The organism is Paenibacillus sp. J5C2022, assembly GCF_025567625.1.
In the GTDB taxonomy this organism is placed as follows: Bacteria; Bacillota; Bacilli; order Paenibacillales; family Paenibacillaceae; genus Pristimantibacillus.
In genome coordinates this window covers 1-57671 of the sequence record NZ_JAOQJC010000015.1, presented here as the reverse complement: position 1 = coordinate 57671, position 57671 = coordinate 1, and the positions used below count along the sequence as shown (strand labels likewise).

General features: G+C 52.9%; 47 protein-coding genes (1 of these 47 running past the window's edge). 20 read left to right on the top strand and 27 right to left on the bottom strand.

Translation table 11 applies throughout. The features are described from left to right. Window positions 1–81, bottom strand: the 5' end (the start) of a protein-coding gene (gene sdhA, locus M6D81_RS14115; protein ID WP_262677541.1) for a succinate dehydrogenase flavoprotein subunit. Its footprint begins 1683 nt before the window's first position; 81 of the gene's 1764 nt are visible here — the first part of the coding sequence; it begins with the start codon at window positions 79–81; its stop codon lies beyond the left edge, outside the window. A 24-nt stretch (window positions 82–105) separates the two neighbouring features. After that, window positions 106–777 carry a succinate dehydrogenase cytochrome b558 subunit gene (locus M6D81_RS14110; RefSeq protein ID WP_262677540.1) on the bottom strand — a complete coding sequence of 224 codons (672 nt, stop codon included), beginning with the start codon at window positions 775–777 and terminating at the stop codon, window positions 106–108. Window positions 778–980: 203 nt separating this feature from the next. Between M6D81_RS14110 and M6D81_RS14105 the strand changes: the two genes are divergently transcribed. Both M6D81_RS14105 and M6D81_RS14100 read left to right on the top strand, forming a co-directional pair. Continuing rightward, on the top strand, window positions 981–1922 hold the full coding sequence (locus M6D81_RS14105; protein WP_262677539.1) for a LysR family transcriptional regulator: 942 nt from the start codon (window positions 981–983) through the stop codon (window positions 1920–1922). 148 nt (window positions 1923–2070) lie between these two features. Then, a complete protein-coding gene (locus M6D81_RS14100) occupies window positions 2071–3705 on the top strand; it encodes a CPBP family intramembrane glutamic endopeptidase (RefSeq protein ID WP_262677538.1) in 1635 nt (544 codons plus the stop codon). 1193 nt (window positions 3706–4898) lie between these two features. Here M6D81_RS14100 and uvrC read toward each other — a convergent pair. Continuing rightward, window positions 4899–7121: an excinuclease ABC subunit UvrC gene (uvrC, locus tag M6D81_RS14095; protein ID WP_410795737.1), complete on the bottom strand. Its 2223-nt coding sequence runs from the start codon at window positions 7119–7121 to the stop codon at window positions 4899–4901. A 163-nt stretch (window positions 7122–7284) separates the two neighbouring features. Between uvrC and M6D81_RS14090 the strand changes: the two genes are divergently transcribed. Further along, window positions 7285–7431 (top strand): YqzM family protein, encoded by a 147-nt coding sequence (locus M6D81_RS14090; RefSeq protein ID WP_262677537.1) that lies wholly within the window; start codon window positions 7285–7287, stop codon window positions 7429–7431. Between the two features lie 63 nt (window positions 7432–7494). Here M6D81_RS14090 and dnaI read toward each other — a convergent pair whose 3' ends face one another. The 3 genes from dnaI to M6D81_RS14075 form a co-directional block, all read right to left on the bottom strand. Further along, window positions 7495–8454, bottom strand: a complete 960-nt coding sequence (gene dnaI / locus M6D81_RS14085; RefSeq protein ID WP_262677536.1) for a primosomal protein DnaI — start codon at window positions 8452–8454, stop codon at window positions 7495–7497. 200 nt (window positions 8455–8654) lie between these two features. After that, a complete protein-coding gene (locus tag M6D81_RS14080) occupies window positions 8655–10184 on the bottom strand; it encodes a replication initiation and membrane attachment family protein (protein ID WP_262677535.1) in 1530 nt (509 codons plus the stop codon). Between the two features lie 133 nt (window positions 10185–10317). Continuing rightward, window positions 10318–10629, bottom strand: a complete 312-nt coding sequence (locus tag M6D81_RS14075; protein WP_262677534.1) for a YuiB family protein — start codon at window positions 10627–10629, stop codon at window positions 10318–10320. A gap of 199 nt (window positions 10630–10828) precedes the next feature. Here M6D81_RS14075 and hemQ point away from each other — a divergent pair, with 199 nt between their 5' ends. Next, the gene (gene hemQ / locus M6D81_RS14070) at window positions 10829–11575 is read left to right on the top strand and encodes a hydrogen peroxide-dependent heme synthase (RefSeq protein ID WP_262677533.1); all 747 of its coding nucleotides are present in this window, start codon (window positions 10829–10831) and stop codon (window positions 11573–11575) included. A 71-nt stretch (window positions 11576–11646) separates the two neighbouring features. On the opposite strand, the gene M6D81_RS14065 is transcribed toward hemQ, so the two are convergent. Genes M6D81_RS14065 through M6D81_RS14050 form a run of 4 tightly spaced genes read right to left on the bottom strand, consistent with a single transcriptional unit; the run spans window position 11647 to window position 15714 of the window. Further along, window positions 11647–12549 (bottom strand): dihydrodipicolinate synthase family protein, encoded by a 903-nt coding sequence (locus M6D81_RS14065; RefSeq protein WP_262677532.1) that lies wholly within the window; start codon window positions 12547–12549, stop codon window positions 11647–11649. Window positions 12550–12577: 28 nt separating this feature from the next. Next, window positions 12578–13417 carry a carbohydrate ABC transporter permease gene (locus tag M6D81_RS14060; protein WP_262677531.1) on the bottom strand — a complete coding sequence of 280 codons (840 nt, stop codon included), beginning with the start codon at window positions 13415–13417 and terminating at the stop codon, window positions 12578–12580. Window positions 13418–13431: 14 nt separating this feature from the next. After that, window positions 13432–14316: a carbohydrate ABC transporter permease gene (locus tag M6D81_RS14055; protein ID WP_262677530.1), complete on the bottom strand. Its 885-nt coding sequence runs from the start codon at window positions 14314–14316 to the stop codon at window positions 13432–13434. Window positions 14317–14343: 27 nt separating this feature from the next. Further along, complete coding sequence (locus M6D81_RS14050) at window positions 14344–15714, bottom strand: ABC transporter substrate-binding protein (protein ID WP_262677529.1); 1371 nt, start codon at window positions 15712–15714, stop codon at window positions 14344–14346. A 134-nt stretch (window positions 15715–15848) separates the two neighbouring features. Between M6D81_RS14050 and M6D81_RS14045 the strand changes: the two genes are divergently transcribed. From M6D81_RS14045 to M6D81_RS14035, 3 genes are all read left to right on the top strand, one after another. Continuing rightward, window positions 15849–17729: a cache domain-containing sensor histidine kinase gene (locus tag M6D81_RS14045; RefSeq protein ID WP_262677528.1), complete on the top strand. Its 1881-nt coding sequence runs from the start codon at window positions 15849–15851 to the stop codon at window positions 17727–17729. Further along, the gene (locus tag M6D81_RS14040; RefSeq protein ID WP_262677527.1) at window positions 17710–19329 is read left to right on the top strand and encodes a response regulator; all 1620 of its coding nucleotides are present in this window, start codon (window positions 17710–17712) and stop codon (window positions 19327–19329) included. Before M6D81_RS14045 ends, M6D81_RS14040 begins: the two co-directional genes overlap by 20 nt. A 126-nt stretch (window positions 19330–19455) precedes the next feature. Beyond that, complete coding sequence (locus tag M6D81_RS14035; RefSeq protein WP_262677526.1) at window positions 19456–21885, top strand: sialidase family protein; 2430 nt, start codon at window positions 19456–19458, stop codon at window positions 21883–21885. 173 nt (window positions 21886–22058) lie between these two features. Here the strand turns inward: M6D81_RS14035 and M6D81_RS14030 are convergent, their stop codons facing one another. Both M6D81_RS14030 and M6D81_RS14025 read right to left on the bottom strand, forming a co-directional pair. Next, window positions 22059–22322: a hypothetical protein gene (locus M6D81_RS14030; protein WP_262677525.1), complete on the bottom strand. Its 264-nt coding sequence runs from the start codon at window positions 22320–22322 to the stop codon at window positions 22059–22061. Continuing rightward, on the bottom strand, window positions 22322–23515 hold the full coding sequence (locus tag M6D81_RS14025; RefSeq protein WP_262677524.1) for an NAD(P)/FAD-dependent oxidoreductase: 1194 nt from the start codon (window positions 23513–23515) through the stop codon (window positions 22322–22324). The genes M6D81_RS14030 and M6D81_RS14025 overlap by 1 nt, the downstream gene beginning before the upstream one ends. Window positions 23516–23909: 394 nt before the next feature. On the opposite strand from M6D81_RS14025, the gene M6D81_RS14020 reads away from it, so the two are divergent. Beyond that, the gene (locus M6D81_RS14020) at window positions 23910–24917 is read left to right on the top strand and encodes an NAD(P)/FAD-dependent oxidoreductase (protein ID WP_410795736.1); all 1008 of its coding nucleotides are present in this window, start codon (window positions 23910–23912) and stop codon (window positions 24915–24917) included. Between the two features lie 405 nt (window positions 24918–25322). Here the strand turns inward: M6D81_RS14020 and sda are convergent, their stop codons facing one another. From sda to M6D81_RS14000, 4 genes are all read right to left on the bottom strand, one after another. Then, a complete protein-coding gene (sda, locus tag M6D81_RS14015) occupies window positions 25323–25466 on the bottom strand; it encodes a sporulation histidine kinase inhibitor Sda (protein WP_262677523.1) in 144 nt (47 codons plus the stop codon). A 397-nt stretch (window positions 25467–25863) separates the two neighbouring features. Continuing rightward, window positions 25864–26595, bottom strand: a complete 732-nt coding sequence (locus M6D81_RS14010) for a YheC/YheD family protein (protein ID WP_262677522.1) — start codon at window positions 26593–26595, stop codon at window positions 25864–25866. 911 nt (window positions 26596–27506) lie between these two features. Next, a complete protein-coding gene (locus tag M6D81_RS14005) occupies window positions 27507–29657 on the bottom strand; it encodes a DNA topoisomerase III (protein ID WP_262677613.1) in 2151 nt (716 codons plus the stop codon). A gap of 86 nt (window positions 29658–29743) precedes the next feature. Then, window positions 29744–30775 (bottom strand): DUF418 domain-containing protein, encoded by a 1032-nt coding sequence (locus M6D81_RS14000; RefSeq protein WP_262677521.1) that lies wholly within the window; start codon window positions 30773–30775, stop codon window positions 29744–29746. Window positions 30776–30984: 209 nt separating this feature from the next. On the opposite strand from M6D81_RS14000, the gene M6D81_RS13995 reads away from it, so the two are divergent. Continuing rightward, on the top strand, window positions 30985–32172 hold the full coding sequence (locus M6D81_RS13995; RefSeq protein WP_262677520.1) for a metallophosphoesterase: 1188 nt from the start codon (window positions 30985–30987) through the stop codon (window positions 32170–32172). Between the two features lie 277 nt (window positions 32173–32449). Here the strand turns inward: M6D81_RS13995 and M6D81_RS13990 are convergent, their stop codons facing one another. Further along, window positions 32450–33046 (bottom strand): hypothetical protein, encoded by a 597-nt coding sequence (locus tag M6D81_RS13990; RefSeq protein ID WP_262677519.1) that lies wholly within the window; start codon window positions 33044–33046, stop codon window positions 32450–32452. 248 nt (window positions 33047–33294) lie between these two features. On the opposite strand from M6D81_RS13990, the gene M6D81_RS13985 reads away from it, so the two are divergent. Continuing rightward, window positions 33295–34011, top strand: a complete 717-nt coding sequence (locus M6D81_RS13985; RefSeq protein ID WP_262677518.1) for a metallophosphoesterase — start codon at window positions 33295–33297, stop codon at window positions 34009–34011. Window positions 34012–34020: 9 nt separating this feature from the next. On the opposite strand, the gene M6D81_RS13980 is transcribed toward M6D81_RS13985, so the two are convergent. After that, a complete protein-coding gene (locus M6D81_RS13980) occupies window positions 34021–36255 on the bottom strand; it encodes a helix-turn-helix domain-containing protein (RefSeq protein ID WP_262677517.1) in 2235 nt (744 codons plus the stop codon). Between the two features lie 189 nt (window positions 36256–36444). On the opposite strand from M6D81_RS13980, the gene M6D81_RS13975 reads away from it, so the two are divergent. From M6D81_RS13975 to M6D81_RS13965, 3 genes are all read left to right on the top strand, one after another. Beyond that, window positions 36445–37353: an ABC transporter permease gene (locus M6D81_RS13975; protein WP_262677516.1), complete on the top strand. Its 909-nt coding sequence runs from the start codon at window positions 36445–36447 to the stop codon at window positions 37351–37353. 24 nt (window positions 37354–37377) lie between these two features. After that, on the top strand, window positions 37378–38256 hold the full coding sequence (locus M6D81_RS13970; RefSeq protein ID WP_262677515.1) for a carbohydrate ABC transporter permease: 879 nt from the start codon (window positions 37378–37380) through the stop codon (window positions 38254–38256). 73 nt (window positions 38257–38329) lie between these two features. After that, complete coding sequence (locus tag M6D81_RS13965) at window positions 38330–39931, top strand: extracellular solute-binding protein (RefSeq protein ID WP_262677514.1); 1602 nt, start codon at window positions 38330–38332, stop codon at window positions 39929–39931. Window positions 39932–39988: 57 nt separating this feature from the next. Here M6D81_RS13965 and M6D81_RS13960 read toward each other — a convergent pair whose 3' ends face one another. The 4 genes from M6D81_RS13960 to M6D81_RS13945 form a co-directional block, all read right to left on the bottom strand. Continuing rightward, window positions 39989–41956, bottom strand: a complete 1968-nt coding sequence (locus tag M6D81_RS13960; protein ID WP_262677513.1) for an ABC transporter permease — start codon at window positions 41954–41956, stop codon at window positions 39989–39991. Further along, window positions 41931–42707 (bottom strand): ABC transporter ATP-binding protein, encoded by a 777-nt coding sequence (locus tag M6D81_RS13955; protein ID WP_262677512.1) that lies wholly within the window; start codon window positions 42705–42707, stop codon window positions 41931–41933. Before M6D81_RS13955 ends, M6D81_RS13960 begins: the two co-directional genes overlap by 26 nt. Before the next feature lie 123 nt (window positions 42708–42830). After that, window positions 42831–43919, bottom strand: a complete 1089-nt coding sequence (locus tag M6D81_RS13950; RefSeq protein WP_262677511.1) for a sensor histidine kinase — start codon at window positions 43917–43919, stop codon at window positions 42831–42833. Further along, window positions 43916–44686 (bottom strand): response regulator transcription factor, encoded by a 771-nt coding sequence (locus tag M6D81_RS13945; RefSeq protein ID WP_262677510.1) that lies wholly within the window; start codon window positions 44684–44686, stop codon window positions 43916–43918. The genes M6D81_RS13950 and M6D81_RS13945 overlap by 4 nt, the downstream gene beginning before the upstream one ends. Window positions 44687–45122: 436 nt before the next feature. Between M6D81_RS13945 and M6D81_RS13940 the strand changes: the two genes are divergently transcribed. The 3 genes from M6D81_RS13940 to M6D81_RS13930 all read left to right on the top strand — a co-directional run bounded on the left by M6D81_RS13940 (window position 45123) and on the right by M6D81_RS13930 (window position 46648). Then, complete coding sequence (locus M6D81_RS13940; protein ID WP_262677509.1) at window positions 45123–45575, top strand: VOC family protein; 453 nt, start codon at window positions 45123–45125, stop codon at window positions 45573–45575. An 87-nt stretch (window positions 45576–45662) separates the two neighbouring features. Then, a complete protein-coding gene (locus tag M6D81_RS13935) occupies window positions 45663–46028 on the top strand; it encodes a DUF6547 family protein (protein WP_262677508.1) in 366 nt (121 codons plus the stop codon). 173 nt (window positions 46029–46201) lie between these two features. Then, window positions 46202–46648: a hypothetical protein gene (locus M6D81_RS13930; RefSeq protein WP_262677507.1), complete on the top strand. Its 447-nt coding sequence runs from the start codon at window positions 46202–46204 to the stop codon at window positions 46646–46648. Window positions 46649–46762: 114 nt separating this feature from the next. On the opposite strand, the gene M6D81_RS13925 is transcribed toward M6D81_RS13930, so the two are convergent. From M6D81_RS13925 to M6D81_RS13905, 5 genes are all read right to left on the bottom strand, one after another. Then, window positions 46763–47068: a hypothetical protein gene (locus M6D81_RS13925; protein ID WP_262677506.1), complete on the bottom strand. Its 306-nt coding sequence runs from the start codon at window positions 47066–47068 to the stop codon at window positions 46763–46765. Window positions 47069–47094: 26 nt separating this feature from the next. Continuing rightward, window positions 47095–47634 (bottom strand): DoxX family protein, encoded by a 540-nt coding sequence (locus M6D81_RS13920; protein WP_262677505.1) that lies wholly within the window; start codon window positions 47632–47634, stop codon window positions 47095–47097. A 106-nt stretch (window positions 47635–47740) separates the two neighbouring features. Next, entirely contained in the window at window positions 47741–48862 is a 1122-nt protein-coding gene (locus M6D81_RS13915; RefSeq protein ID WP_410795735.1) for a PAS domain-containing sensor histidine kinase, read from the bottom strand. Continuing rightward, window positions 48855–49511, bottom strand: a complete 657-nt coding sequence (locus M6D81_RS13910; RefSeq protein ID WP_317259125.1) for a response regulator transcription factor — start codon at window positions 49509–49511, stop codon at window positions 48855–48857. Before M6D81_RS13910 ends, M6D81_RS13915 begins: the two co-directional genes overlap by 8 nt. Window positions 49512–49576: 65 nt before the next feature. Further along, complete coding sequence (locus tag M6D81_RS13905) at window positions 49577–50026, bottom strand: hypothetical protein (RefSeq protein ID WP_262677504.1); 450 nt, start codon at window positions 50024–50026, stop codon at window positions 49577–49579. Window positions 50027–50271: 245 nt separating this feature from the next. Between M6D81_RS13905 and M6D81_RS13900 the strand changes: the two genes are divergently transcribed. From M6D81_RS13900 to pflA, 4 genes are all read left to right on the top strand, one after another. Beyond that, on the top strand, window positions 50272–51039 hold the full coding sequence (locus tag M6D81_RS13900) for a Crp/Fnr family transcriptional regulator (protein WP_262677503.1): 768 nt from the start codon (window positions 50272–50274) through the stop codon (window positions 51037–51039). A gap of 142 nt (window positions 51040–51181) precedes the next feature. Next, window positions 51182–53791, top strand: a complete 2610-nt coding sequence (gene adhE / locus M6D81_RS13895; protein WP_262677502.1) for a bifunctional acetaldehyde-CoA/alcohol dehydrogenase — start codon at window positions 51182–51184, stop codon at window positions 53789–53791. 100 nt (window positions 53792–53891) lie between these two features. Then, window positions 53892–56153 carry a formate C-acetyltransferase gene (pflB, locus tag M6D81_RS13890; protein ID WP_262677501.1) on the top strand — a complete coding sequence of 754 codons (2262 nt, stop codon included), beginning with the start codon at window positions 53892–53894 and terminating at the stop codon, window positions 56151–56153. Then, window positions 56153–56905: a pyruvate formate-lyase-activating protein gene (gene pflA, locus M6D81_RS13885; protein ID WP_262677500.1), complete on the top strand. Its 753-nt coding sequence runs from the start codon at window positions 56153–56155 to the stop codon at window positions 56903–56905. The genes pflB and pflA overlap by 1 nt, the downstream gene beginning before the upstream one ends. Window positions 56906–57671: the final 766 nt, after the last annotated feature.

Below are 57671 nucleotides of genomic sequence, written 5' to 3'. Positions count from 1 at the left end.
CATGCCGGCCTCCGCCGCTTTGACCGTAGCCATCAAGCCTGCAAGACCGCCGCCAACGACGATTACTTTATTTTTTGCCATTATGCTTCGCTCCTTGTCTTCAAACTATCCGATATTGCTCCATGCCGCAGCTGCGCTTGCAGCTTCCTTGAACTCATCGCCGCCGAATGCCACCAGCGAGAGGATGAACAGGGCAGATACGATAACGAATACACCCATGCAAATGTACGAAGAGATGCGCTGAGCTCTCGGTCCGATCGTTATTCCCCAACTGATCAGGAACGCCCAAAGTCCGTTGCTGAAGTGGAATACGGCCGCCAGAACGCCAATCACATACAATGCGAACATGACCGGACTGGTCGAGATCGTATGCATGGTCGAGCCAAGCTCTTCATGAGTAAGATTGCCAAGGTATACCTGAATCCGCGTCTGATACACATGCCAGAAAACGAATACAAAAGTGATCACCCCGGTAATCCGCTGAGCCGTGAACGCCCAGTTCCGTCCATACTGGAACCTCCCCAGGTTGGAATTGGACTGATACGCGACGTACAGGCCGTAAATACCATGAAACAATAGCGGTAAATAGATGCCGAAGATTTCCAGCAACGGCAGCAGCGGCAGGCTGTTGATCAGGTGCACGCCTTTGTTGAAGCCCTCAGGTCCGCGCTCGAACGCTTGATAGTTCGTCACTGCATGCACGACAATAAACCCGCCCAGTGGGATTATTCCCAGCAGCGAGTGCAGCTTGCGCGAGAAGTACGAATTTCCCTTCATTTCATTCTGTTCTCCTTTCAAGACTGTGAATGCTTCATCTTGTGTCCATAAACCATTCTACATTTTACATCTAGCCTGTACCCCCGTCAACAAATGTTGACACAGTTTTGCCATACTTCCATCCTACTCCTTTTCAGCTTATAATGGAATTGCTTATTTTTTATTAATTGTTATAACCATAACGCATAAGAGAGGGAAGCACTATGAATGAAGAGCTGCACATCTTCTCCATCATCGTGGAGCAATCCAGCATGAACAAGGCGGCTGCCTTGCTTAACATCTCCCAGCCCGCCTTGTCCCGCAAGCTGGCCAAGCTGGAAGAGGAGATCGGCGTAGAGCTGTTCCGCCGCGTAGGCAAGCGGCTGGAGCTTACCCGAATCGGTCAGCTGACTTACGAATACGCGCTGGAGCAGCGGGAGCTGCATAAGCATTATCTGAAGACGGTAGCCGAATTCAAGGAGACCGGCCGTACTTCTCTCACTATCGGAGCCAGCTTGACGACCCTTCAGACGACGCTGCCGGACATTATCCAGTCACTTACAAGCAGCCACCCTGAGATCGATATTAAAGCCATAACGGGCAAAACGCACGAAATCGTCGCCGCTGTCCGCGAGCATCGCGCCGAAATCGGACTTGTCGCTTCTACCATCGACGATCCGTCGCTCACCTGTCTGCCCCTGTTCGACGATCATCTCATGCTGGTGCTGCCGCGCAATCAGGTGATCACTGAGAAAGGAAGGCTGGATATCGGCGATCTCGGCGGCATGCCGATGATTTTGTTCGCCAAAGGCACCTGGTACCGGTTGCTTACGGACGAGCTGTTCGAAAGCTACAAGCTGTCGCCCGATGTGCGAATGGAGATCGATTCCTTCGAAGCCATTCTTCGCTTGCTGCATACGTGCCGGGCGGGAACACTTCTGCCGCAGTCTTATCTGCGCGAGCAACTGCTCGTCGACAATGAGCTTGTCGTCATCCCCATACGTGAACTGGAGAATGCGAAGCGGACAACCTCCTTGATCTATGGAGATTCCGACGCCTTAAGTCCCACTGTCAGAATGTGCATTAACGAGATCGCCATCAAATTCCCCGGCAGCAAGAAGAGCAGAGGATACGGATATGAAGTGACGCGCAAATCGTTAAAATGAGCTGAAAGATCGGCTTTCAATAGTTATTTCCATTATAGTGGGCTGAAATCCAATAAATTTGCATAAGCCATTAAGGAGAAGATGGAATATTCATTCTCTGTTGTGATATGGTAATGAAGGACTGAGACATCTTATATTGAGGTGAGCTATGACAACACTGATCAAAGAAAAAGAATGGAAGAAATACATACTGGCGGCACTCCTGTTCACGATAATCTTCGTTGTCTTGGAAGTAGCCCCGATGATCGCATCCACATCCAAGCTACCTTACGACAATGGCGTAATTGCGAAAGAAGAAGCGGTTAACCGGGCGACCGCCTTCGCCGAGACGCTGACGGGACGGACCGTCGAGCGCGCGCATGCGTTCCATCAAAGCGACAAGCTGCTTAACGGCTACTTGGCGAAAGAGAAGCTCATCGAGCAATACGTGAACGAATATGATGAGAAGCTCCCAACGGACACGTTCCAAGTTAATGTGACGTTCGGCGATGGCGGCACAGGCTTCCTGTATGTGCATATGTATACAGGAGAAGTCGTCGCTTGGAATATGCTTCCGGATGAATCGATGCCGAGCGACCAGCTCCAGAAGACTGTCATTGCAGAGCTGATGCTGGAACGGGGACTGCGCGGAGTTGGCGTTGAAGATATATGGCTAGCGGATAACGGGAGTTGGGTAGCCGATCTGCCCGACTATAAAATAGGGGAAGCGGAGCTTCAAGTGACGGCAAGAACCGCAACGATACAGAATAAGCCCGTCGTTACCCAATTCAAGCCTGTCTTCCACGCTCCTGACGGTTATATTCAATATGTGAAGAAGCAGGACTTCTGGGCTGGCGTGCTTACGGGAGTAGGCTATCTGCTGATGAGTATCGTGCTGTGCATACTGGCTATTATATACGCTATCCTGTATCGCAAGCATACGTCGTTCAAATATGGCATTCTGCTGACCGTCGTCTTCCTGATCGCCTACATTATAATGAACGTCAATATGCTGGACGGCATAAGGGCCAGCAGCGGCGAAGATTATATGGGTGAAGGCGTCATCGTATTCACTGTACTGTTGACGCTGCTGATGACCATCCCCATGGCAGGCTCAGTTTATATCTCCATCGTTGCCGGGGACGGTCTTTGGAAGGCGCAAGGCTTCCATGTGTGGCCTCGCTTCCGTGAGGCCGGCTACGGGCAATATGTATGGCGCAGCATGGGGCTGGCCTATCTGCTTGCTTTAATTATGCTGGGCTTGCAACCGATCATTTTTCGTGCGCTGGAGGCTATTATTGGCACTTGGGGAACGAGCGATGTGACGATGTCGCCGTACAACATGAAGCTGCTGTGGCTGATGCCTGTGCTGGCATGGGCGGCGGCGATCTCGGAGGAAGCCGTGTTCCGCTTCTTCGGCATCGGACTGTTCCGCAGATGGTTCAGGCATTCGTTCGCAGCGGCCATACTGCCGACTCTGTTCTGGGCGCTCGGTCACGTCATGTACCCGTTCTATCCGTCTACGACAAGGTTGATCGAGCTTATGATTATCGGCCTGCTGTTCAGCTTCATCTTCATCAAGTATGGGTTCATTACCGCGATGTTCACCCATGCCATATTCAACAGCGTGGCCGTCGGCAGCAGCCTGTTCATGGTCGGCAATACGGCGGATATGATCTCCGCAATCTTCTTTATTGTATTGCCGGTGCTCATCGCTTACGTTATCAAGAAGTGGCATGAGAAGCGCGTAGGCGGAACACCGGCCGTCCCACCGGGCATGCCGGACCCCTCCTCGCGCTTATAGCGCGCGCCGGAACACCGGCCATCCATCGGGCTTGCCGCCCCTTCGCGCTTATAGCGCGCTTGCTAAAGCGGCATTTGTTACCATGAAATGGTCATGAAGAATCTGCTTGAAGAGCCCCGTTAATCCACTTGTCCATGGAATAACAGGGCTCTCCAGTTCCTGCGCGTACTCACTAATATTTAACTTTCCTCCGCCTATCTGCCTGATCACTCCACTACTTCCTCTTCACTGTCCATCAACCTAAGCGCGCCAATGCTTACCTTGCTTCACCCTCCCACCTAAACACACCACTACTTCCCTCGACTTCTTGCGCGTATTAGCCACTTTTGTATGAAATATCGTACAACTTCCTCGACTTCTTGTGCCTATCGGCCACTTTTGTATGAAATATCGTACAACTTTCCCGACTTCTTGCTCGTATCCACCACTTTTGTATGAAATATCGTACAACTTCCCCGACTTCTTGCTCGTATCCACCACTTTTGTATGAAATATCGTACAACTTCCCCGACTCCTTGTGCTTATCGGCCACTTTTGTATGAAATATCGTACAACTTCCCCGACTTCTTGCTCGTATCCACCACTTTTGTATGAAATATCGTACAACTTTCCCGACTTCTTGCGCGAAACGTTAAGGATCAGCTACTTGAGAGCGGACGTGGCACGTTTGACGGGGCTATGTGACCATTTTGAGCGATGGAACGCACTTTCCGACTAATATGAGAGGCTATGTGAGCATAATGAGCGATAGACAGCTACTTGAGAGCGGACATGGCACGTTTGACGGGGCTATGTGACCATTTTGAGCGATGGAGCGCGCTTTCCAACTAATATGAGGGGCTATGTGAGCATAATGAGCGATAGACAGCTACTTGAGAGCGGACGTGGCACGTTTGACGGGGCTATGTGACCATTTTGAGCGATGGAACGCACTTTCCGACTAATATGAGGGGCTATGTGAGCATAATGAGCGATAGACAGCTACTTGAGAGCGGACGTGGCACGTTTGACGGGGCTATGTGACCATTTTGAGCGATGGAGCGAGCTTTCCAACTAATATGAGGGGCTATGTGAGCATAATGAGCGATAGGCCAGAACGATTGTGCGGAGGGGCAAGCTGGGAGCAAAAACAGTCCTTCCTTTCGTTACTGCTGCAACTGCTCCCAACTTCCTATTCTTCCCCAACTTCCATCCTATTGCTCTTGCCGCTCTTCCTGCTGACCTTGCCCAGACCCGGGCTTGGATACGGGGTCCGATATGGGGTCCGATACGGACTCGGATACGGGGTCCGATATGGGGTCCGATACGGACTCGGATACGAGGTCCGATATGGGGTCCGATACGGGGTCCGATATGGGGTCCGGTACGGACTCGGATACGAGGTCCGATATGGGGTCCGGTACGGACTCGGATACGGGGTCCGATATGGGGTCCGGTACGGACTCGGATACGAGGTCCGATATGGGGTCCTGCACGGACTCGGATACGGGGTCCGATATGGAGTCCGATATGGACTCGGATTCGGCTTCGGACACCGCCTCCACCGCCTCCACCGCCGACGCCGGTTCCTCCCTCAGCGCCGCCAGAATCGTCGCGGCCAGCTTGTCGCCGATAGATAGCGGCCTGAAATCCTCCACAGCCGCTTCCTTAATCCGCTTAATGGAGCCGAAGTGCTTCAATAGCAGCTTGCGCCGCTTTTCCCCGATACCGGGAATGCTGTCGAGCCGCGACTCCACCATCGACTTCGCCCGCTGCTGACGATGGAAGCTGATGGCGAAGCGATGTACCTCGTCTTGTATCCGTTGCAGCAAGTAGAATTCCTGGCTGTCACGCGGCAGAGGCACAATGCGCGGCGGATCGCCCGTCATAAGCTGAGCCGTCTTATGCTTGTCGTCCTTGACGAGACCGCATACCGGAATCGCCAGCCCCAGCTCATTCTCCAGCACATCGATCGCCGCCGCGATCTGCCCTTTGCCGCCGTCCACCACGATCAGATCCGGCGGCGTCCCACCTTCCTTCAGCATCCGCTCATAGCGGCGACGGACTACCTCGCGCATCGTCTCGTAGTCGTCGGGACCGGCTACCGTCTTCACCTTGTACTTCCGGTACGCTTTCCGATCCGGCTTGCCGTCGGTGAACACCACCATCGCTGAGACGGGGTTCGTCCCTTGAATGTTGGAGTTGTCGAACGCTTCAATTCGGTGCACCGAGGGCAACTCCAACCATTCCGCCAGCGACTCCGCCGCCTTCACGCTGCGCGCTTCATCCCGCTCGATCAGCCTGAATTTCTCCTCCAGCATCATCCGGGCATTGTCGTAAGCCATCTGCACCACCTGGCTTTTCTTGCCGCGCTGCGGAATAAGCACCTTCACCTTCAGCCAGTCCTGCAAGGAAGCGACGACCGTCTCCTCCTGCTCGTCATCACGCTCCGGCGGATGCGGCAGCAGAATCTGCTTCGGAAGCGCCGGATTATCGCTGTAGTATTGAGTGACGAAGGAGATGAAATCGTCATACTCTTCACCGTAGTACGGGAAGCTGGTTCCATGCCGTTCAATTAGCTTGCCCGACCGCATATACAGGATTTGAACGCACATCCAGCCCTTCTCCACCGCATAGCCAAAAATATCGCGATCCATCGCGTCGGACATCGTTATTTTCTGCTTCTCCATAACCGCATCTATCGCCTGCAGCTGGTCCCGGTATTCCTTCGCCCGCTCGAACTCCAGCGCTCCCGCCGCCTGCTCCATCTTGCGCTGCAGCTCTTCTTTCACAATATCATGCCCGCCCTTCAGGAAGCGGCTGATCTCGCCGATCATACGGTCATACTCCGCCTGCTCCACATCGTATTCGCAAGGCGCGATGCACTGGCCCATATGATAATACAGACATACCTTGTCTGGCAGCGTATTGCACTTGCGGAGCGGATACAGCCGGTCCAGCAGCTTCTTCGTCTGCTGTGCGGCGTAGGCGTTCGGATACGGGCCGAAGTACTTCCCCTTATCCTTCACGATGCGTCGGGTGACCTCTAGCTTGGGATGGCGCTCATTCGTTATTTTAATGTATGGGAACGACTTGTCGTCCTTCAGCAGTACATTGTACCGAGGATTATGCTGCTTGATCAGATTGCACTCCAGAATGAGCGCCTCCATGTTGGAGGATGTAATTATGAATTCAAAATCGCGGATTTCCGATACCAGCCGCTGCGTTTTGCCGTCGTGACTGCCGTTGAAATAAGAACGAACTCTGTTCTTCAGCACCTTGGCTTTGCCGACGTATATAATCGTTCCTTCGCCGTTCTTCATCAGGTAACAGCCCGGATTGTCCGGCAGCAGCGCCAGCTTGTTCCGGATATGCTCCTTGGCTTTCGCGAAATCGCCCGAAGGCGCTTGGCTGTCGTTTTTTTCTCTATCCACCATTCATAGGCCCTCCCCTCAACTTGCTTTGGCGATCTTAATTGTAGCATATCGGCAATACGCTCAGCATTCCTTGCCTTACAATTGTCATCATATTCGCTTTACAATCCTTCCGAAGTTTGGGTATACTAATGAAAGCATAAGGTCTGTCAAGGAGGACTTTGGAATGGAAAATGTAAGAGATCCGCGCGAGCATGTGAATGAAGAGCCGCGCCATGATTTGATGGACGTCGTGTTCGGCTTTGGCGGCATGCTTGGTTTCATGACCATTGTGTTCGCCGCTGCGGTTATTGTGAAGTTTATCATTTCCTAGACAATGCGAAGGAAAGCTCCATGCCTGCCGCCAATATGGCGGTTCGCACGGAGCTTTCTTCATTCACGCTTTGCGCCCTCGCTTGTTCTCTCCCGTCACCATCACATTCTCTACATAAGGTCTGATGCGATCCATAATCCGCTCCGCCTTATGAATGTCCTCGCCGTCCTTGTTCGTGAAGCTGAAGTGTCTCTCCAGCGCATCCAGATCGTAGTTCGACGTATAGAATGTCGGCTTCCGCTCCATCCGGTAGTTCAAGATTGCTCCCAGCACATGATCGCGCACCCATGGATTCAAGTTCTCCGCACCGATGTCGTCGAAGACGAGCAGGTCCGTCTCTTTCATCAACTCCACCGTCTCCTTCAGCTTGCCGGGTTCGTGCATGAGCGATTTCAAATCCTCCACAAAATCCGGCATGTAGACGATCACCCCGGAGTAGCCGACCTTCGCAAGCTCCTGAAGCAGATAGCACATGAGAAAAGTCTTGCCCGTACCGAACCTTCCCGCAAGATACAAGCCTTCCTGCTGCAGTCCGTGATCCCGGGTCCGGTCGATATAGCGCAACAGCTGTCCGACAGCCTTCGCCCGCTCCAGATCTCTTGTCAATATCTCATCGGAGGAATATACCCGCCGCAGCGCCTTCTCATCCACATAAAAGCTGCGTATCCGGCTGCGTACGGCCTCTTCCGCCTGACGGGCTAGGAATTTCTTGCAGGATACCTTCCGGTCGTACAGTTGCATCGCTCCGTTCAATTCCTCGGCATGAAGCATCGTATAATGGCCTTCGTAATCGTTGGGACAAGCATCCAGTCCAGGACAATTGGAGCAGTTGTTATACTCTGTCGCGTACTGATAGACGCGATTCAAATTGCGGCGAAGCAAATCCTCGTCCAACTGGGGATACTTCGTCTGCAGCTTCGCAACGAGCGGGTCTTCCTTCAGCTCGGCCAGCTTCTGCTCGGCTTGCCGGGCGATAGACTGCCCCGTCGGCCATGACTTCAACAAGTCGCCCAAAGATTCCATTCTTCATTCCTCCTCCCGCTAAAAATTCTGTGAAAAACCGTACGCCCAGCCAACAGTTTGTCTCTGCCCGCGCAGTCACGCCGTACAGGCATCACTGCTTCCCGTCCAGCTTATGCGCCAACCGGCGAAGTTCCTTCAGCTCTGCTTCCGAAACTCCCGAATTCCTCGTTCCTTCCTGCACGATCGGAGCCGTACAGGCATCACTGCTTCCCGTCCAGCTTATGCGCCAGCCGGCGCAGTTCCTCCAGCTCCGCTTCTGTGACCCCCGAATCCCTCGTTCCTTCCTGCACGATAGGGATGGAGGGCTTCCGCGAAGCGGAGCGGCCGTTGCCGCCGCTTCTGCCGCCGTACGCTCGCTTGCCCGAAGCGGCTCCCGCGCTTCTCGCCGCCTCTTGACGGAGCCCCTTGTCTTGCTCCATCTGCGCCTGCTCCCGCACGTAGACAACCGCCTTCTCGAACGTATCGAGCCCTTTCATCAGCATGTTGGAGGCGACTGCATCCAGATAGGTGCGCGTAATCCGTCCCGCTTCCTGGCTTCCGATCACATAATGGATCAGCACATTGATCACCGGACCCGCCAGCTTGTAGTGCAGATCGATCCGTTCGAACACATTCACAATCCAATCCGGAACCGCACCGGGGAAAAACCGTCTTAAAAACCGCGTATGCGGCTCGTTGCGCATCAGCATATTATATTGCTGAATATCGCAGCGGCCCTGCAGCGGAGACGGCACAGGCAGGAAGTATTGCTCCGACACCTCATACTCCGGCTCATCCCGCTCTTCGTCGTCCGCTTCTCCAGCCATCGCCTCCGCTCGCGCAAGCACCTTCTCCCGGCCTTCATCCCGCTTCAGCTGATGGCGATACAAGCCGTTCGCCTTCAACTGCAGCTCGTCCACATTCAATTCCCCATTGCTGTCGAAAATATCGTCTTCATCCAGCAGCCTGCATAGCCCGGTCACGTTCAAGTTGTATTTATAAGCGACATAATTCACTTGTGCGAGACTGTCGGGACGATGCCGCAGCCGCTCCACACTGGAGCGGTTGGCGGAATTGCGAGGAAATCGCAGAATGATCTCCCCATAGGGAATGCGTGCCGAAGCCAGCTCAGCGCGCGGCGCTGCCTGACGCGCCGGAGCCACCTCCGTCAGCGCCTGCTCCAGCTCCGTATCGAATGACTGCATATTCAGCTGGAACAGCTCGTAGAAAGGCACCGATATGTTCTCTTTCTCCAACTGGGCATGAGCCAGTTCATCCGGCTCGCTGGAGCCGAACGATTCACGCAGCGAGATCACCGCATACTTGCCTACCTTGTCGCGCAGCAGCATCGTCAGATGCACCGTCTGGAAAAATTCTCCTGGCGATAGAGGGCACATCAATTCATATTCATAGATCACTTCCGCATGCTCCGGCACGGCCAATCGGCTGCTCTGCAGCAGACCGACCGCCTCCAGCTTGGACGCCTGCTCGATCAACATCCGCCTGCTCTTCTCGTCCAAGGCCATGCCAAGCCCGAGGAACAGCTTGCGCTGCGGCTCCAGCCGGGAGTAGCCGCTCTTCCCCTCTTCGATCCCCTGATAGAGCAGGTGATAGAGAGAGACTGCCAGCCCGCCAACGATCGGCTGATAGATTAACGTCAGCATTTTATGATCAAGACTGCTTAACGAAAAATCACGAAATATGTAATATCGGTGATGTTCCGTGAACTCCAACATACTTCCAATCCGCATAAATCTTCTCCATCCCAAGCATACTTTCTATCATTTTAGCACAAATCGGTCGCTTGCGAACGATCAGGAAAAATAGAAAAATCCCCCGAATGAGGGATTTTCATCGCTTGCGCCCATGTTATTCAGCTTGACGCTAAAACATCTTGTAACCGCCCCTGCGGAGCGCCCGAATCGCCCAGCCGCTGACAAACGCGCCAATGAGCGCGCCTGTAATGGGGATATAATAGACCAGCGTATAAGTGCCGATGTTGTCCATTGACGGATTCTCCGATGGGTCCCACGGGGACCATATGGCGAGTCCGATCAGCACGATGAAGAACAGCACAACCGGAAACCATGTCGTCTTCAACAGCATATTCAATATAAAGCCGATGCCGAACATCATAACGAAGAACAGCACCGTTGCAACGACGATTTGAACAATATTAACGACTAACTCAGGCATTGCAGCAGCCCCTTTCCCTTGCTCCGCTCACATACGGCATGCTTCAGCCGTCTGCGCAGTGATAACTTGTTCTAGTGTAATGAAAGCGGAAACCAATGTCAATCTGCCCCCGTCAAATGTCACAATCCCGCCATTTGCTACCCGGGAGCACATTACGCTACAATGAAAGCAGTATATCTAGAGAGGAGCATCACGAGCTATGAGTGAAGCCGCACAAACATTGGAAGGCTGGTACGCGCTGCATGACTTCCGCAGCATGGACTGGACGGCATGGCGACTCGCCGAGGAGAGCGAGCGGCTGTGGGCGCTGGACGAGCTTCGCGCCTTCCTGGCACAATGGGGAGTCGTCGAGCAGCAGAAGCAAGGCAGCACCGCCGTCTATTCCATCGTCGGGCAGAAGGCCGACTTCGTATTCATGCATCTTCGCGAGACGCTGGAGGAATTGAACGAGATTGAAGTCGCCTTCAACAAGACGACGTTCGCCAGCTATACATATCCTACCTACTCCTATGTCAGCATTGTAGAGCTGAGCAATTATATGGGGGCATCCGGCGGAGACCCGATGGAAAATCCGGAAATCGTCGCCCGTCTGAAGCCCGAGCTGCCGAAGTGGCGCCATATCTGCTTCTATCCCATGAACAAGCGCCGTTCCGGCAACGACAACTGGTACATGCTGGACATGGAGGAGCGCCGCGCCATGATGCGCAGCCACGGCATGATCGGCCGCAAGTATGCCGGCAAGGTGAAGCAGATCATTACCGGCTCCGTCGGCCTGGACAATTGGGAGTGGGGCGTAACGCTGTTCGCTAACGACGCACTGCAATTCAAGAAGCTCGTCTATGAGATGCGCTTCGACGAAGTAAGCGCCAGATTCGGCGACTTCGGCGACTTCTATGTCGGCAACCTGCTGGACGATGAGAAGGTCGACGAACTGCTCAGCATATAAATGGCAACGAAACGAGACAAACCGCTTATCGGTTTGTCTCGTTTCGTTTTATTGTTCAGGCCTTATGCTGTTCAACGGACAGCATAGCGCATGAGCGCATCGTTTGTTTCGTAAAAAGCCCGTATGCGCCGAGTCTCCTCCGCATCCAGCTGCTTCAGTGGCTCCCGTGTCTTCGGCGAAGCGATCACGCCTTGCAGATACAGCATATATTTCTCGTACGGAATAACGTCATAAGTTGTCATATCCGCTATAATTGCGTTGGCTGCGCGCTGAAGCGGCCGGAGCGACGCCCAATCGCCCGCCTTAGAGCGGACATGCATTTCCGTGAAGAGATGGGGCATCATGTTCATCGTGCTGCCGATCGCGCCGTCCGCTCCCAGCAGTGCGCCGCCTGCATATACTTCGTCATGACCGTTGTAGATGAGGAAATCTTCGCCGCAGCGCGCCCGGATCTGCTCCATTTCGTACAAGTTGAGGGAAGTGAACTTGACGCCGGCACATTGCGGATGCAACGCCATTTCCTCATAGAACCCCAGATCCAGACTAACCCCCGTCGCTCCTGGGAAGTGGTAAATAATCATCGGCAGTGAAGCGGCGGCCATCACCTTCTCGTAATGCCGCCTGATTTCGGCGGGCGACGGTTTGTAATAGAACGGCACGACGGCGGACACGGCGGCGGCACCCGCCCGCTCGGCATGCTTGGCCAATCGCACCGTGTCATTCGTACCGATGCAGCCCGCATGGGCAATGACCGGGACTTGCTTTCCACAGGCCTGAATGACCGCTTCCAGAAGCTGCTCTCTCTCCTCCAGTGACAGCATGAACCCTTCCCCAGTGCTGCCCCCTACATAAAATCCGCGAATGCCGGCATCAATCTGATGACGAATATGCCGTTCAAGCGATTCGAAATCGATCTCGTCATTATCCAGCATCGGCGTCAGAAGCGCCGTGAAAATTCCTTTTAACTGTTCCATATTCATTCGTCCTTTCGCGAACCATGCATTAACCTTTCACGCTGCCTGCAGTCATGCCTTCGATCAGAAACTTCTGGATCAAGGCGAAAATGACAATAATAGGAAGAATTACAATAACCCCGCTGGCTAACAGTCCGCCCCAATTAGTAGAACCAAGACTCTCCAGCAGCTCCGCGATGCCAACCTGAACGGTCTTCGCGGAAATCGAGTTGGTCAGAATAAGCGAGTATTGGTAGTCGTTCCACCCCAGAATGAATGCGTACAAGCTGACGGCGATAAGCCCCGGCAGCGCCAGCGGAATAATGACCGTGAACAGCGTACGAAGCCTGCCCGCGCCATCCATATGCGCCGCTTCCTCCAATTCGATCGGAATCGTCTTGAAAAATCCACTCATGATCCATACGCCAACCGGAATTGTGAGCGTTCCATAAATCAGCACGAGCACCGTCTTTGTATTCAGCAGAGATAACGAAGCGGCCATTTTGTACCACGGTATCATGATCAGCGGTCCTTGGATCATCTGCGCCAGCACGATCAGCACGACCACCAGACTGACTCCCGGCACCCGATGCCTGGCCAGACCGTATCCGCTGATGCAAGCAACCAGTCCCGTTGCGAGCGCAGTCACGGCGCATACGACAACCGAGTTGAGCAGCAGCCGCCCCAGCTGCAATCCGTGATCCGTCAACGCCCATCCATAGTGCTCCCAGGTTGGCTTCTGTATCAGCCAGGAAGGCACCGACGCGAACATTTCCGTGTCGGTCTTGAAGGTTGTATCGATCAGCCATAAAAACGGCAGCAGCGTAAATAACATAAGTACCATCAAACTAACATATCGAAAACCGGTTTGAATCTGTGATTCTTTCATCAGCCGCACCTCCTCTAGTCCAAATTCCGTCCGAACAGCCGGACGTACAGGACGACGATGACAAGAACGAGCAGCATCGACAATGTGGCGATTGCCGAACCCTTGCCCAAGTCGAAATAGACGAAGGAGTGCGTGTATAAATACGTTGGCAGAATACTTGTCGCATAGCCCGGGCCACCTCCGGTAAGCGCCCAGATCATCTCGAATTTGGTCCACGACGCGACAATGCTGACCAGCCCGGTCACATAGATGATCGGCTTCAGAAGCGGCAAGATAATTTGCGTAAAGCGCTGCCAGGCATTCGCTCCGTCCACATGGGCCGCTTCAATCATATCCTTCGATAAGCCGGTTAATCCCGACAGCAGCATCAGCGTAATGTAGGGAAACCCTTTCCATGCCGAAGTAAGCAGAAGCGCCGGCCAAACCCAATATTCATGGCCTAGCCAAATGATATTTTCCTGAATCAGCTTCAACTCGCTCATGTAGTGGTTGAGCAGTCCGTAATGGCCGTCATATATCCACTTCCATATAATCCCTATCACGACGACTGGGGATACCCAGGGCACCATCATCAGCCCCCGCCACAAGCCTCTCCACTTGATTTTGCTGAATAACACCAGCGCCGCCGGAATAGCGATCAGAAATTGCAGAGCGGTCGATCCCAATACCCAGAGCAAGCTGTTTTGAAAGATCCGCCAAAACGCACGGTCTTCTGTCAGCAGCGCCAAGTAATTGTCCAAGCCGGTGAAGGACATTGGCCCGGATGCCAGCAAGGAATAATCGAACAGGCTCAGACGGACCGTCTCGATCAGCGGATAAAATTGAAACGCTACTATATAAAGGACGACCGGCAATAGAAGCAAGTATCCGTAACCGTATGCGTGAATGTATCGTCTCATGTTTTTTGCCTTCCAATCTCCGCTGTTTTATTCGAATTTTTTCTTGACGCCATCGATTCCCTCTTTGATTGCTTCATAAGCCTCTTCCGTCGTGCTTTTGCCGGACAAGTATTTTGCCAGTTGTTCCTGAACGATCACTTCCATCTCGCTCTGCCCCACGATGGTATCCATCGGCACGCCGGATACGTCCAAGAGCTCATTAAAGTCTTTTAGTATACGCTTGTGGCCTTCGATCGCTTTCGGATAAATTTTCTCCGCTTTCTTCACGATTTCATCCAGGCTGGTGCTTTTGATTGCCGTCACATTGACGACCGAAGCAGCCGTGCTGTTAAATTCCTGGCTCGACCATTCCTCCATCAGCTTCCAGGCGATTTCCTTATTCTCGCTGCCCTTGAACATCGCAATGCCGACGTTCGATACCGGCGCTTTCGCCGAAGTGCCCGACGGTCCCTTCGGATAAGCAATAGCCCGCGAAACCTCTACAATGTCGGGGTTGATGCTATATACATTGGCGGTGAAGTAGGTTCCGGCGGCGATCATGCCGACCTCTCCGTTGCTGTAAGCCCGGAACATTTCCGGATACCCCCACGTGACATGCGCTTTGGGCTGATAAGGCTCGAGCTTCTTGAAATGCTCCAGCGTCTCCATATACTTTGATTTGCTCGCCTCCGACGTATCGCTAAGCAGCAGATCGTTGCTGTATGCCGCAGTGAACGGTACCCGGAATGCGAAGCGAGCCACGCCGAGCGGATAACCGAATCCGTATTTGCCGTCTTTCGTCATCAATTCCGCAGCCTTTTCCACATCCGCCCAGGTTTTCAGGTCTTCCGGCTTCATGCCGGCCTCCCCTAGCATTTGTTCGTTCACGATCAACGTGAAGGAATTGGCCAGATTCGGAATGGCATAGGTTTTGCCGTCAATCTGAGCATATTCCAGCGTCCCGGGCAGGAAATCCTCTCTTTTCAACTGCACCCCATCACGTTCGAAGTAAGGCGTTAAATCTTCAAGACCGCCAAGCTGCACCAGGTTCGTCACATCTTGCGTCATCGCGATATCCGGATAATCGCCGGAATTGATCATAACCGCCAGCTTCTTCTCCATATCCGACCAAGACAGGTACATGTATTCGATATTGACATTCGGGTATTTTTCTTTCATTGCGCTTTTGAACTGCTCAGCCAGCTCCTTCTCTGCTTCGGACGTCCCGGGATAGACAAAGCGGATATCCGCCTTGGCTTTCGTCCAGTCCGTCTCTCCAGTCTCCGCATTGCCGCCGGTTTCGTTCGTACCTTCCGCTTTTTCCGAATTTCCTTTTCCTCCGGCGCATCCGGCCATGAGCATGGCGATCGTCAACAGTATGGAGACGAACAAACCTGTTCTTCGCTTCCAGCTTTTCATTGATTAACCCCTCCCTGATTGGTTGCCTTCATGTTCAGTACCCATCTTACCCGCCCCGTCACTTACGGACAATGCGTCAACTTCAAGATTTGGTGGACTCTGTAATGGATTGTCCGTTGTTGGGGGAAATTGTCTTGCCGAAGCAGCCTTTCGCCTGCTATCTTAAGTTTCATAATGGTAGTTGTTTAATAATAGTAAGGAACGAGGTGCAGCCGTTGTTTTCTTTCCGCAAATTGCAAAATCGCCTGTTTCTCTATTTTTTGCTGCTGGTGCTCATTCCGCTTATTACGCTGGGTTGCTTCTCTTATCTTATGGCTACCCGCTTCCTTGAAGAGGACACGGTCCATAGCCAGGAACAGACGATGACATTGATCGCCGGCAATATTGGCATGCTTCTGAACGACGCCGCAGATATCACCTCCTATATCGCCAATAATGAGAGCTTGCGGCTATTGCTGGACCCTGCATCCGAACCGGCACCGAGTAATGGAACGAATGCCGCTGCGGCCTACCTGGACAATATCAATAAAGCTAAATCGTATATCACTTTTCTTGTTATCTATGGAGAAAATGGCTTCGTCTATCGGGATTTCAGCCAATTCTTCCGTGAGATCGTACCTTACTCCGATTTACTGGAAAGTCCCGTCTACATCGCCACCGCTTCGAAAGACGGCGACGCGCACTGGACGTTCTCTAGCGCGCCGATCTTCTCGTTCGGACACAGCTACAATGAAATCATGATCGGGCGCAGGCTGGTCGACATCTACGACCGGGATCAAAAACTTGGCATGCTGTTCATGGGCGTCGACAGAGACGCCATCGCGCATATTATTGAACCTATCCAGATCGCGGGTTCCACGAATATATTCGTATTTGACGGCAATTACAACATCGTTGCCGGCAAACATGAAGATGAGGACTTGAACACAGCGCTGGAGGATGATTTGAAATTAAAGGAGGAGCTGTTTCAAGCTGCAAAACCTATTGAACTGCAAATAGGCGGCAAGTCTTACCTGGCTTCAAGCGCCCGAATTGATCCATACGAATGGCATGCAGTAAGCCTTACGCCGATATCGGTCATTAAACAGCAGCATGGCATTATGCTGAAGGTTACGCTTGCGCTGGCGATAGTGCTGCTGATTACGGTCGGTCTCATCTCTGCCTGGCTGTCCAAGAGCATCACTTCGCCGATCAAAAAATTGCTGAAATCGATGAGCAATTTCAAACGGGGCGATTTCAACCAAAATGTTGAAGTCGCTTCACGAGACGAGATCGGACTGCTCAGCCAAAAATACAATGAAATGGTAAGTGAAACCAACGATCTGATCCAGAAAGTGTACGTCAGCCAAACCCATCAAAAGATGATCGAGCTCAAAACGCTGCAAACGCAAATCCAGCCCCACTTCCTATACAATACACTGGATTTCATTTTCCTCAATTCGAAAATGAATGGCGACGAAGAAACAGCCAAGGTTGTCCAGTCCCTTAGCGAATTGTTCCGCTTGTCGCTGAATCGCGGTAAAGATTATTATACCGTCAATCAAGAAATGAATCAGATCAAGGCCTATATTCATATTCAACATGCCCGCTTTCCAAACCGGTTTCGTCCGGAGTACGATGTCGACACCGGTATCGGCGGTTATTACACGATGAAGCTGCTGCTGCAACCAATCGTCGAAAATGCGATATTGCATGCTTTTCATCTTCCGTCGAATAGAAACGGCATCCTTCGGATTTCTGCACGGAGAGAAGGGGACGGCCTGGTGTTCGAAGTAAGGGACAATGGCTGCGGCATGGGCAGCGAGCAGGCGAAACAATTGCTGGAAGCCCCGGCGAGTGCAGGCGGCGGTTATGGCATCCGCAATGTTAACGAACGCTTAACGATGATGTTCGGCAAGCCGTTCGGCTTGCAAATCGACAGTGAACTGGGCCAAGGCACGCGCGTTATCCTGAAAATACCGTTAATTGAAAGTGAACAAGATTGGAGGCTGCTGTATGAAAATCATGGTCATTGACGATGAACCGATCGTTACAAAAGCGTTGCGAAAGCTTATCCCATGGGAGGAGCACGGCTTCGAATGGCTGCCTTCAGCCGAGAACGGATGCGATGCGCTGGACAAAATCCAGGCTTGTCGGCCGGATCTGATCGTAGTGGATTGCCAAATGCCGCTGATGAACGGACTGGAGCTGCTCGAAGAAATAAACCGCCTTCACCTGCCGATCAAGTCATTAATCCTAAGCGGTCATGACGAATTTGCCTATGCTCAGCAAGCGATCAAGCTCGGTGCGTCGGATTACTTATTGAAGCCTCCGGATATCGATCTGCTGCTTCGGCTCGCACTGAAGATCAAGCAGGAATGGGAGGAGGAGCAGAGACTCAAAAAACAACTTGGCGAGCAGTTGCCCCTCATTCGCTATCGCTTTCTGCAATCGCTGCTGGAAGGCGCTGGAATAAGTGAACAACAGTTTTGTGAGAAAACCGCCTATTTAAACATTCCGTTGAAGCCCGGTCCTTATATGATCGGAGTAATGGAGATTGCGGAAAATCCCGATTATCCGCGTCAGTACGGATATGAAGATCAACAACTTATGAATTTCGCCGTGCTCAACGTTGCGGAAGAAACGCTGTCGGCGCATCCCGGCAAATACTTGTTCCATGAAACTGGCTCTCGCTTCATCATGATTGTCAATGTAAGCGGAAGTACAGCCGGTAAGGAGCAGTTAATGGCGACCTTCCATCGGCTCGTGTCCAATCTGCAGGAAACCTTGCATTATGATGCGACGATCGGCGTATCTGGCTCAGGCGACAGCTTGAACAGGGATGCGAGAGCCTGTCTGGAAGGAGCCATTACGGCACTTGAGTATCAATATTATACCGGTCCCAATGAAGTGATTGCAGTGGACGATCTGGAATGGGAGCGGGCGAGCTCCGTCCACGGCAAGAAAGTGTCGGCTTACCCGGTGGACGAATCACTTCGCAAGGCGCTCAAGATTGGCAATCCCGTTCAGCTCAACCGCTGGATGGAAGACTTCAAATCCCATCTGATCGAACGCGACTATCCCGTACAGGTAACCAAGTCCGTCACGCTGCAGGCGATGGCCTCCGCTGCACAGGCGTTATGCGAAATCCATCCGCGCCTGTCGACCGACGAGCTGCTTGACCCCGCCCGCATCGAGCGATTTCTCACGGCAGCGTCGATTGAACAACTGGGCAAGGAGATCGAAAGTTACTTGGGCGAATTGGCGCAGCTTACCGTCAGCTTGCGCAAATCAGGCAAAAACGCGGTCGTGGAAAAAACAAAGTGTTATATCCAAAAGCATTATAAAGAACATATCACGCTTGAAACTGCCGCACGCCAAGTATTCCTGACCCCCGTCTATCTCAGCTTTCTCTTCAAGCAGGTCGAAGGGGTGAATCTGTCCGACTACGTAACGGATGTGCGCATGAGGCAAGCGAAGAAACTTCTGAGTGGAACGACGATGAGAACATATGAGGTGGCGGCGCAAACGGGTTACACCGACGAGAAGTACTTCAGCCGCCTCTTCAAAAAGCGATTCGGCTTGACGCCTACGGAATTCCGCAACAATTCCATGACAGAATCCACTTCATCTTGAGGTTGTCCCCTCGCCGGGGACGGCCTCCTCTGCTATGCTGTCAAGGACTGTTGGCTTCCAAATATGTAAGCGCTTTAAATCGAATCAGAGAGCCAACTTCAAATCGAACAAAGGAGTGAATCCATCATGAAAAAAAGTCTGAGCAACACTCGTTTCATTTTCCTTCGCGCCTTCGCGCTACTGATTGCCGCTTGCTTGATTCTGCCCTCATTCGCAGACAAGGCAGGCGCGTTCAAAGTCGACCAAAGAACGCTCTATCGCAATGACAGCGGTGAGTCTTACTGGTGGACGCATATGCGTTGTGCTGCGATCCCATCAGAGCCGAACCCGCAAATCTTGTGCACCGTCTCCAAAGATCCTCGCGAGAACCCGAATTTGAGCGATGTATTCTATGACATTGCATATGCGACAAGCATCGATCTGGGAGAAACATGGACGCCGTTGTCGGTCATTCCGCAGTATCAATGGAAGACGCTTCCCGACGGTTACGATGGAATGCTGATCGATCCCGTTCCTGTGTATCACGAAGAGAGCGGCAAAATCATCCTGTTCGGCATGGCCCAGTCCTACGAAATATCATCGACATCCGTGCACAAAAAGCATAATTATCCCGCTTACGCCGTATACGATCCATCGACCGACGAGTGGAGCGGCGATTGGCAGATATTCGACTGGCCAGGCACATATGGCCATACCGGCAGCGTCTATCCGCATGTACTGGAGGACGGTAGCGGAGATATTCTATGGCCGGTCAACCCACTGGACGGCAGCGGCAGCATTCGGGTAATGAGAGTATCGTTCGACGGCACTACATTGGACTATCAAAGCCAGAGTGCGGCGATCGTCAATACGGGCGGCAACGGAAATCGCTCTGGAATCGAACCTTCAATAACTGCATTCGATAACAGCTATTTCATCGCCATGCGAGATGATTCGCAGAATCGGCTGGCCGCAAGCGCCGACGGCATCACATGGCAACCGGCAGTACCGCTGCAATGGGAAGATGGCACTTCTGTCGCAGGCAGTATGAATACACAAATGCACTGGATCGCAAGACCTGACAAGCTGTATCTTGTCTATACCCGCCAAGACGTCTCCAATGCCGATATTTTCCGTTACCGCGCGCCGCTCTGGATGGCGGAGGTGAATCCCGATACGTTGCGGCTGAAGAAGGAAACCGAACGTGTCGTTATGGGCATAACAAGCGACAGGGCTCAGCTCGGAAACTTCGGCGTGACCGATATTTCCCCTCAATTAAGCATTGTGACGAGCAATGAATGGAATTCCCTTGCGCCTAATCGCGCAATAGTCTCCAGAATCTGGTGGGAACAAACGCAGCTCGGCGGCTGGGAGTTCGATGAGGGATCAGGAGCAACCGTACATGATCTCACCTTGAACGGGTATGACGGAACCGTCATCGGCGCGAGCCGTGCAGCCGGCGGCAAATTCGGCGGCGCCCTGCAATTCGACGGAAGCGGTTACGCCGACTTGGGCGATCCGGGAGATGAAGCATTCGACTTCGGCCATCAACAGAACTTTACTGTGTCCGTATGGGCCAAGACTGACTCAACCGGCTCGATACAGTATGTCCTGAACAAAGGCGATACGAATGCCGCTTATTGGCTCCGGTTCAAAGCGGATGGCACGCTGCGATTCCTGCTTGATTACGGCAGTACTTATGACGACGTACAATCGGCCTCCTCCTACGCGGACGGCATCTGGCATCACGTCGCGGGCGTCGCCGACCGTAACGGCGGACTCCGGCTATATGTCGACGGACAACTGGCTGACGAGAATACATCACTGACAGGCGGCAGTGTATCCAACTCGCTGCCGCTTACAATTGGCTTCAACGGAAGCAGCTCGATGAACGGGCTGATTGATCGCGCAGGCCTTTACGATTATGCAATGGACGAACTGGAAATTCAACAATTGACCTGTATGGCCGGACACTGGACGTTAGACGGAATCATCGCGGGAGGACTGGCTTACGATTCGACAGCCAGCGGCAACGACGGCGCTCTGCATGGCGTTATGACCGAGTCGAGCGGGAAATTCGGAGACGCGCTCCGATTTCCCGAAGCCGGTGCCTATGTCGACCTTGGATTGCCGGAGGATGGAGCATTCGATTTCGGCATAACCGAGGATTTCTCCATATCTGCATGGGTCAAAAGCTCTGGCGGCGGCGTGCAATATATCGCCAACAAAGGGACGACGAATGCCGCTTATTGGCTTCGGTTCGAAACAGACGGTACACTGCGGTTTCTGCTCGATTACGGCGGCACAGCCGATTACGCCCAATCGGGATCTGGCTACGCCGACAACCAGTGGCATCATGTTGTTGGAACCGCGGATCGTGACCAGAACGTCAAGTTGTACGTCGACGGCGTGCTGGCCGGACAGAGCACCGGTGTGACGGGAGGAAACGTGTCCAGTCTTCATCCGCTTACAATAGGAACGAATAGCAATAATACGATGAATGGCCTGATCGACGAGTTTAGACTCTATCGTTATGCATTGTCGGAAGAAGATGTGCTGGCTTTGTTCAATTCGTAAGATGCAATAGAACCTGACGTTATTGTTCCACCAATCATTCTGGTCGGATGCTCAGCTGCGGCACTTGTTGTTTAAGCGTTCTCGCCGACAGCTGGGCTCGGCCAGATCTCATGCAAAAAAAACGCCGAAGCAACGGCTTATGCCATTGCCCCGACGTTGTTAACGGGAACACGTTACTCGTCGTCCTCGCCATCCTGCCCGGCTTCCAGACGCTTCGCTTCCAAATACTCCTGGGTAGCCTTGTCTCTGGCACGCCCCTTATCCTTCAGGCGCTCGATCGCAGGCTGAATCAGCAGGTCAATCTCCTTCTGCACCGTGTATGCCAAGTCGTGACGGAGCTGAGACTCCAGATAGGAGCCAACCTCCATCAAGGCATTGTAACGATCCAGCTCGTCTCTCGTAAGCAGCCCCCGGACTTGAACGCTGCAGTGTCGCATTACAGGAATTTACCTTTGCGCAGAACGAGCGGAATACCGCCGATAATGAACAGGTAACGCATATCGATCAATTTCTTCAACCAAGCGGCTACGCGGCCTTTGTACTTCTTGCCGAAAGCGATACCGATCGCTTCGCCTTTGCCCAGGGAAGCCACAGTGCCTTTATTGGAGAACTCGAATTTCTTCAGCGACTGGTTGCGAATAGATGCGACCAGATTATGCGCGCATACGACGCCTTGCTGCATGGCGATCTGAGCAGTAGGCGGATATGGACGGCCTTCAGGATTGAACATCAGCGAGTTGTCGCCTACGACATAGATGTTGTCGTTGTCAGGCGCGCGAAGGAATTCATCGACCTTCACACGTCCGCGCATCGTCTCGAAGCCCGCTTCCTCGATCAGACGATTGCCGCGAATGCCGCCCGTCCAAATGACGGTAGCCGACTTGATCTCTTCGCCTTCGCCCACCACTACGCCTTCAGGCGTGCACTCCTTGATCGCTGTGCCAATGCGGAACGTTACGCCTTTATTTCTAAGGACGTTCATACCGTACTCTACAAGCTCAGGATCGAAGCCCGGCAATGCTGTAGGAGCGGCTTCGACATTGTAGATTTTCACCAGCGACGGATCTACGTCGAACTGCTTGCACAGCTCAGGGATGCGGTCAGCCAGTTCGCCAATGAACTCGATGCCTGTGAAGCCAGCGCCGCCTACGACGAATGTCAGGTAGTCGGTACGATGAGGCTCGCGCTTGTAGCGTGCGAATTGATATTCAATATGCTCGCGAATCAAGCGAACGGAGTTAATGCTGCGAATGTTCATAGCGTGCTCGCCCAGACCAGGGATGCCGAAGGTTTCAGGCTCGCCGCCAAGTCCGATGACGAGGTAATCGTAGGACAGTGTGCCATCCTCCAGAATTACCTTCTTGTCTTGCGGACGAATTTGAACGACTGTCGATTTGACGAAGTCGATCTTGAACTCGTCGATCAGCTTGGAGATGCTGACGCGCGCATTCTCAGGATTGTCTGTACCGGCAGCAGGCATATGAAGATGAGTCGTAATGTAATGGTAGTCATGCTTGTTGACCAGCGTTACATCCGCTTCATTATAGTTCAGTTCTTTCTGCAGACGAAGAGCCGTCAACACTCCGCCGTAACCTGCACCGAGAATAACAATTTTCGGTATGTTGCTCATTGTGAGATCCCATCCATTCCTTATATTCTTTTCCTCATCAGCACGAATCACTTTGAAACATGCCGCTTAAGATTGTGAAAAATTACACAAACCCAATCAAAAAATAATGTTTTTCATAGCTTGTGTTCAAAAAACAAAACTTATCAAGACTGCGCTTCGCCGATCAATGACAATTATCGACAACTTTGGAGCAGCGGTCGCATATCTTCGTAAAGCCCCCATAGAGGTTTTTCATATACAACAGACATATTACAGACTTTTCTAAAAAAGTTCAAGAGTAAAATGTACGAAAATGTTCAGCATTGTGCACAATAAAAGATTTCCCTCTCGCGATGCGAAAGCTTATAATGGATAGCGTACCCAGATATTATCAATCGAGATGGAGGTGCTGTATTTGCCAAACTCAGAATTATTGGACAACAATATTGCAGATATCATTATAATTGGCGGAGGACCGGCCGGAATGTTCGCGGCATTCTACGGAGGAATGCGGCAGGCGTCTGTCAAAATCATTGAAAGCATGCCTCAGTTAGGCGGGCAGCTTGCCGCTCTGTATCCTGAGAAGTATATATATGATGTCGCCGGGTTCCCGAAAGTAACGGCTCAGGAGCTGGTTGACCGGCTAAAGGAGCAAATCGGACTATTCAATCCGGAGGTTTGCCTGGAGGAAAAAGTCGTCAACGTCGTTAAACGCGACGAGCGGCTGTTCGAGGTCATAACCGACAAAAGAACGCATCATGCCAAAGCTGTCATCATTACGGCTGGCGTCGGCGCGTTCTCGCCGAGAAAATTGACGATGCCGGAAGCGGAATCGTTCGAGAAGACCAACCTTCATTATTTCGTAGGCGATCTGCAACGGTTCAAAGACAAGCATGTCTTGATTAGCGGTGGCGGTGATTCCGCCGTAGACTGGTCGCTTATGTTGGAGCCGATCGCCGCCAGCGTCAAGCTTGTGCATCGCCGCGACAAGTTCCGCGCACACGAGCATAGTGTAGAGAACCTGATGCAATCACGCGTTCAAGTAATGACGCCGAAGGAGATTACGGCGCTTCATGGTGTAGACGGCAGGATCGAGAAAGTGACGATAACCGATGTGAAATCCGGTGAAGCCGAGATCATCGAAGTGGATGATGTCATCGTCAACTTCGGCTTCGTCTCCTCGCTGGGGCCGATTGCGGAGTGGGGCATCCAGATCGACAGCAATTCCATCGTAGTCGATACGAGGATGCAGACCAGTATCCCCGGCATTTTCGCGGCAGGCGACATTACCACCTATCCCGGCAAGCTGAAGCTCATAGCGGTCGGATTCGGCGAAGCGCCTACGGCAATCAACAATGCGAAAGTATACATTGATCCAAGCGCCAAGCTGTCCCCCGGTCACAGCAGCAACATGAAGCTGTAAATTAGGATAGGCATGGCTCATCGTTTATACAATAAAAGGGTATCCTATTCTTGGCTCATTCGTTGCCGGTCTTGTCCGTCAGACTGGTGCTCCAAGGAGGATACCCTTATGTTTTGTCCTATATGCAATGGATTAAGAACGGTTCAGGAGAATTGTTCCGTCTGTGGTGAAGAAGTCGCGGATTGCGGGAGAGTTGCGGATTGGGTAGGTCCGTATTCTCCATATGAACCTGCTCTGGAGGCTGGTTCGTCCATGCGATCTGCAACTGATGACTCTGAGCAAATATGTCGTCATCTCTTTTGCTGCAAAGTCTGCGGAGAGTACCATGAGGTTGCAATCGCCTTATGGCGATTGTAGCTGCTATAGCTGCACTGCTACAAGATAAGACGGCTTGTTGGTAGTCCTTCAGGCAGAATGCCTTTGATCCTTGGCTTCCAGTCCTCTGCGTTTCATCTCGAATGCAAGCATGCGAATAAATTCGGCCTCCAGTTTGTATTCGATCGCAGCATAATACGTATCAATCAGAAGCTTGTCAGAGAGCTGATCCATCCCTTCTCCCCCTTTCCTATTATTCCCTTAACGGCCTGTTCTTATCGTAGCATGGCTCATAATAGGGGGACAACTCACCTCTTATTCACACCAAAATGTGGATAGTCTGTGAATGACTTGTGCATAGCAGTCGAATGATAAGGAATAGCGCGGTGGATATTGTGGACAGACTTATCCACATCATATCAAGTGCTTTTATCTATAAAAAACTTTAATAGATTGATAGAAAACTATTAATGGAATATTTTAACGGCGTTAAGAAACCGCGTCCACCATGCAGGTGCTTACGCAGCTACTTCCGGCGCTCCAACCGATGCCTTCACTCCCTACTACCTCCCTGGCAGCTGCTTTCGGCGTCCCAATCGATGCTTATATACTAGCTGGCCTGGCTATGACGCTATTGCGGCCTCGTATTAACTTCGAATATCCACACTCTGCCCTGCTTGTCGATGCCATAATCGAAGCCAAGATGAGTCACGCCAGGGAAACGCTGCTCCAGCACTCTTGTGCACATTACGGTTAGCTCTCTCAGCTTGTGCTTCTTCGCCTTCACATGGGCCGGCCCGAATGATGCGCGAATTCCCTCGCCCGCCAGCACCATGTCACCGCCCTGGCACAGATTCGTCACGAACAAGCCGCGTCTCGCAATACGCCCTACTAACGAGCGGTATTCCCACCTTCCGTTCGTCTTCACATATTTCACCCGATAATCGATCGGTCTTCCGTTCACCGTTGCCAATGCGATTCCTTTCTGAATCAAATAATTTCTTCGGCCCGTCTTCCCCTTCAATGCCGCTGCAAGTGCTTCGAAGCTTGCAAAGCGATTCGTTTGATCTCTCAATGTATAGGCATATCCCTGTGCTGTGCGCGTTACCTTGATGACCCCGCTCCCTCCCGAGCCGACGATCGGCTTGATGACGACCATGCCATGAACGTCCAGCATGCTTCTGAGCTGATCCGGCGAATAGCGCCTCGTTGGAGGAATGTGCGGCACGATGCCGGGATGGGACATCAGCGCTTCCGTCTTCGCCCATTTGCTGGCAAGCTGTCGCCCTCCATGGTTGGGGGGCGCTTTATGAAGCTGGTAGCCTCCTTGCAATAGACCTTGCAATCCTTGCAACACCTTCATTGCGTATGCTCCTTCCTGCCGCCATAGTGTACAACCTATCTATACAATATATGGCGGAAGGAGTCGCGAAGCTTGGATGATTGTCAGGGAGGGACTACTGCTTAATGCCGGCAGCCTTCCTCCCCGGGATGCTGAATAACCCCACAAAGTGGGGCTTTGCATCGAAGCTTGCACTGGTACTTTCCGGGGGAACCCGGAACTTATACACTTGATATATGAGGATTCATACACTAATTCGGCTCGCACACCACTTTTCGGCACTCCAGTGTAGGATTCATACACTAATTCGGCTTGCACACCACTTTTCGGCGCTCCAGTGTAGGATTCATACACTAATTCGGCTTGCACACCACTTTTCGGCGCTCCAATGTAGGATTCATACACTAATTCGGCTCGCACACCACTTTTCGGCGCTCCAGTGTAGGATTCATACACTAATTCGGCTCGCACACCACTTTTCGGCGCTCCAATGTAGGATTCATACACGAATTCGGCTCGCACACCACTTTTCGGCGCTCCAGTGTAGGATTCATACACTAATTCGGCTCGCACACCACTTTTCGGCGCTCCAATGTAGGATTCATACACTAATTCGGCTCGCACACCACTTTTCAGCGCTCCAATGTAGGATTCATACACTATTTCGGCTCGCACACCACTTTTCGACGCTCCAGTGTAGGATTCATACACTAATTCGGCTCGCACACCACTTTTCGGCGCTCCAATGTAGGATTCATACACTAATTCGGCTCGCACACCACTTTTCGGCGCTCCAATGTAGGATTCATACACTAATTCGGCTCGCACACGGGCCCCCATCATTAAAAAAAGCCCAGTCCGCAAGCCGAACGGGTCCGGCTTGCGGCCGAGCTTCGGCCACACTTGCATATGAATGTCAGGCAAAAGCCGAATTAATCGCCCTTATTCTCGAGCGCCGCTTTCAGCTTGTCGGCCAGACTGTTCGTCAGAGGCGCGTTGTCGCTGTACTTCTGAACCAGCTTATGCTGTTCGCGCTTATTCATACGAGCGCTGTTCTTATCCTCCAGCATCTCGATAACATTGCACGGCTTGCATTGCGCGAACTTGCCCGCCTTGCCGTCCCGCAGATCCATCTTCTTATGACACTGCGGACAGCGCTTGTTCAGCTTCACTGGCTCCGCCGCACGACGATAACTGCACTCCCGGTCGGAGCAGACAAGGGATTTGCCCCGCTTGCTGTTAACCTCCATCAGCGGCTTTCCGCAATCCGGGCATTTCGAATGCGTCAAGTTATGCGGCTTGTACTCCTTCGTCTCCCGCTTCACTTCCGCCACCCACTTCTCCGCTTGCCCGCGAATACCGCGCATGAACGACTTGGCATCGCCCTTCCCCTTGGAGATCCGCTCCAGCTCATTCTCCCACTTCGCGGTCAATTCCGGACTGCGCAGCTCGTCGACGACAAGCTCGATCAGCTGCTTGCCCTTGCCCGTCGGCACGAGCTGATTCCGTGTCCGCTCAATCGTATCGGTTGACAGCAGCTTCTCAATAATGTCGGCCCGAGTCGCGGGAGTGCCAAGACTGTGCTTCTCCATCCTGGACAGCAGCGTCGCTTCCGTATACCGAGCCGGCGGCAATGTCCGCAGCTCCTTCACGGACGCTCCCTTGAGCGGAATTCCGCCACCTTGCGTCATCGCGGGAAGCAACTGCGCCTGCTGCCGCTCCTCGCGGCCGCCGCGGTCATCGTCTTCATCCTCGTCGTCATCCGTGTAGTTGCTGCCATACAGTTCCTTCCATCCGGCATCCTTCTCAATCTTGCCCTTGGCGTAGAAGCGGTCGCTGGCGACAGCCAGCACGACACTCGTCTCGTCATAACGATACGGCTCGTAGAACAGCGCTATGAAGCGGCGCACGATCAGATCGTACAATCTTCTCTCGTCATTGCCGAGCGCATTCAATTGTACGTATTGCTCTGTCGGAATGATTGCGTGATGGTCGCTGACCTTGTTGTCGTCGACGATCCGCTTCGTGATGGCAAGCGGCTTGCGCAGCGCCTTTCGCGCCAGCGACGCATAAGGACCGACCGCGACGCTCTCCAGCCGCCCCTTCAACGTCGGCGCCATATCGCTTGACAAATACCTGGAATCCGTACGCGGATATGTCACCAGCTTATGCTGTTCGTATAATCTCTGCAGCACGTTGGACGTCTGCTTCGCCGAGAAGCCGAGACGCTTGTTCGCATCCCGCTGCAGCTCCGTCAGATCGTACGCATGCGGATGCGGCTCCGAGCGCTGGGTTGTCTTCAGTCGTTCCACCTTCGCCAATGCGGCCTTGTTCACTCGAGCGGCTACGGCATCCGCTTCCTCCTTGCTCCACAGTCTGGCTTCCTGACCGTCACCGGAGCGCCACTGTCCGGAGAAGCTGCCGAAGCTCGCCGATACCGTCCAATAGGGCTTGGACTTGAAGTCCTCGATCTCCCGCTCGCGGTCCATCATCATTCCCAGCGTAGGCGTCTGAACCCGGCCGGCCGCCAACTGGGCGTTATATTTGCACGTCAACGCCCGAGTCATGTTCAGGCCGATCAGCCAATCCGCCTCGGCGCGGCATACGGCCGACGCATACAGATGATTGTAATCCTTGCCCGGCTTCAAGCTGTTGAAGCCATCCTTGATCGCCTTGTCCGTCTGGGAGGATATCCACAGTCGCTTGAACGGCTTGCGCCAGTGCACCAGCTCCATAATCCAGCGGGCAACCAGCTCCCCTTCCCTTCCGGCATCCGTCGCGATAATCAATTCCCCGATATCGTTTCGCTTGCACAGCGAAGCGATCGATTTGAATTGATGCGACGTCTCCTTCATCATTTTAATATTCATCTTCTCGGGGAGCAGGGGCAAGTCCTCCAGGTTCCACGTCCGGTATTTCTTGTCGTAATCCTCCGGCTCCGCCAGTTCGACGAGATGCCCGAGCGCCCAGGTCACCACATATTGGGGCCCCTCGATGTAGCTCTTGTTCTTCCCCTTGCAGCCCAGCACTCTCGCAATTTCCTTGGCGACGCTTGGCTTCTCCGCCAATACCAATGACTTCATATGTCTTCTCGCTCCAATCCCACTGTCGTTATGGAGACAATACCATATGAGCCATGCGTGCGCAATGCCGGCAGCATCATTCTGAACTAGCGCTGCTTCCGCAGCTGCGGAAGCTTCCGGTATGTTCCCGCTCTCCATAACCACTCAAGCGGGCCCATCGCGAACAATCGTAACCAGACGACGCTAGCCGTCACTTGTAAGCCATGAATGACAAGAACAAGCCATAACGACTCCATTAATCCGATACTGCCGGAATAGCCGAACAGTTGTCCCGCAAGCAGAACAAGAAATGTCTGGCCGATGTAATTCGTAAGCGCCATTCTTCCGTAATCGCGAAGCGGACTTAGCAGGCGCCTGAACACCGGGCTGCCCATAAGCATGACGAAGGCACCGATATAAACTCCCGTCACGACGGGAGTAACAAGCAGTCCCGCTTGAATGAATTGACTTGCCTTAATCACCATGGGATCGTCAACGCCTTCTACGACCATATACGAGAACGGTTGCCCAGGCGCCAATGAGTATTGATAGTACAGGCCTGCGGCCCCAAGCAGCAGCATAATAAGCGTAAATACGGCCCAACCCTTGCGCTTCCGCCCGATATCCTCAAAGACGCGATATTCCCCTGCAGCCATGCCCAGCAGCATGAAGCCCGGCACCAACAGAAGCTTCTGTCCCGTAATAGCGCATACCGCAGTAATAAGCAGTCCGGCCGCCAGCTTGAACTCTCTCCTTGCCTTGTATAGCGGCAGCAGCAAAGCGCCGAACACCGCATACGGCATCAATGCCTCTCCGGAATTGAAAAATACGTGCGCAAGACCAAATAAGAACAATAACCCCACTCGTATCAAAAATAACAGGTAGCCGTTATTCCCTTTGGCATTCGCTCGGGATATGAAAAGGTAAAAGCCTACGCCGAACAGGAAGGAGAATATACTGAAAAACCTTGCTTCTACGAACAAATAGAGGAATTTCTGATACATCTCTCCCGGCGTGTCCGCTTCAGGCATACCGATGTCCAGCAGTAAAATAACGTTCACAAACAATATGCCGATCATCGCAAAACCTCGCAAATAATCCAGCACATCCAACCTATGATTTAATGAATTGCTTCCCATAACACCCTCCAGTTGCAACAAAGATTATTCATGTTGACTTTGACATTATAGCGAAATGAGCAAACTTCAACCATCGAACTTTCTTACATTCAACATGACACATTCGTAAGAGTGTTCGGAGAGTGTGTCCTCTCATGCGTAAGATAAGGAAAATATGGTATGATCGTTTCTGTACTTTTAATTTAAGCAGTAAAGGAGACATGTAATCCATGAGACGACGCTTCGCTGCAATGCTTGCCGGTATTCTCATCGTGTACGGCGCATTAACCTTCTATATCGGATGGAACGTCTGGCTGTTCCTGTCCCATACAACCGGCTGGAAGGCCCCTCTCCCCTATGGAATCGTCATCGGCGTGCTAGCGTTCGGTTACATCATCGGGCGCATGGGACAGTCTACGCGCTTGCGCTTCATTGCACAGCCAGTCAAGTACATGGGCGCTTACTGGTTCGGCTTCTTCCAATACGCCATCCTTCTGCTCCCGGCCGCGAACGTCGCCGCTCTTCTTCTCCGGTGGGCGGGCGCTCCTGATTCCGTATATATGACGACGGTAGGCGGCATTACAGCTTCGCTGCTAATCCTTATTATGCTCCGTGGCGCTTGGAACGCATGGCATCCCGTCATACGCAAGTATCAGGTGACGGTGAACAAGAATGCCGGGGCCCGAACGGGACTTCGAATCGCGATGGCATCCGATCTTCATCTGGGCACAGTCATCGGCAAGACTCATTTGAAGCGGTTGCTCAAGGTGATCGATGACATAGAGGCCGACATTATTTTGCTCGCTGGAGATATTCTGGACGATGAACTGGAACCCTATGTGGAGAAGAGAATGTCCGAAGTGCTGGGAAGGCTTCATGCTCCGCTCGGCGTGTTCGCTGTAACGGGCAACCATGAATATATCGGAGGAAAGGTGCCGGAATTCGTGACGGAGATGGATGCGATCGGCATTCGCGTGCTTATGGATGAAGCCGAAGTGATCGACGACAGCTTCATCGTCATTGGCCGCAAGGACAAGGCTGCAGCGGGGATGGGCAGGCAGCAGGACGGTCGCGGAGCGGGAAGGGCCACCCTGGAAGATCTCGTGCAGCCGTTTGACGCCAGCTTGCCTCTTATTTTGATGGATCATCAGCCCTCCAGTCTGGAGGAAGCCGCGGCGAACGGCATCGATATCAGCTTGTCAGGGCATACGCACCGTGGACAGATGGCTCCGAACCATTGGATTACGCGCCGCATGTTCCTGCTGGACTGGGGGTATAAGCAGATTGGCGGTCTCCACGCTATCGTCTCGTCGGGCTTCGGTTTCTGGGGCCCGCCGATGCGTATCGGCAGCCGTTCCGAAGTGCTGCAGATCGATGTAGTGTTTGACGGGAGCGATAGGCTGGTGAAAGAAAATTAGTTTCAGCACGGGGCAGCTGTGTACAGTGTTATGGCAGCAGTCGGCGAGGAGCTGTGGCGTCCCGAAGACACAGGAAAGGACGCCTTGCGGCGTCCTTTCGCACACTTTGCTACTTCCAACCGAGGTCACATCGCCTACAGCCAGCCATTCGCATACTTCCCTATCTCCAACCGAGGTCACATCGCCTGCAGCCCGCGATACGCACAATTTCCTGCCTAACTTAAAATTCAATTTTGGGTTGACAAGAAAGGACGCCTTGCGGCGTCCTTGTCATCCCTTAAGCTGCCGCTTCATCCGTGGAAGCTTGTCCATCCTGTCCGTCTGTACAGTCTCGCTTCATACCGTGCTTGCCGCCGGCTCGAAGAGGAAGCTCCCCGTTCACGAGCTTTTGGACATGTTCTCTTGCGCCCTCAAGCTTTTGCTGCATATCCTCCTCCGTCAGCTTGCCCGCTTCTACCGCTTCCTGAAGCTTGGCTTCAATCTTGCTTATATGCGCCTCCACGATCATCTCCAGATCGACGCCCTTTTCCTCCGCCAGCGATGCAATGGTCTTGCCATCTCTTAAGGATGTCCGCAGCTCTTCATGCGTCATGCCCAGCGCCTCCGCTACTCCGTCCATCATCACGTTCATCTTGCCGCCCATCATCACTCCATGCTTTCCGTGCTTCCCAGGATGATGCTGGAGCTTGCCCCCATCTTCCTTCGTACCCGCCTGCGGATTAGCCGGATTGACGCTGGCCGCCTGATCGCTTCCTTCCTTCTCTGCAGCATTCGCCACATTTCCATATCCGTTCCATTGCGCGCCCACTCCGATTGTCAGTGCAAGCGCAAGCGCGCAAGCCGCTGCTGCCTTCACTGCATTTTTCTTCATCATGACTATCTACCGCCTCTCATTTATTTGGTGGTACGATAGTTAGTCTAGGCCAATTAGCTTAACCCTCCCTGAGCGAAAGGTAAAAATTAGCTTAAATCGCATTACGCTATGCGTATGTGAAGGGATGACGACAGCCGTCTCCATTTGCTAGAAACGGCGATATATTGTACAAGATCAACTTTTTGCATCGCCTTCAGGAAGGTCATACTAATAGATGTGTGCAAAAGGAAGAAAGGTTGTCGATTGTCATGACATTACCGGCTAACAACAACATATCGTCCAGACTTCTGGTCATATCGGATATTCACGGCCACCGGGAAGGCTACCTCCGGCTGCTTCAGGAAGCCGCCTACGATCCCTTCATGGACCAATTAGTGCTGCTTGGCGATTACATCGATGTACAGAAGACCGCCACATGGGATATTCTCGATATCATGCGCGAGCAGACCGCCGCCGGGGCGTTAGCCATCCCCGGCAACCACGAGCTTAAACTGCTGGCGCTGGCAAGCGCCGGGAAGGGTTCGGACAAGCGCACAGACTATGCCGAATGGATCAAGTCACTCCCGCTGCATATTGCCCAGCGGCAATACTTGTTCGTCCATGCCGGCATTCGTCCCGGAGTACCGCTTGCGAAGCAGTCGGAGAAGGATCTGACCGAGATTAGGGAAGCCTTCTATCGTTACCCTGAAGACAGCTTCGCCAGACAGATGGACAGTGAGGAGGATGGCACAGCTTCGCGCCGGATCGTATTCGGCCATACGCCCACCTTCAAGCTAGGCGAAGTGGCCGGACGTCTGTGGCGGGATCATCGGCGAATCGGCATCGATACGGGCGCCAAGCACTTCTACCGGCTTACCCTGCTGGATCTGACCAACCGGCTTGCCTACTCCTGCGCAACGCATACCCGCTATCGCTGCAGCGACTTCAGAGTGGAAGCATTGGACTGGTCGAGATGGGAAGACTGACTCCTCACGCTATGCGGAGTCGGTCGCGCCGGCGTTCAGATTGTTGCGCCGGTATTCGCTTGGCGTAACGCCGGAGAATTTCTTGAAGGCGCGATTGAAGGAGCTGAGCGACAGATAGCCTGCCTCCTGGGCAATGTCCTGAATGCGAAGATCGGCCTTGAGCAGCATATCCATCGCCTTCTTCACCCGGAATTCATTCACGTAATCGACGAAGTTAATGCCCGTCTTCTCCTTGAAGTACGTCGACAGGTATCCCCCGGTAATATTCAACTTCTCCGCCACCCCCTCCAGGGAGATCTCCTCCTTGAAATGCTCCTCCATATAATCGGATACGAAGTATACGATCGGGTCATGCTCTTCCTTCTTCAAGCGAATAAGCCTGCCCGCCTCGCTCAGCAGTGTATCGAAGTAATCATGAAGCTCTTCAACGGTATGAATATGGCCGATGACCTCCGGCAGGCCGCTTACGCATACCGTATCCAAATGCTGGGCATGCAGCTTTCGGAACACCTTGGCCGTAACTTCCTTCGCGAATTCGTGGAAGTGGGCTCTGCTGTATTTCTTCGCCATTTGTACGGTAAGCCGCTTCAACGATTGGATGACATGCGCATCGTTGCCTTCGTGTAAGTTCACGTCAATTTCCTGCTCGATCGAGCCGTATGGGAGGAATGGCATATCCGGTTCCCCTCCCGGTCCGACAATTCGCGTCTCATCGTCGAATGGACGGTGCCGCGACAATTGCTGCACCTCGCGATAGGCATCTTTCATTTCGTCGGCCTGCTCGAAGAGCGAACCGACAGCAATGGTGAAGAAGCAGTACGTCCGGTCTTCCGCCAGCACGCTGCAGATCGGCTGCAGCGGCTCCATCACTTTCTCCTCCGGTTCATTGCCGTATACGACGGCCAATATCTGATCCCCTTCGATCTGGAAGATCAGCGTCTCCATATCCGTCGTGCGAATCGCTTGATGAATATACTCCCGAATATAATAGCTGGCATCCTTATGAAGCTCCTCCTGGAAGCCTTGACGGAATTTCAGCTCGAAGAGCACGAACCGGTATGGGCGGCCAACCTCCTCATCCCCATGCACATAAGGCAAGTTGTCGCGGATCCGCTTCAAGTTGTTCATGAACGAATAGTAGCGCAGCTGATCGCTCTTCTCCTCCAGGTCCTGCAGCGCATCCCGGTTCACTTGCATCATGCGGCTAATATTCCGTTGAATCAGCTCGAACTCGTTGCCTCTCCCGTCATGCGAATGAGCAGTCTCTTTCCGAATAGTCTCCACGATTTTGCGCACGGGATTGCTGTACCTCACGCTGAAGTAGATCGAAGCGATAATGCCGATCGCAGTAGCCAGCACGAGAAGAACGACAAGCAGTATGATCAGCCGTTCGACCGGCTGGGAGACGCTCGTATCCGGAACGACGTTCACATAGGTCAAGCCTGTCGCCGAGCCTTTCTTATAGAAGTAATAATTATCGCCGCTCTTTATCCAATTCCGCTCGAAGTCGAGACTGGGCAGTTGACCGGAGGGATTGGAGTCGTACGCCAGCAGGGCATTCCCCTGCTCATCCAGTATATACAGGTTCTTGTTGATGGACTGGTGCAACTGCCCAATCAGTCTGTCCGTATCGATCAGAGCGAGAATAAAGTATTCCGAGCTCCACCTGTTCTTCACCATGAACGGGAACACGTCGGTTCCCTTGTCCGCGTGAGACTCGGCGAAGCTGGTCACGGGATGCAGCTTGATGGCGAAAGGCTGCTCCAACTGCTCCAGCCAATAACCGGGAGAGTGCTCCACGTTGATATGGTGCTTGCTGAACATCGCCTCTGCGCCGCTGCCTCTGACCTTGTCCAGTGCAAAGCTCAGCTCTTTGTCATACAGAATAAGATCCTGTAAATACAATTGCGCATTGTTGGTGGTCGCATTGAACGTCTCGATTAGCTTAGCCGCCATGACATAATCCAGCTTAGTGGACTCCGTAAATTTCCTGAACGCTTCGTTGTTCAATTGCAAGTCCATAAGCACGCTGGTCAGCGTCTGAAAATATTGCTCGAAGCTTCGGGTCGTCACGTTCAAGTTGGCATAGTTGTATTTCACGATTTCCTCGTGCACGCTTTTTTTGAACATCCAGAGCGAAGCCAGGCTGAAGCCGACGAACAACACAATGACCGCCATGAAATTCATAAACAGTCGAAGCATTAATCGCCTGTTGCCGATCGCCTTTCCCAATCGCTGCTTCATGCCGCAAACCTCCCTTTTATCCGCTTTATTTCGGCTCTAGTCATATTTTCGAATGATGCGCAAAATTGCGAAAAACCCTTGAAAACGCTAACAAATCGCAATACCGATTATTTTCATGCAGGTTACTATCTTATACTATAGGCCCATAAGCTTGCAACACCAGCACAACAGACAAGAGGAGAGGAATGTATGAATAAAAGAATTGGAATGCGGCTGTGGAGAGAACGCTACCTGTTCCTGCTCCTGCTACCGGGGCTTCTATACTTTCTTGTGTACCGATACCTTCCTATGGCCGGCAATATCATTGCCTTTCAGGACTTCAGCGCCTTCCGCGGGTTCTGGCATAGCGAATGGGTCGGATTCAAGCACTTTGCCAAAATATTCGAAGATCAGGAAGTCGTTCGCGTCATATGGAACACGCTCTACCTGTCTTTCCTGCAAATTCTGTTCGCCTTTCCCGTATCCATCGTGCTTGCGGTCATGCTGAACGAGGTGCGCAACAAGGTATTCAAAAATATCGTGCAGTCCATCGTGTACTTGCCGCACTTCCTGTCATGGGTAGTCGTAATCGGGATCGTCACGACCTTCCTGAAATCCGACGGCATCGTCAATCAGCTGCTTGGCGCGTTATTCGGTATGGAAGCGATTCCATTCCTCCAGGACTCCTCGTGGTTCATGCCGCTAATCGTACTGGAGGTCATCTGGAAGGAATCCGGCTGGGGCACGATCATCTTCCTGGCGGCGCTCGCAGGCGTCAATCCCAGCCTGTACGAGGCTGCTGTCGTCGATGGCGCGAACAGATGGAAGCAGATCTGGCATATTACGCTGCCGGCCATTCGCAGCACGATCGTCATTCTCCTGATTCTGCGTCTGGGCAGCGTCCTGGATGTCGGCTTCGAACAGATCTTCTTGATGCTTAATCCGCTTAATATGGATGTCGGGAATGTGCTGGATACGTATGTGTACTTCAAAGGAATCGAGCAATCCGACTTCAGCTTCGCGACAGCGGTCGGCCTATTCAAATCGTTAGTCGGCCTAGTGCTCATCGTAGGAGCCAACCGGCTGGCCAAGCGCTTCGGTGAAGAAGGCGTATTCTAAAGCAGACAGGGGGAAAAAACGACAATGAACATTCACACGCCTATGGACAGACTGCTGGGCGGCGTCAACATCGTACTACTTTTATTCATCACGCTAGGCATGCTGTTCCCGTTCTACTACATGGTCATCGTCTCATTCACGTCTTATGACGAATTCGTCACGAAAGACCTGCTCCTCTTTCCGGAGCGATGGGTGACCGATGCCTATACGTTCATACTAAGCACGAAAACATTTTTTCGCTCCATACTGGTAACGATTTTTGTGACGGTGGTCGGAACGCTGCTCAGCTTGCTGCTGACGACGATGATGGCCTACTCCCTTACGCGGAACATTACCGGCCAACGCGTCTTTCTGTTCATGGTCTTGTTCACCTTCGTGTTCGGGGCGGGCATCATTCCGACCTACATGGTCGTCAGAGAGACTCAAATTCTGGATACGTACTGGGCGCTAATTATTCCAACGGCGATCAACTCGTTCAACCTGATCGTCATGCGCCAATTTTTCCTCAGCATCCCGAAGGATCTGACGGAAGCCTCCGTCATAGACGGAGCGAACGATCTGCAAATATTCGGCCGCATCATCGTGCCGTTGTCCAAGCCGGCTCTCGCGGCATTCGGCCTGTTCTATGCCGTCACGAACTGGAACACTTACTTCAACGCGCTGATCTATATTTCCGATCCCGCCAAATGGACCGTGCAGGTTGTGCTCCGCCAGATCGTCATATTGGATCAAGCCTCATCTCTGTCGGACGGCGCCCAGATGGCGCTCGGACAGAACCCGCCTCCGGCGGAGACGATCGGCATGGCAGCGGTGCTTATCGCCACCATTCCTATTCTGATCGTCTATCCGTTTCTGCAGAAGCACTTTGCGAAAGGGGTGATGCTGGGATCAGTGAAGGAATAACGCTTGTCGGCATGTTTTGCTATTGAATGAAAGGCGGTCAAACAATTATAGTGATAAAGGGAGGACATCTATCTTGAAAAACAACAAAAAATGGCTTACTGCCCTGCTTGCCGTATCCATGACAGCCGGTCTCGTCGCTTGCTCCGGCGGCAATGACGCATCCCCGGGCACATCCGGTTCCACAGGCAGCAACGCGTCCGACAACCAAGCGGACAAGAAACAGACGATTACATGGTTCGAAGGCACATGGGAAAGCCCGGTTCCGGAGCCGAAGAGCGACGCGGTTGCAAAAATAAACGAAAAATTCAACGTCGACTTCCAACCGCAGTACATTCCTTGGGACACCTATGAAGAGAAACTGGCCGTCAAGATGGCGTCCGGCGATCTGCCCGATGTCATTGGCATGGAGGAAGTCAATTCCAACTATGTGAAGTGGGCGAAGGACGGTGCTTTCTTGCCGCTGGAGGAGCTGCTCGACGATTATGAGACGATGAAAATCGTTCCTCCGTTCGTAAGGGATTCCTTGACCGTCGATGGTCATATGTACGGCGTTCCGACATACTTCTCCGCCAAGGGCGGCAAGAAGATGGTCATCCGTCAGGACTGGCTGGACAAGCTGGGCCTTGATATGCCGACCAACTACGAGGAATTGAAGCAGGTCGCCATCGCATTCGCCAAGCAAGATCCGGACGGCAACGGCAAGGACGATACGCTTGGACTGGGCCTTGCGAAGAACATCTATTACGATCCGCAGAACGGCGCTTACTATCATAATGATGCCTGGTACCACAAAAATGAGGACGGTCAGTACATTCCGGGCATGATCTCTGAGGCGAACAAGGAGAAAATCCAGTTCCTGATCGATCTGAGCAAGGAAGGCGCCATCAGCAAAGACTGGGCGGTCACAACATATAAAGACGTCTTCAAAGAGTTCAACGCGGGCAAGGTCGGCATCTGGTACGAGCAGCCGGGCGTACAATCTGCGAACGGCATCTACCCTCCGACACTGATGGCGAACGCTCCGGAAGCGGTAGTCGCTCCCGTACCTCCGTTCAAGGCTCCTGACGGCAGCGAAGGCTTGAAGATGGGCTCCGGCTGGTACCGGATGTACCTCGTCTCCTCCAAGCTGAAGGATCAGCCGGAGAAAGTCGCGAAAATTTTGGAAATGATCGACTACATGCGCGGCAGCGTGCCGCTTAACGAGCAAAATCCGCAAAACGAATTTTTCGATTGGAAAATGGGCGGTGAAGGCGAAGGCTACACGATGGTGGACGGCCTCGCATCGAAAAATCCGGAGAAGCGCTCCATGACCGCTCCGGCCGCCTATATTCTGGACTTCAGCTGGGCTGAGAACGACGTCGACCTCGAAGAATTCATCGAGCTGTCTCCTACCCAGGAAGGCAAGGACTTCAATCGGATGATGACGGACATGCTGAAATCGACGAAATGGTACATCGATCCGTCCGGCCGCATTATCGCTCCTAACTATATGGAGAAGAAGACGGAATTGAAGAAGTATATTACGGATGAGACGACGAAAATGATTATCGGTCAGCGCTCCATTGACGAGTGGGACAAGATGGTCGAAGAATGGCTGGCGAAAGGCGGTCAGGAAGCGATCGATGAAGTGAACAAAGCGATTGCCGACAGCAACCTGCAAGGGGAATGGCAATAACGAAGCAATAAAGGCAGTCTGGCGGGCTCATGCTCCGTCAGACTGCCTTTTCTTTCGTTACGTTGCCCGCTCCTGCAGCACGCTCTTCATATAGCTCCTGCTTGCGATGAGGAAGTAGAGGAGCTGCATCGCAATGTAGATGCCGATGACGACGAAGGAATATGTCCAGTTCGACATCTCCATCATGTTGTCCAGCGATTGCATGGCGAACAGAGCGTGACTGATGCCTACCGCGCATGGAATGAAAAATACGATGGCGATCTGGGAGACGATAATACGGCGAATCTCTCCCCTCGTAATGCCGATTCGCGACAGGCTGCGGAACTGCTCGCGCTCCTCCTGCAGCTCTGTGAACAGCTTGAAGTAGATCATGCTGCCCGCGGCGACGAAGAACAGCAGGCTGATGAACATGCCGATGAACAGCGTCAGCCCCATGGACTGGTTATTGGATGCGAATCGCTCCGTCCGCGTCATATCGGCTTCGGATTGGAACGGTTCCGGTATAAGCTGACGCAGCTTGGCTACCGTCGCCTCCGCCTTCTCCCACTGGTTCAATTCATAACCGTAGAAGACCAGCCTCTCCTCTTCCGGAACGCCGGCAATCAGGTTCGCGTAGGTGTGATCGTCCATCACGAACGTCGTACCGACCGATTGGATGAAGGTATTCATCAGATTTTCTTGCACGATGCTGGAGATAGGGTATTCTACTGCTTCTCCATTGATACGGCCTCGTACCGATTTGGAAGCGGCGTCTCTGTTGTCGCGAACGTAGCCATGGATCAGTATCAGCTTGCCCGGCTCCGCTTCAATCGATTTCAATCCTTGCTGCTGCGCCATTGCATTGTAATCGGTATTGGATATAATCATCCCGTCCCACGTCGTGTCGAACTCAGGCTCGCTGCCGAACCATATGCGATCGTCGGCATATACGCCGAACGCTTCCAAGGGAATGCCGACGGTTCTCGTCTCATAGTTGACCGTAACCCCGTCTTCCTTCAATATGCGCTGCATGTCGTTCGGATCGATCACATCATGGGTATGCAGCCCCTTCTCCACATAAGCAATCGTATAAGGAGAGAGCACTCGCGTCGAGTTTTTCATATCCACTGAGAAAATATAGATCGTCCCCATCGCCGTCATGACAACCGCGCTCATGATGGATACGACGAACAGGATGCGGGCGTTGTCCTTAATCTTGTATCCCAACTGCGCGAAGGTAAGCATATTGGTCCGCTTGTAATACATGCTCTTGCGCTTGCCTGCCCAGCGCAGCAGCAGAATGCTGAGCTGCGTGAACAAGAAGTACGTGCCGACGACTACGGTAGCCAGTATCGGCAGCGCGAGCAAGCCGAACGTTGCGCCATCCATGATGAGAGCCATCGCATATCCCGCTCCGAGACTGATCACGCCAATTGCTACAAGGATGGGTGAATAACGCAGCTCGCCTTTCGGCTGCTTGCCCGCCTTGAGCAGGTCGATGATTTCAGTACGGCGCATGCGCATAACTGTCCATACGGAGATGACGAGGAACAGGGCGAAAAAACCGATTGCCGTTGTGAGCAATGCCTCCAGCGGAACGGCGAATGGAATCGTCTCCGTTAAATCCAGCAACGCTCCGATCGCCATGAAGAACAGCTTGCTGAAGAGCATGCCGATGCCGATGCCTGCCGTAATCGCGAACACCGCAATGAACAGATTTTCATACATGATCAGCTTTCGCAGCTGCGTTCTCGTCATCCCGAACAGGGAGTATAGCCCGAATTCCTGCTTCCGCGTCTTCAGAAAGGCGGAGTTGGCGTACAGAATAAACAGGAACGAGAAAATAATAATCAGATACAAGGCAAACTGCATGCCGTCCTGCACATTGGACGCCCCCACAATGTCGCCGTACACCACTTCGGGATGAAAGTTGAACGCCGCATACATGTAGAAGATGCATACCGAAAATACGCTGCTGAGAAAGAAGGCGCTGTATGCGCGCCAATTGCCCCTGATGCTGCTAAGCGCGAGAGAACGGAACGTCATCGAAATTCCCTCCCAGTACGCTGAGCGCATCCAATATTTGCTGGAAGAACGCCTGTCGATTGCTTCCGCGGCGAATTTCCGAGAAAAATCTGCCGTCCTTAATGAACACGATTCGCTGACAATAGCTTGCCGAGAACGGATCGTGCGTGACCATCAGAATCGTCGCCTTCAATCGTTCGTTCATATCCTTCAAGGCGTCCATGACGTCCTTCGCCGCCTTGGAATCCAGATTGCCGGTCAGCTCGTCGGCAAGCACCAGCGAAGGCTCATGAATAATTGCCCGGGCAATAGCGGCTCGCTGCTTCTGCCCGCCGGATACCTCGTAGGTACGCTTGTCCAGTATATGCGCGATTTGCAGAAGCTCCACGATCGGCTTCAGCCGTTGTTCGATCGATCTTGGAGCCATCCCTTCCATGACTAACGGCAATATGATGTTCTCCTTGATCGACAAGGTGTCCAGCAGATTAAAGTCCTGGAAGACGAAGCCAAGCTCTCTCCGCCGGAATAGAGCCAGCTTGTTGTCCGTGAGGCGTGTCGGATTGATCCCGTTAATCTCCAGCTCTCCGCTCGTCGGCCGGTCGATTGTCGCAAGCAGGTTCAGCAGCGTCGTCTTGCCGCTGCCCGACGGCCCCATGACGCCTACGAACTCCCCCGCTTCCACTTGCAGATCGATATCTTCCAGCGCTTTGTAGGTGACATTGCCTTTCGTGCTGTATATTTTGCCTAGCCCTTGGGCTCTCAGTACACTCATTGCTTCTTGATCCTCCCTAGTCATTCGTCATATCGTTCTCGTGATAGGATCAGTATATACGGAAGCAGTGCGGGAACCCATCGATAATCCTTTCATTGTTCCGCCTGTAACCTTACAATTCTGTCACTCGGACATGACATGAATGCCGGCGGGCTTGAAGACAAGGCTGAACGCCGTGCCCTCCCCCGGCTCGGAAGACACCGAGATGGCATGTCCCAGCTTCATGCACACTTGCTTGGTCAAGTAAAGTCCCATTCCCGTCGATTCCCCGCTCGTCCGGCCATTCTCGCCGGTGAAGAAAGCATCGAATATGCGGGACAGCTCTTGCTTCGGTATGCCGATGCCTTCGTCGATAACAGCCAGTACCACTTCTCCTCCCGCATGCTCCGTTATCCGGTAGATCAGCTTCTTGGAGCCCGGCTTGCTCTTGCTGTATTTGATCGCATTGCTTGTCAACTGATTAATGACGAAGATCATCCACTTCTCGTCCGTCTCCACCCACGCCTCGCCTTCAATCCGGGGATAGATGGCGTACTGAATGCATAGCCGCTTATGGGCATTGACCGAAGCCCTGATCAGATCGTGCAGCGGCTTGCGGCGAATATGCACATCCAGCTCGAACTTCTCCAGCCTTGCCGTATGCAGCATCATCTCCAGCCCCCGCGTCATGCGCTCCGTCTCCTCCCTGACGCTGCGGGCAAGCTCTCCAAGCTCCGCTTCGCCGATGGCGCTCGAGCCTTGCGCTTCCTGCATATGCAGATCGATGACGGATATCGGCGTCTTCATGTGATGCACCCATTGCATCACATAATGATTGTGCATCTCCTGCTGGCGCCGGTAGCGTCCCAGCTCGTTCAGATAAGCGCGATGCTGCTCCTCCAGCAGCTTGACGACAAGCTGCTGCTCGCTCGTTACGGCCGCACCGATAATCATCGGCGCTTGAAGCTCGTCAGATTTTATAATGGCTTCTTTCAGTTCATTGTAATAATGCCGCTGTCTCACGTAATCCAGTACGAGCCATACGCCAAGCATGAACAGCGCCAGCAGCACGAAATAGACCATCGTCCCCGTCTCCACAAGTCCCGGATGCCGTGCCGTCTCCAGCAGGAAGAGGCTCGATGCGAGACCGATTATGACGATTACGAGTCCCATATACAATAAGCGGTCCTTCAGGAACAGAATGAGCGACAATCCCTTGCCCGTCGTCCTCATGTTGCCGCACCCTCGCGCAGTACATCTTCGGACAACTTGTACCCCTGCCCTCTAATTGTCTCGATTATCTTCGGCAGTCCCAGCTCCTCCAGCTTCTTGCGCAGCCGCGTCACATTGACCGTCAGCGTATTGTCGTCGACGAATTGGACATCGTCCCATAACGCCTCCAGCAGCGATTCACGGGGAATGACATGGCCCGGCTTCCGCAGCAGGCATTCCGCAAGCAAGCCTTCATTCTTCGTCAGCTCGATCTTCCGTCCCTTCCATTCCAGCTCGCTTCGGCTCAAGTGAAGCTTCAGGCCATGGGCCGACAGCTCCGAAGCGTCATAACGCACAGCGTTCTCGGTTCCGCCTTCTCCGTCCGAACCGCCGCGGCCCATCGTATCCGGCAAAGCCGCATATTCGCCGTACGCGCGTCTTAGTGCGCTTCTTACCTTCGCCATCAGCAGCTCCAGTTGAATCGGCTTCGTAATATAGTCGTCGCCGCCGTTCTCGATCGCCATCACCTGGTCCATCTCCCCGGCTCGGGCGGAGATATAGATGATAGGCATGCTGGAGCGCATTCGAATCTGGCGGCACCAGTAATAACCGTCGAAGTACGGCAAGTTGATATCCAGCAGTACCAGATGAGGGGCGAACGCTTCCAGCTGTGGCATCAGTTCGCGGAATTCGCTCGCCGCAGCCGCCTCGTATCCGTACTGCTCCATTCGCCCTCTCAATATCGCAGCGATCTTCTCATCGTCTTCCACAATAAATATCCGATACATCCTGATCCTCCACCTTCTCTCCGGAACTTGTCATTTCTATATATGTGAGAGAGCAACTTGTACCATTCCCTCTATCTTATTACTATAACCATTCCACCGGCAAACTTCATCCCAGTCACTGGCAAAATCCAGTGAGAAAACGCCTGACGGCGTCCTTCATACATATATCCAAATTGCAACCGAGGTTACATCGCCTGCAACCCCAGTACCTCCTTCTGCTTCATTCGCAAGCGAGGTTTTTTCGATGCTCCAGTGTAGGATTCATACACTAGCCCGGCTCGCACACAAAGTGGGGCAATGCTTTGAAGCCTACCGGGGTACTTGTTATCCTATATGGTGACAAGACGTTAATCGTTTGAAAGGGATTAGCGATTCTCGATAGAATATGTATGAAGATAATCAGGTAATAAATTTATACACATAAGGAGATAAAGCTATGGCAAATAACAAATTACTAAGAATGGACAATGTTGGTGTCGTTGTAGAATCCCTTGATGACGCAATCTCTTTCTTCGAAGAGATTGGCTTGAAGCTCGAAGGGCGGACTACTATCGAAGGTGAATGGGCTGGTCGCGTAACCGGGCTGGGTTCACAGTGTGTAGAGATTGCTATGATGGTTACCCCAGATGGCCACAGCCGACTTGAACTTTCGCGATTTCTCACCCCTGTTACTATATCTGATCACCGAACTGCTCCGGTAAATGCCCTCGGTTATCTACGCGTTATGTTCACCGTTGAAGACATTGACGAACTGGTATCCAGACTCACTAAGTATGGTGCTCAACTCGTTGGAGAAGTGGTTCAGTTCGAGGACTCGTATCGGCTCTGCTACATTCGTGGAGTTGAAGGGCTTCTAATCGGTTTGGCGGAACAAGTGGGTAATAAATAAGTGACGAGGGACTAAACTAACGGGTACTTTAGTTCAATCTTCAGAGAATTAAAACCTATAAAGGAATCCTAAACTGGGGGTAGACAGATGGAGAAGCAAGCATTAGAACTTTATAAGGGATTCATTGATGATTTAGTAGAACTACGCCCATGTGTGTTACCATGCTGGATAGCGGGTAATGGCTGGCCGAAGACCGTTGAAAACGAGAAGATCAATAAAGTTTTGAGTGAATTGACGACAGAACAAAAAGAGGTAATAGCACTGATCGCCCAATCGGCTCGAGATGGCGGGATTCATGATGTACTTGTATATCTTACAGATCAAATCAATCTTGAAGGGCTTGAAATCGTGAAAAATGAAGTAAAAATGGCAACTGATCCCTTTGACTCTGGTATGCATTATGATTGGGTATGCCGCAGAGAAGGAGATTCATGGCCGGATCAGAATAGCTAATTTCGTAAATCACACATTAAGCTATCGGGGAACTTTAGCTCAATACACAACTTAGATGAAGCTGCCGTTGCAATTGACAGCTTCATTACGTTAACTTGCAGTATTGCGGAGTATGAGCACGAAAATCAATGTAAGAAATAAAGAATGAATTCTGATTTGCGGAGAGGGGATTCGTGTTGGAGTATAAAGGTTTAATGGAACTGAAAGATGTATTTTTCTTTGGTCTTACAGAGCCTAAAGTAAATGAATTAAAGCTATATTTTAGCAGAAGCAAAATGAGTGATACACCTGAACGGCTTATTATTGATAAGAAAGAATTCGGGGACTCGTATTCGATAAATGCTGATAAAAACTCTCCAATAATACAAATTGATTTTCAATCATACATTGCATATTCCGTTCGAAATGAATCCTTTACAGTATGGGATGATTACGAGGAATTTGAAGGGATGATATTTAGGGTATACAAGAAATCAAGGTATCTGGACTTTGTTTCTGTTGGAACTTTCGCAACAGAGGATTTTCCAGGACCATTTAAGCACTATGGGATTTCTTGTCTTGACCACATAGTTGACATTGTCACAATATCAGAACCTGTTGTGACGGAAGTGAAACGCTAAGCTATCTGGGAACGATAGCTCAATTAGCCGCCTCTTAACATAGCCTGAATAAAAAAAGACAACCACCGCTTGGATCGCGATGATTGTCTCCTTGTTCTGTTACGCTTATGTCAACTACCAGCCCCGTCTCACCAAATGCTCCAATATAGCTCTAAGCTCGCCGTCATGCTCAGTCGCTTCCTCCGTCTCGCCTTTTACTTCAATTGAGGTAATATCAAGCTTGTAAGTCTCGCCGGCAGCGGATGGAGCGAAGATCAGCTCCCGTTCGTTCTCAAGCACGACTTGGTAGCCGAGCTGCGCGAATGCGCTAATGAAGTCGGATATCTCAGGCTGTTTGTCCTTCGGCAGCATGATCAAGGCTCGCAGCATTTTGCTGCTTGCACCCCTGATCAGCTTAAAGTGAACGATGCACTCTCTCATAGTTCAACAGGGTCCTCCTTGCGTTCTTACTTCAATGCGGCTCCCGTTCCATTGTTCTTCCCGAACGGACCGGGAAGCTTGCTCCACACCTTCGCGTGCAGCCAAGGCGTCAGGAAGCGGTCGACTCCGAAGCGTCCGGCATTCGTGCCCGCGACAATGACCAGCAGACCCAGCAGCAACAGCCAAGGGTTCGAGCTAACCGTGCCCGCGAACATGAACATGAAGTTCATCATAAGACCGAAGAATGCAGCGGTCAGCGTCAGCGTTCCCAGAATAAGGCCAATCCCAACCAGGAACTCTCCCCAAGGGATCAGGAAGTTGATGATCTTAACGTTCGGCAGCGCGAAATGCTCGATAAAGGCGTTGTACGTCGGATACATCTCTGTGCCCGAACCGCCGTCCATCACTGGGTTTTCCACTACGCGATTCAAGTAGCCGGCAGCATCGAAAGCCTTTTCGCCTGTAATTTTATTCCAACCGGATGTCAGCCATTTATACCCTAATACCAGTCTGATCACGGTAATGATGCCTGCTGTCCATACATTCTCTCTCCATAGTTTCATCATTTGCCATCACTCCTTTGCTTGATGTCTCAAGTATATTGGAGATGATTGGCTTTCGAAGTGACTTTTGTCACAAATTCAGTTCAGAATGTGTAAAAGTCACTATTGCCTATTGTGCCGGCGCATCCCACGGCACCAGCAGCTTCACTTCCGTCCCTTCTCCCAAAGCCGAAGTTACCGTCAGCTTGCCGCCAACCGCCCTGGCTCTCTCCTCCATGCTGAACATGCCGACGCCTGTCGGATCTCCGTCGGTAAGGAAGCCGGCTCCGCGGTCTGCGATCGTCACGGCGACTTCATACTCCCGTTCCTCGATCGTCACCTCCGCCTCCTGAACCCCCGCATACTTGGCAATGTTGGTGAGCGCCTCCTGAATAACGCGATAGATCGCCGTCTCCTTCAAGGAGCCCAGCCGATTCCGCAAGTCGTTCGTGAACTGCACGTCAATGCCGAAGTGCTCGGAATAATTGTCGATATACGTACGAATCGCAGGACCTACCCCCAGATCATCCAATACAGACGGCCTTAGCTCCCAAGCCATCCCTCTGACATCCTCCATGACGCCGGACACCTCGTCGCGGAGCTGCTTCAAGCCGTCAACTCCCTCATGATCGCCGATGAGCCTGTCAAGTCCGATCAGCAGCGAGAACAGGCTTTGGCCTACCCCGTCATGCAGCTCCCGGGATATTCGCTTGCGTTCCTCTTCCTGCACCTGCATGACTTTCTCCATCATGGCCTTCAGTTCGCGCTCCGCTCGCTTCCGGTCCGTCACTTCCGTACGTATGGCCAAATATTGATACGGCCTTCCCTTCTCGTTCAGGAACGGCACGATCGTCGTATTCACCCAATAATAGCTGCCGTCCTTCGCCCGGTTCTTCACTTCGCCGCGCCATACCTCGCCGCGCGAGATCGTGCGCCACAGTTCACGGAAGAAATCTTTGCCGTGATAGCCGGAATTGATAATGCGGTGATCCTGCCCCAGCAATTCGTGCCGTTCATACTTCGATATTTCGCAGAACTTGTCATTGACGTATAGTATGGCGCCTCTGGCATCCGTTATGGCTACGATCGACGAAGCATCCAGGGCGAACTTGACGTCCGACAGCTGCGCCAGAGAGTGCTTGGCGCTGGCCAGCAGCTCGTCGTCCTGCAGTTGCTCCTCCAGTCGGCAGAGCAGTTCGCGTACTTCTTCACCGGCATTGCCAATCCAATTATAATGCCCTTCTCTACTCAAACTGCAGCAACCCTTTCTTCATCGCAAATTTCACGAGATCCGGCCGCGACTTCAACCCCAACTTGTCCATCAGGTGGCTCTTGTGCGTTTCCACCGTCTTGACGCTGATGTACAGGTTGGCAGCGATCTCTTTGTTCGTATACCCTTTCGCCAGCCAGCCCAATATTTCCTTCTCTCTGTCCGACAAGGTATCATAGGGGCTTGCACCGTCTCCCCCGTTCCTGATCCGGTCCATGTAATCGTTCATCAGCTTCTTGGTTGCAGTAGGATACAGATAAGCGTCGCCGCTGGCGACGCATTGAATGGCCGACACGAGTTCATCATGCGGCGCATTCTTCAATATATAGCCCGAGGCTCCAATTCCGATTGCTCGGAACAAATATTCTTCATCGTCATGCATCGTCAATATAAGGACAGCCGTATCCGGCGACAGCTTCTTCAGCTCGGAAGTGGCTGTCATGCCATCCTTGCCGTGTGGCATGCTGAGGTCCATCAGGACGACATCCGGCGACAGCTCCTTCGTCAAGGCGATCGCTTCGTCGCCTTCAGAAGCTTCCCCCACGACTTGAATGCCGTGCTTGCCGTCCAGCAGCATGGCCAGTCCGGACCTGACGACGGCATGGTCGTCGCATATTAACAGCTTGATCATGATTCCCCTCCTTTGTTCTTTAATTTCTATTATAAAGGGTTCTGCTTGTAATCACAGCCAAAAATTCACACCACCATCTTCTTTACAAATTCTTCGCCCCATTGCCGGCCGATCTGGAGATGCTGAGGCGTGTACACCTCACCGCTCCTGCGCCCAAGCAGGACGATCCAATTATATTGCGCGTCCTGCTTCAAAGGGATGGCGGCCGCTATACTTAACGATTCCGTCAACATAATGGCTTCACCAAGCTTGAAGCGCTCCCCGTCCCCAAGCGGCGCCTTCGTCTCCATCGGTCTTCCGGCACGCAGAGCCATGCCCGACAGCCCCTGTGTCGCTCTCTGACGAATAGCGACCGTCCGTTCGTTGCGGTGACCGCACATCTCCACCCATTGCAGCTTGCGCGTCGAAGCGTCCAGGTGCCCGACCGCCACCACTTCGCTCTCCGTCTGATGCATAAGCACTTGCAGCCAATTCCGCACTTCTGCTCCGGACTCTTCTTTCATATTCATAACCATGGCACTAACCCTTTCGTCATCTGACATCAACCCGAACGTCACGCATTTCTTACCACATAAGAATGTATCAGTTTTCGAGATGCTCGAAATCCAAAATTGTTATTGGCGATATATTGTAGTTTCTATTATAAAGATTTATTTACCCGATGTAAGTCAGGAGAATTCCCCTAATATAATCAGGGAGTTCCCTGATTACGCCTGTCGCCCCCTGCAAGTATGATGAAGACATAAGGAATCTCGAAAGGATGATGGCAGTGAGCATTTACTTTGCAACCGATACAAAACCCGAAACGACGAAAGAACATCTCTGGCATAACGGCGGCATTACGGATGTCTTCTCCGCAGAACAATGCGATCAATTGGCTTCCGTCATGCATATCAAGCGGCTTCCCGCCGGCAGCTACCTGTTCTGGGAAGGCGACGAATCGACGGCCGTCTATTGGGTGCTGGAAGGCCGGATGAAGCTGCGCAAGTCAACCAGCGACGGCAAAGACTTGCTGCTGTCCATCGTCCAGTCCGGCGATATGATCGCCGACATTGATGCCTGGGACACCTTCCACCGCTACAGCGCGGAAGCGATGGGCGAGGTGAAGGTCGGCGTCATCTCCCGATTGCAGCTGGAGATGCTGCTATGCCGCAATGGCGAGTTCGCTTACCGCTTCGCTATGTGGATGAGCCAGATCCAGCGGCAGACTGAATCCAAGCTGCGAGATCTGCTGATGGGCGGCAAGAACGGAGCGCTCGCTTCCACGTTAATCCGTCTGTGCAACAGCTTCGGCATTCAGCAGGAGGATGGGCTGCTTATCGACATCAAGCTGACCAACAACGAGCTGGCGGAGCTGGTGGGCACGACCAGGGAAGGCATTAACCGGATGCTAGCGAAGATGAAGCGCGACGGCATTGTGGAATGTGTCGGAACGGGCATGCTCCGCATCGTGGACTTGCAAGAGCTTCGCCAGATGGCCGGATGCCCGGACTGTCCGTTGTGTCCCAATCATATTTGCCGCATATAGCAAGGCTGAAGGCAAGAACTAGATGAATCATCCATTTAATTGTCACATCCCTCCAGTATAAAGTGATATTTCTCACAGAAGGAAGAATGCGGCGGGCATATGATTAAATTGTAAGCTATTGAAGGATAAGGAGTGAGCAAGCATGGCTGTGAAAGAGAAGAAGATGGCTGCCGGACAAACTGCTGGCGAGATAATTGACCGATTGGTAGAACGCGCACGAAAGGCGCAAGAACAGTTCATGTCCCTGTCTCAGGAGCAAGTGGATCATATTGTGCAGAAAATGGCGCTGGCCGGACTTGATAAGCATATGCAGCTCGCGAAGATGGCGGTGGAAGAAACCGGCCGCGGCGTATATGAGGACAAAATTACGAAGAATATTTTCGCAACCGAGTATATTTATCACAGCATTAAATACGACAAAACCGTTGGCATTATCGAATCCAATCCATATGAGAACTACCGGATGATCGCCGAGCCAGTAGGCGTTATTGCTGGCGTGACGCCAGTAACCAACCCTACATCCACAACGATGTTCAAGGCGCTGATCGCCATTAAGACACGCAACCCGATCATATTCGGCTTCCATCCATCCGCACAGAACTGCAGCGCCGAAGCTGCCCGCGTCCTGCTGGATGCGGCGGTAGAAGCGGGAGCGCCGGCCCATTGCATTCAATGGATCGCCCAGCCTTCCATGGAAGCGACGGGACTGCTGATGAACCATAAGGGCGTAGCGCTCGTGCTTGCAACAGGAGGAGCAGCGATGGTAAAGGCGGCTTACAGCACAGGCAAGCCTGCGCTCGGCGTAGGCCCAGGCAATGTGCCATGCTTCATCGACAAGACAGCGAATCTGAAGCAAGCGGTAACGGACCTGATCTTGTCCAAGACATTCGACAACGGCATGATCTGCGCTTCGGAACAAGCAGTTATTATTGAAGAACCAGTATACGATGCGGTGAAAAACATGATGAGCGCGCTAGGCTGCTACTTCTTGAACGAGCAGGAAACCGCGGCTGTATCCGGTCTGGTCATCAACTCCGAGAAATGCGCGGTTAACGGCGTCATCGTCGGCCAATCCGCTGTGACGATCGCCAAGATGGCAGGCGTGAACGTACCGGAGGACACGAAAATTCTCGTCGCGGAGCTTGGCGGAGTAGGCGATGAGTATCCGTTATCTGCCGAGAAGCTAAGTCCAGTGCTGGCTTGCTACCGCGTCAAAAATGCCGAGCAGGGCATCCAGCGTTCCGCTGAGGTCGTGCAATACGGCGGCATGGGCCACTCTTCGGTCATCCACTCCAGTAATGAAGCGGTAATCGAAGCGTTCGCCGCACGCTTGCAGACTGGACGGGTCATCGTCAATTCGCCTTCTACACACGGTGCGATCGGCGACATCTACAATACGAATCTTCCGTCGCTTACGCTGGGATGCGGTTCATACGGCCATAACTCCACGACCAACAACGTGTCTGCCGTCAACCTGCTCAACATTAAGCGCGTAGCGGACCGTACTGTGAATATGCAATGGTTCAAAATACCGCCGAAAATCTACTTTGAACGCGGTGCGACCCAATATCTTGCCAAAATGCCGGACATCAGCCGTGTGCTCATCGTCACAGATGCGATGATGGTCAAGCTGGGTTACGTCGAAAAGATCGAATATTACTTGCGCAAACGCAAGCAGCCCGTTCAAATCGAAATATTCGAGGATATTGAGCCCGATCCATCAGTGGAAACCGTGGCGCGTGGCACCGATGTGATGAATCGCTTCCAGCCGGACTGCATCATCGCACTTGGCGGCGGCTCTCCGATGGATGCAGCGAAGGCGATGTGGCTGTTCTATGAATACCCGGACACGAATTTCGAAGCAATCAAAATGAAGTTCCTGGACATTCGCAAGCGTGTCTACAAATATCCTAGACTTGGCAACAAGGCGCAGTTCGTCGCGATTCCGACAACATCGGGCACTGGCTCGGAGGTAACTTCCTTCGCCGTCATTACCGACAAGAAAAACGGCAACACGAAATACCCGCTGGCCGATTACGAGCTGACGCCTGACGTAGCGATCATCGATCCCGAGTATGTATACAGCTTGCCGAAGACAATCGTCGCAGATACCGGGATGGACGTGCTCACGCATGCGATCGAATCGTACGTATCCGTCATGGCGAACGACTATACGGACGGTCTGGCGATGAAGGCAATCCAGCTTGTCTTCGAGAATCTGGAGAAATCGTTCGCAACAGGTGATGTAGTCGCCCGGGAGAAAATGCACAATGCGTCGACGATCGCCGGCATGGCCTTCGCCAATGCGTTCCTCGGCATCAACCACAGCTTGGCGCATAAGTTCGGGGCGGAATTCCACCTCGCGCACGGCCGCACCAATGCGATTCTGATGCCGCATGTCATTCGCTACAATGCGCAGCGTCCGACGAAGTTCCAGTCGTTCCCGAAATATGACCACTTCAAAGCGGATGTCCGTTACGCCGAGATCGCCCGTATGCTGGGATTGCCTGCCGGCTCCACAGCCGACGGCGTGAACAGCCTGATCGAAGCGGTGCGCAAGCTGAACCGTTCGCTCGGCATACCGGAGAGCTTCCAAGAGGCGGGCGTGAACGAGAAGGAATTCCTCTCCAAGGTGGATTACTTGGCCGATCGGGCGTTCGAGGATCAGTGTACGACGGCCAATCCGCGTCTGCCGCTCGTTACGGAGCTTGCGGAAGTGTACAAGAAAACGTACTACGGCACGTTCGAGTAGAGAAATAGCTCGGTCGGACGTTAGCGAAGCAATGCCACTTATTCGAAGGAGATGAGAGCCCTGCGCTCTCTCTCCTATTATTCCCTAGGAGGTTACAAGTATGACTACCACCAAGCAGCAAGTAAAGCGGGATGATGCATGGCAAGGATTCCAGGGCGGTCAGTGGGAGCAGCGCGTCAATGTCAGAGCGTTCATTCTTGCGAACATGACGCCTTACGTGGGCGGCGATTCCTTCCTGGCAGGCGCGACGGAGGCGACGAAGAAGCTATGGGATGAGATTAGCGAGCTGACCCGTCAGGAGCGGCAGCGCGGCGGTGTGCTGGATGTAGACGTGAATACGCCATCCACGATTGTGTCCCATAAGCCGGGGTATATCGACAAGAAGCTGGAGCAGATCGTCGGCGTTCAGACAGACGAGCCGTTCAAGCGCTCGATCCAGCCGTTCGGCGGCATTCGCATGGTGCAAGATGCTTGTGAGGCGTACGGCTTTGAACTTCCGGAAGAGATTGTGAAGCTCTTCACAGACATTCGCAAGACGCATAACCAAGGCGTATTCGACGCTTATACGCCTGATATGAGGCTGGCGCGCAAGGCCGGCATTATTACCGGCTTGCCGGACGCTTACGGCAGAGGCCGCATCATCGGCGACTACCGGCGTGTGGCGCTGTACGGCGTAGACCGACTCATCGAGGAGAAGAAACGGGATCGGGCGTTGACCGACCATGCGGATATGACTGAAGCGGTCATGCGCGAGCGCGAAGAGCATTCCGAGCAGCTCCGCGCGCTGCTGGAACTGAAGGAGATGGCCGCCTCTTACGGCTTCGACATTTCCCGGCCTGCAAGCAATGCGCTGGAGGCGGTGCAATGGCTGTATTTTGCCTACCTGGGCGCGATTAAGGAGCAGAACGGAGCGGCGATGAGCCTTGGCCGCGTCTCCACCTTCCTGGACATCTACTTCGAACGCGATCTGAGAGACGGCATGCTGACAGAGCAGGAAGCGCAGGAGATGATCGACCACTTCGTCATGAAGCTTCGCATCGTGAAGTTCCTACGTACGCCGGACTACAACGAACTGTTCAGCGGCGACCCTACCTGGGTAACGGAAGCGATCGGCGGCATTGCTGAAGACGGCCGGCCGATGGTCACGAAGACGTCGTTCCGCCTGCTTCATACGCTGTACAATCTGGGTCCTGCTCCAGAGCCGAACTTAACTGTGCTCTGGTCCGAGCAGCTGCCGGAAGGCTTCAAGAAGTTCTGCGCCAAGGTATCCATCGAGACCAGCTCCATCCAATATGAGAACGACGACCTGATGCGTCCGCAGTTCGGGGACGATTACGGCATCGCCTGCTGTGTATCCGCTATGCGGATCGGAAAGCAAATGCAGTTCTTCGGAGCTCGCGCCAATCTGGCAAAGGCCCTTCTGTACGCCATCAACGGCGGCGTGGATGAGAAGCTGGGCTTGCAAGTCGTATCCTCGGCGGAAGCGCCGATCACAGCCGAATTGCTGGATTATGATGATGTAGTAGCGCGCTTCGACAAGGTGATGGATTGGCTGGCAGGACTGTATATGAACACATTGAACGTCATTCACTATATGCATGACAAATATTGCTACGAGCGACTGGAATTCGCCCTGCACGACCGGGAGATTATCCGCACGATGGCATGCGGCATCGCCGGCTTGTCCGTCGTCGCCGACAGCCTCAGCGCCATCAAGCATGCCAAGGTATATCCGATCCGCAATGAGGACGGCATCGCTGTCGACTTCCGCATCGAAGGCGACTACCCGCAATACGGCAACAACGACCAACGCGTCGATGACATTGCCGTCGGACTTGTAGAGACGTTCATGAACAAGCTTCGTACGCATAAGCCGTATCGCGACGCCATTCCGACGCAATCCGTCCTGACGATTACTTCGAACGTCGTCTACGGCAAGAAGACGGGCTCGACGCCGGACGGACGGAAAGCAGGCGAGCCGTTCGCGCCCGGCGCCAATCCAATGCACGGCCGCGACCGCAAGGGCGCGCTCGCTTCGCTCGCCAGCGTAGCCAAGCTGCCTTACGAGCACTCGCTTGACGGCATCTCCAACACGTTCTCGATCGTAGGCAAGGCGCTGGGCCGAGAAGCGGAAGGGCAAGTCGACAACTTGACCGCGCTGCTGGACGGCTATATGGGCAACGGAGGCCATCACCTCAATGTGAATGTGTTCGATCGGGCTACGCTGCAAGCGGCGATGGAGCATCCGGAGCAGTATCCGCAGCTGACTGTACGCGTATCGGGCTATGCGGTCAACTTCATCAAGCTGACGAAGGAACAGCAGCTTGAAGTCATCAGCCGGACGTTCCACGGTGAAATGTAATGAGCGACGTCAGGGGCCGCATTCATTCCTTCGAAACCTTCGGCACAGTAGACGGTCCCGGTATACGCTTCGTCTTGTTCATGCAAGGATGCGCATTGCGCTGCCGCTTCTGCCACAATCCCGACACTTGGGATAAGGGAGACGGGCAGGAAATGTCCGTAGATGAAGTGCTTGCGGAGATCGAGCCGTATCTCCGCTATTACCGGGCATCCGGCGGCGGCTTGACCGTTACGGGCGGAGAGCCGACGCTGCAAGCCGCTTTCGTAGCGGAGCTGTTCCGGGAAGCGAAGCGCCGCTACGGGCTGCATACCGCACTGGACAGCTCCGGCTACTGCGAGCCGTCCGTCGCGGACGAGACGGGACTGCTTGAAGCGACTGATCTGGTGCTTCTGGATCTTAAACAGATAAATGAACAGAAGCATATCGGGCTTACTACCCAGTCTAACGAGCGCATTTTGCGCTTTGCTACCCATCTGTCGGACATCGGCACGACAACGTGGATCAGGCACGTGGTCATTCCCGGCGTCACGGATGATTACAGCGATCTTCAGGAGCTTGGACGCTATATCGGCAAGCTGAAGTGCGTGCAGAAGATCGAGCTGCTGCCCTACCATCGGATGGGCGTATACAAATGGCAGCAGTTGGGCTTGCCCTACATGCTCGACGGGGTTCCCGCTCCATCCGAAAGGGATATGGAGCGCGCTCGGGCAATCGTAGAGCTGGCTCAGCAGCTGGCGAAGCAAGAAACGTGATTCTTGAATCGTGATTCTCGAGTCGTGATTCTTGAGTCGTGAATGATGGATGCAAGAGGATTGAAGCAAGAGGATTGAAGCAAGAGGATTGATGCAAGAGGATTGATGCAAGAGGATTGATGCAAGAGGAAAGATGCTAGAGGAAAGATGCAACAGGATAGTAGCCCTCTTCTCAAGGAACGAAGAAGATAACACACAATCAATCGCGAGCATACGAACACTAAAGTTCATGTTCAGCTTATCGGCTTCATTCAGCAGCCGGACCGAGGAAGCCCCATAACGCCTTCGTGGGGCTTCTTCTTATTTCCCTATATTCTAACCAGGGCACGATTGTTGGGGCTATGTGAGCATATTGAGCGATAGAAGGCTGCTTGGGGGCGGGCGGGGCTCGATTGGCGGGGCTATGTGAGCATTTTGCGCGGATGGAGCACACTTTTCAGCTTTCATAGGAGGCTATGTGAACATATTGAGCGATAGAAGGCTACTTGGGGGCGGGCGGGGTTCGATTGGCGGGGCTATGTGAGCATTTTGCGCGGATGGAGCACACTTTTCAGCTTTCATAGGAGGCTATGTGAACATATTGAGCGATAGAAGGCTACTTGGGGGCAGGCGGGGCTCGATTGGCGGGGCTATGTGAGCATTTTGCGCGGATGGAGCACACTTTTCGGCTTTCGTAGGAGGCTATGTGAGCATAATGAGCGATAGAAGGCTACTTGGGGGCAGGCGGGGTTCGATTGGCGGAGCTATGCGAGCATTTTGCGCGGAT

Bases quoted from the DNA above. Each gene is read 5' to 3' on its own strand.
- M6D81_RS14060 (WP_262677531.1), bottom strand. From the start codon at position 13,417: ATGAAAGAATCACAGATTCAAACCGGTTTTCGATATGTTAGTTTGATG.
- M6D81_RS14100 (WP_262677538.1), top strand. From the start codon at position 2,071: ATGACAACACTGATCAAAGAAAAAGAATGGAAGAAATACATACTGGCG.
- M6D81_RS13920 (WP_262677505.1), bottom strand. From the start codon at position 47,634: ATGATGAAACTATGGAGAGAGAATGTATGGACAGCAGGCATCATTACC.
- M6D81_RS14110 (WP_262677540.1), bottom strand. From the start codon at position 777: ATGAAGGGAAATTCGTACTTCTCGCGCAAGCTGCACTCGCTGCTGGGA.
- sda (WP_262677523.1), bottom strand. From the start codon at position 25,466: ATGGATCAGCTCTCTGACAAGCTTCTGATTGATACGTATTATGCTGCG.
- M6D81_RS13955 (WP_262677512.1), bottom strand. From the start codon at position 42,707: ATGAGTGTACTGAGAGCCCAAGGGCTAGGCAAAATATACAGCACGAAA.
- M6D81_RS14055 (WP_262677530.1), bottom strand. From the start codon at position 14,316: ATGAGACGATACATTCACGCATACGGTTACGGATACTTGCTTCTATTG.
- M6D81_RS13975 (WP_262677516.1), top strand. From the start codon at position 36,445: ATGAATAAAAGAATTGGAATGCGGCTGTGGAGAGAACGCTACCTGTTC.
- M6D81_RS13935 (WP_262677508.1), top strand. From the start codon at position 45,663: ATGGAGAAGCAAGCATTAGAACTTTATAAGGGATTCATTGATGATTTA.
- dnaI (WP_262677536.1), bottom strand. From the start codon at position 8,454: ATGGAATCTTTGGGCGACTTGTTGAAGTCATGGCCGACGGGGCAGTCT.
- M6D81_RS14105 (WP_262677539.1), top strand. From the start codon at position 981: ATGAATGAAGAGCTGCACATCTTCTCCATCATCGTGGAGCAATCCAGC.
- hemQ (WP_262677533.1), top strand. From the start codon at position 10,829: ATGAGTGAAGCCGCACAAACATTGGAAGGCTGGTACGCGCTGCATGAC.
- M6D81_RS14090 (WP_262677537.1), top strand. From the start codon at position 7,285: ATGGAAAATGTAAGAGATCCGCGCGAGCATGTGAATGAAGAGCCGCGC.
- M6D81_RS14000 (WP_262677521.1), bottom strand. From the start codon at position 30,775: ATGGGAAGCAATTCATTAAATCATAGGTTGGATGTGCTGGATTATTTG.
- M6D81_RS13945 (WP_262677510.1), bottom strand. From the start codon at position 44,686: ATGTATCGGATATTTATTGTGGAAGACGATGAGAAGATCGCTGCGATA.
- M6D81_RS14025 (WP_262677524.1), bottom strand. From the start codon at position 23,515: ATGAGCAACATACCGAAAATTGTTATTCTCGGTGCAGGTTACGGCGGA.
- M6D81_RS13960 (WP_262677513.1), bottom strand. From the start codon at position 41,956: ATGACGTTCCGTTCTCTCGCGCTTAGCAGCATCAGGGGCAATTGGCGC.
- M6D81_RS14065 (WP_262677532.1), bottom strand. From the start codon at position 12,549: ATGGAACAGTTAAAAGGAATTTTCACGGCGCTTCTGACGCCGATGCTG.
- M6D81_RS13970 (WP_262677515.1), top strand. From the start codon at position 37,378: ATGAACATTCACACGCCTATGGACAGACTGCTGGGCGGCGTCAACATC.
- M6D81_RS13940 (WP_262677509.1), top strand. From the start codon at position 45,123: ATGGCAAATAACAAATTACTAAGAATGGACAATGTTGGTGTCGTTGTA.
- M6D81_RS13950 (WP_262677511.1), bottom strand. From the start codon at position 43,919: ATGAGGACGACGGGCAAGGGATTGTCGCTCATTCTGTTCCTGAAGGAC.
- M6D81_RS14030 (WP_262677525.1), bottom strand. From the start codon at position 22,322: ATGCGACACTGCAGCGTTCAAGTCCGGGGGCTGCTTACGAGAGACGAG.
- M6D81_RS13905 (WP_262677504.1), bottom strand. From the start codon at position 50,026: ATGGTTATGAATATGAAAGAAGAGTCCGGAGCAGAAGTGCGGAATTGG.
- M6D81_RS14050 (WP_262677529.1), bottom strand. From the start codon at position 15,714: ATGAAAAGCTGGAAGCGAAGAACAGGTTTGTTCGTCTCCATACTGTTG.
- M6D81_RS14035 (WP_262677526.1), top strand. From the start codon at position 19,456: ATGAAAAAAAGTCTGAGCAACACTCGTTTCATTTTCCTTCGCGCCTTC.
- M6D81_RS14010 (WP_262677522.1), bottom strand. From the start codon at position 26,595: ATGAAGGTGTTGCAAGGATTGCAAGGTCTATTGCAAGGAGGCTACCAG.
- M6D81_RS14080 (WP_262677535.1), bottom strand. From the start codon at position 10,184: ATGCGGATTGGAAGTATGTTGGAGTTCACGGAACATCACCGATATTAC.
- pflA (WP_262677500.1), top strand. From the start codon at position 56,153: ATGAGCGACGTCAGGGGCCGCATTCATTCCTTCGAAACCTTCGGCACA.
- M6D81_RS13985 (WP_262677518.1), top strand. From the start codon at position 33,295: ATGACATTACCGGCTAACAACAACATATCGTCCAGACTTCTGGTCATA.
- uvrC (WP_410795737.1), bottom strand. From the start codon at position 7,121: ATGGTGGATAGAGAAAAAAACGACAGCCAAGCGCCTTCGGGCGATTTC.
- M6D81_RS14005 (WP_262677613.1), bottom strand. From the start codon at position 29,657: ATGAAGTCATTGGTATTGGCGGAGAAGCCAAGCGTCGCCAAGGAAATT.
- M6D81_RS13980 (WP_262677517.1), bottom strand. From the start codon at position 36,255: ATGAAGCAGCGATTGGGAAAGGCGATCGGCAACAGGCGATTAATGCTT.
- M6D81_RS14040 (WP_262677527.1), top strand. From the start codon at position 17,710: ATGAAAATCATGGTCATTGACGATGAACCGATCGTTACAAAAGCGTTG.
- M6D81_RS13925 (WP_262677506.1), bottom strand. From the start codon at position 47,068: ATGAGAGAGTGCATCGTTCACTTTAAGCTGATCAGGGGTGCAAGCAGC.
- M6D81_RS13900 (WP_262677503.1), top strand. From the start codon at position 50,272: ATGATGGCAGTGAGCATTTACTTTGCAACCGATACAAAACCCGAAACG.
- pflB (WP_262677501.1), top strand. From the start codon at position 53,892: ATGACTACCACCAAGCAGCAAGTAAAGCGGGATGATGCATGGCAAGGA.
- M6D81_RS13990 (WP_262677519.1), bottom strand. From the start codon at position 33,046: ATGATGAAGAAAAATGCAGTGAAGGCAGCAGCGGCTTGCGCGCTTGCG.
- M6D81_RS13910 (WP_317259125.1), bottom strand. From the start codon at position 49,511: ATGATCAAGCTGTTAATATGCGACGACCATGCCGTCGTCAGGTCCGGA.
- adhE (WP_262677502.1), top strand. From the start codon at position 51,182: ATGGCTGTGAAAGAGAAGAAGATGGCTGCCGGACAAACTGCTGGCGAG.
- M6D81_RS14075 (WP_262677534.1), bottom strand. From the start codon at position 10,629: ATGCCTGAGTTAGTCGTTAATATTGTTCAAATCGTCGTTGCAACGGTG.
- M6D81_RS13995 (WP_262677520.1), top strand. From the start codon at position 30,985: ATGAGACGACGCTTCGCTGCAATGCTTGCCGGTATTCTCATCGTGTAC.